The 53,425-nt window shown below is 64.7% G+C and carries 63 protein-coding genes (1 of these 63 cut by a window edge); 30 read left to right on the top strand and 33 right to left on the bottom strand.

What is annotated here, in order from left to right; all coding sequences use genetic code 11:
* Nucleotides 1-2,256: the 3' portion of a TrlF family AAA-like ATPase gene (locus KZ820_RS19855; protein ID WP_219750569.1), read on the top strand. Its footprint begins 735 nt before the window's first position; the window shows 2,256 of its 2,991 coding nt (coding positions 736-2,991); its start codon lies off the left edge, out of view; it ends in the stop codon at nt 2,254-2,256.
* Between the two features lie 39 nt (nt 2,257-2,295).
* Here KZ820_RS19855 and KZ820_RS19850 read toward each other — a convergent pair whose 3' ends face one another.
* From KZ820_RS19850 to KZ820_RS19840, 3 genes are all read right to left on the bottom strand, one after another.
* Nucleotides 2,296-2,625 (bottom strand): hypothetical protein, encoded by a 330-nt coding sequence (locus tag KZ820_RS19850; protein ID WP_219750568.1) that lies wholly within the window; start codon nt 2,623-2,625, stop codon nt 2,296-2,298.
* A 179-nt stretch (nt 2,626-2,804) separates the two neighbouring features.
* The gene (locus tag KZ820_RS19845) at nt 2,805-3,359 is read right to left on the bottom strand and encodes a thermonuclease family protein (RefSeq protein WP_219750567.1); all 555 of its coding nucleotides are present in this window, start codon (nt 3,357-3,359) and stop codon (nt 2,805-2,807) included.
* Between the two features lie 38 nt (nt 3,360-3,397).
* Nucleotides 3,398-4,282, bottom strand: coding sequence for a DUF7146 domain-containing protein (locus KZ820_RS19840; RefSeq protein ID WP_258048378.1), 885 nt, complete (start codon nt 4,280-4,282; stop codon nt 3,398-3,400).
* 92 nt (nt 4,283-4,374) lie between these two features.
* On the opposite strand from KZ820_RS19840, the gene KZ820_RS19835 reads away from it, so the two are divergent.
* The 14 genes from KZ820_RS19835 (at nt 4,375) to KZ820_RS19770 (ending at nt 17,744) form a co-directional block, all read left to right on the top strand.
* Nucleotides 4,375-4,662 carry a hypothetical protein gene (locus tag KZ820_RS19835; protein ID WP_219750566.1) on the top strand — a complete coding sequence of 96 codons (288 nt, stop codon included), beginning with the start codon at nt 4,375-4,377 and terminating at the stop codon, nt 4,660-4,662.
* Nucleotides 4,663-5,159: 497 nt separating this feature from the next.
* Entirely contained in the window at nt 5,160-5,849 is a 690-nt protein-coding gene (locus KZ820_RS19830) for a lytic transglycosylase domain-containing protein (protein ID WP_219750565.1), read from the top strand.
* Nucleotides 5,846-6,211 carry a TrbC/VirB2 family protein gene (locus tag KZ820_RS19825; protein WP_258048377.1) on the top strand — a complete coding sequence of 122 codons (366 nt, stop codon included), beginning with the start codon at nt 5,846-5,848 and terminating at the stop codon, nt 6,209-6,211. The genes KZ820_RS19830 and KZ820_RS19825 overlap by 4 nt, the downstream gene beginning before the upstream one ends.
* A 63-nt stretch (nt 6,212-6,274) precedes the next feature.
* Nucleotides 6,275-6,619 carry a VirB3 family type IV secretion system protein gene (locus KZ820_RS19820; RefSeq protein ID WP_239017055.1) on the top strand — a complete coding sequence of 115 codons (345 nt, stop codon included), beginning with the start codon at nt 6,275-6,277 and terminating at the stop codon, nt 6,617-6,619.
* Nucleotides 6,620-6,647: 28 nt separating this feature from the next.
* Nucleotides 6,648-9,002, top strand: a complete 2,355-nt coding sequence (locus KZ820_RS19815; RefSeq protein WP_258048376.1) for a VirB4 family type IV secretion/conjugal transfer ATPase — start codon at nt 6,648-6,650, stop codon at nt 9,000-9,002.
* Between the two features lie 12 nt (nt 9,003-9,014).
* Nucleotides 9,015-9,725, top strand: coding sequence for a type IV secretion system protein (locus KZ820_RS19810; RefSeq protein ID WP_219750563.1), 711 nt, complete (start codon nt 9,015-9,017; stop codon nt 9,723-9,725).
* Nucleotides 9,725-10,039 (top strand): hypothetical protein, encoded by a 315-nt coding sequence (locus KZ820_RS19805; RefSeq protein WP_219750562.1) that lies wholly within the window; start codon nt 9,725-9,727, stop codon nt 10,037-10,039. The genes KZ820_RS19810 and KZ820_RS19805 overlap by 1 nt, the downstream gene beginning before the upstream one ends.
* 43 nt (nt 10,040-10,082) lie before the next feature.
* Nucleotides 10,083-11,087, top strand: coding sequence for a TrbL/VirB6 family protein (locus tag KZ820_RS19800; protein ID WP_219750561.1), 1,005 nt, complete (start codon nt 10,083-10,085; stop codon nt 11,085-11,087).
* 389 nt (nt 11,088-11,476) lie between these two features.
* Entirely contained in the window at nt 11,477-12,169 is a 693-nt protein-coding gene (locus KZ820_RS19795; RefSeq protein WP_133496555.1) for a VirB8 family type IV secretion system protein, read from the top strand.
* Nucleotides 12,166-13,005, top strand: coding sequence for a TrbG/VirB9 family P-type conjugative transfer protein (locus KZ820_RS19790; protein ID WP_219750560.1), 840 nt, complete (start codon nt 12,166-12,168; stop codon nt 13,003-13,005). The genes KZ820_RS19795 and KZ820_RS19790 overlap by 4 nt, the downstream gene beginning before the upstream one ends.
* A gap of 1 nt (nt 13,006) precedes the next feature.
* Entirely contained in the window at nt 13,007-14,206 is a 1,200-nt protein-coding gene (virB10, locus tag KZ820_RS19785; protein ID WP_308462291.1) for a type IV secretion system protein VirB10, read from the top strand.
* A complete protein-coding gene (gene virB11, locus KZ820_RS19780; RefSeq protein WP_219750559.1) occupies nt 14,203-15,213 on the top strand; it encodes a P-type DNA transfer ATPase VirB11 in 1,011 nt (336 codons plus the stop codon). The genes virB10 and virB11 overlap by 4 nt, the downstream gene beginning before the upstream one ends.
* A complete protein-coding gene (locus tag KZ820_RS19775) occupies nt 15,203-17,005 on the top strand; it encodes a type IV secretory system conjugative DNA transfer family protein (protein ID WP_258048381.1) in 1,803 nt (600 codons plus the stop codon). Before virB11 ends, KZ820_RS19775 begins: the two co-directional genes overlap by 11 nt.
* 1 nt (nt 17,006) lies before the next feature.
* Nucleotides 17,007-17,744, top strand: a complete 738-nt coding sequence (locus KZ820_RS19770; RefSeq protein ID WP_219750557.1) for an LPD7 domain-containing protein — start codon at nt 17,007-17,009, stop codon at nt 17,742-17,744.
* Between the two features lie 243 nt (nt 17,745-17,987).
* Here the strand turns inward: KZ820_RS19770 and KZ820_RS19765 are convergent, their stop codons facing one another.
* The 10 genes from KZ820_RS19765 to KZ820_RS19720 are packed head-to-tail and all read right to left on the bottom strand — an operon-like array spanning nt 17,988 to nt 25,214.
* Nucleotides 17,988-18,851 carry an MBL fold metallo-hydrolase gene (locus KZ820_RS19765; RefSeq protein ID WP_258048375.1) on the bottom strand — a complete coding sequence of 288 codons (864 nt, stop codon included), beginning with the start codon at nt 18,849-18,851 and terminating at the stop codon, nt 17,988-17,990.
* Between the two features lie 45 nt (nt 18,852-18,896).
* A complete protein-coding gene (locus tag KZ820_RS19760) occupies nt 18,897-19,538 on the bottom strand; it encodes a DsbA family protein (protein ID WP_219750555.1) in 642 nt (213 codons plus the stop codon).
* A 2-nt stretch (nt 19,539-19,540) separates the two neighbouring features.
* Nucleotides 19,541-20,167: a DsbA family protein gene (locus tag KZ820_RS19755; protein ID WP_219750554.1), complete on the bottom strand. Its 627-nt coding sequence runs from the start codon at nt 20,165-20,167 to the stop codon at nt 19,541-19,543.
* On the bottom strand, nt 20,164-20,943 hold the full coding sequence (locus tag KZ820_RS19750; RefSeq protein WP_258048374.1) for a TlpA disulfide reductase family protein: 780 nt from the start codon (nt 20,941-20,943) through the stop codon (nt 20,164-20,166). Before KZ820_RS19750 ends, KZ820_RS19755 begins: the two co-directional genes overlap by 4 nt.
* Nucleotides 20,944-20,972: 29 nt before the next feature.
* Nucleotides 20,973-21,755: a sulfite exporter TauE/SafE family protein gene (locus KZ820_RS19745; protein WP_219750552.1), complete on the bottom strand. Its 783-nt coding sequence runs from the start codon at nt 21,753-21,755 to the stop codon at nt 20,973-20,975.
* On the bottom strand, nt 21,752-22,984 hold the full coding sequence (locus KZ820_RS19740) for an NAD(P)/FAD-dependent oxidoreductase (RefSeq protein ID WP_219750551.1): 1,233 nt from the start codon (nt 22,982-22,984) through the stop codon (nt 21,752-21,754). Before KZ820_RS19740 ends, KZ820_RS19745 begins: the two co-directional genes overlap by 4 nt.
* Entirely contained in the window at nt 22,981-23,415 is a 435-nt protein-coding gene (locus KZ820_RS19735) for a protein tyrosine phosphatase family protein (RefSeq protein WP_219750550.1), read from the bottom strand. Before KZ820_RS19735 ends, KZ820_RS19740 begins: the two co-directional genes overlap by 4 nt.
* 19 nt (nt 23,416-23,434) lie before the next feature.
* Nucleotides 23,435-23,860, bottom strand: a complete 426-nt coding sequence (locus KZ820_RS19730) for a DUF6691 family protein (protein ID WP_219750575.1) — start codon at nt 23,858-23,860, stop codon at nt 23,435-23,437.
* Complete coding sequence (locus tag KZ820_RS19725; protein ID WP_219750549.1) at nt 23,860-24,297, bottom strand: YeeE/YedE family protein; 438 nt, start codon at nt 24,295-24,297, stop codon at nt 23,860-23,862. Before KZ820_RS19725 ends, KZ820_RS19730 begins: the two co-directional genes overlap by 1 nt.
* Nucleotides 24,297-25,214, bottom strand: coding sequence for an MBL fold metallo-hydrolase (locus KZ820_RS19720; RefSeq protein WP_219750548.1), 918 nt, complete (start codon nt 25,212-25,214; stop codon nt 24,297-24,299). Before KZ820_RS19720 ends, KZ820_RS19725 begins: the two co-directional genes overlap by 1 nt.
* Before the next feature lie 84 nt (nt 25,215-25,298).
* Here KZ820_RS19720 and KZ820_RS19715 point away from each other — a divergent pair, with 84 nt between their 5' ends.
* Genes KZ820_RS19715 through KZ820_RS19705 form a run of 3 tightly spaced genes read left to right on the top strand, consistent with a single transcriptional unit; the run spans nt 25,299 to nt 26,903 of the window.
* Complete coding sequence (locus KZ820_RS19715) at nt 25,299-25,922, top strand: peroxiredoxin (protein ID WP_219750547.1); 624 nt, start codon at nt 25,299-25,301, stop codon at nt 25,920-25,922.
* Entirely contained in the window at nt 25,919-26,329 is a 411-nt protein-coding gene (locus KZ820_RS19710) for an ArsR/SmtB family transcription factor (protein WP_219750546.1), read from the top strand. Before KZ820_RS19715 ends, KZ820_RS19710 begins: the two co-directional genes overlap by 4 nt.
* A 28-nt stretch (nt 26,330-26,357) precedes the next feature.
* Entirely contained in the window at nt 26,358-26,903 is a 546-nt protein-coding gene (locus KZ820_RS19705) for a DsrE family protein (RefSeq protein ID WP_444547593.1), read from the top strand.
* Between the two features lie 49 nt (nt 26,904-26,952).
* On the opposite strand, the gene KZ820_RS19700 is transcribed toward KZ820_RS19705, so the two are convergent.
* From KZ820_RS19700 to KZ820_RS19680, 5 genes are all read right to left on the bottom strand, one after another.
* Nucleotides 26,953-28,059, bottom strand: a complete 1,107-nt coding sequence (locus tag KZ820_RS19700) for a relaxase/mobilization nuclease domain-containing protein (protein WP_219750545.1) — start codon at nt 28,057-28,059, stop codon at nt 26,953-26,955.
* A complete protein-coding gene (locus KZ820_RS19695; protein ID WP_219750544.1) occupies nt 28,059-28,583 on the bottom strand; it encodes a hypothetical protein in 525 nt (174 codons plus the stop codon). The genes KZ820_RS19700 and KZ820_RS19695 overlap by 1 nt, the downstream gene beginning before the upstream one ends.
* A gap of 241 nt (nt 28,584-28,824) precedes the next feature.
* Complete coding sequence (locus KZ820_RS19690; protein WP_219750543.1) at nt 28,825-29,832, bottom strand: ParB/RepB/Spo0J family partition protein; 1,008 nt, start codon at nt 29,830-29,832, stop codon at nt 28,825-28,827.
* Nucleotides 29,829-30,569 carry a ParA family protein gene (locus KZ820_RS19685; RefSeq protein WP_219750542.1) on the bottom strand — a complete coding sequence of 247 codons (741 nt, stop codon included), beginning with the start codon at nt 30,567-30,569 and terminating at the stop codon, nt 29,829-29,831. Before KZ820_RS19685 ends, KZ820_RS19690 begins: the two co-directional genes overlap by 4 nt.
* 3 nt (nt 30,570-30,572) lie before the next feature.
* Complete coding sequence (locus tag KZ820_RS19680) at nt 30,573-30,764, bottom strand: hypothetical protein (protein ID WP_219750541.1); 192 nt, start codon at nt 30,762-30,764, stop codon at nt 30,573-30,575.
* A 152-nt stretch (nt 30,765-30,916) separates the two neighbouring features.
* On the opposite strand from KZ820_RS19680, the gene KZ820_RS19675 reads away from it, so the two are divergent.
* The gene (locus tag KZ820_RS19675; RefSeq protein ID WP_219750540.1) at nt 30,917-31,063 is read left to right on the top strand and encodes a YlcI/YnfO family protein; all 147 of its coding nucleotides are present in this window, start codon (nt 30,917-30,919) and stop codon (nt 31,061-31,063) included.
* On the opposite strand, the gene KZ820_RS19670 is transcribed toward KZ820_RS19675, so the two are convergent.
* From KZ820_RS19670 to KZ820_RS19660, 3 genes are all read right to left on the bottom strand, one after another.
* Nucleotides 31,060-31,380 carry a single-stranded DNA-binding protein gene (locus KZ820_RS19670; RefSeq protein WP_219750539.1) on the bottom strand — a complete coding sequence of 107 codons (321 nt, stop codon included), beginning with the start codon at nt 31,378-31,380 and terminating at the stop codon, nt 31,060-31,062. The two genes, KZ820_RS19675 and KZ820_RS19670, sit on opposite strands and share 4 nt — an antisense overlap.
* Nucleotides 31,381-31,920: 540 nt before the next feature.
* Nucleotides 31,921-32,724, bottom strand: a complete 804-nt coding sequence (locus tag KZ820_RS19665; RefSeq protein WP_258048373.1) for a helix-turn-helix domain-containing protein — start codon at nt 32,722-32,724, stop codon at nt 31,921-31,923.
* A gap of 481 nt (nt 32,725-33,205) precedes the next feature.
* Entirely contained in the window at nt 33,206-34,066 is an 861-nt protein-coding gene (locus tag KZ820_RS19660) for a replication initiator protein A (RefSeq protein ID WP_219750537.1), read from the bottom strand.
* A gap of 314 nt (nt 34,067-34,380) precedes the next feature.
* Here KZ820_RS19660 and KZ820_RS19655 point away from each other — a divergent pair, with 314 nt between their 5' ends.
* A complete protein-coding gene (locus KZ820_RS19655; protein ID WP_085809863.1) occupies nt 34,381-34,959 on the top strand; it encodes a recombinase family protein in 579 nt (192 codons plus the stop codon).
* A gap of 11 nt (nt 34,960-34,970) precedes the next feature.
* Here the strand turns inward: KZ820_RS19655 and KZ820_RS19650 are convergent, their stop codons facing one another.
* Nucleotides 34,971-35,378, bottom strand: a complete 408-nt coding sequence (locus KZ820_RS19650; protein ID WP_041043303.1) for a MerR family transcriptional regulator — start codon at nt 35,376-35,378, stop codon at nt 34,971-34,973.
* 47 nt (nt 35,379-35,425) lie between these two features.
* On the opposite strand from KZ820_RS19650, the gene KZ820_RS19645 reads away from it, so the two are divergent.
* Both KZ820_RS19645 and KZ820_RS19640 read left to right on the top strand, forming a co-directional pair.
* A complete protein-coding gene (locus KZ820_RS19645; protein WP_236116207.1) occupies nt 35,426-36,193 on the top strand; it encodes a MauE/DoxX family redox-associated membrane protein in 768 nt (255 codons plus the stop codon).
* 415 nt (nt 36,194-36,608) lie between these two features.
* Entirely contained in the window at nt 36,609-36,830 is a 222-nt protein-coding gene (locus tag KZ820_RS19640) for a hypothetical protein (RefSeq protein WP_058733717.1), read from the top strand.
* A 32-nt stretch (nt 36,831-36,862) separates the two neighbouring features.
* Here the strand turns inward: KZ820_RS19640 and KZ820_RS19635 are convergent, their stop codons facing one another.
* The 9 genes from KZ820_RS19635 to KZ820_RS19595 form a co-directional block, all read right to left on the bottom strand.
* Complete coding sequence (locus KZ820_RS19635) at nt 36,863-37,303, bottom strand: DUF411 domain-containing protein (protein ID WP_058733718.1); 441 nt, start codon at nt 37,301-37,303, stop codon at nt 36,863-36,865.
* Between the two features lie 59 nt (nt 37,304-37,362).
* Nucleotides 37,363-37,737 (bottom strand): DUF305 domain-containing protein, encoded by a 375-nt coding sequence (locus tag KZ820_RS19630; RefSeq protein WP_174236673.1) that lies wholly within the window; start codon nt 37,735-37,737, stop codon nt 37,363-37,365.
* Between the two features lie 75 nt (nt 37,738-37,812).
* Nucleotides 37,813-38,412 carry a DUF305 domain-containing protein gene (locus KZ820_RS19625; protein WP_201279660.1) on the bottom strand — a complete coding sequence of 200 codons (600 nt, stop codon included), beginning with the start codon at nt 38,410-38,412 and terminating at the stop codon, nt 37,813-37,815.
* Nucleotides 38,413-38,459: 47 nt separating this feature from the next.
* A complete protein-coding gene (locus tag KZ820_RS19620) occupies nt 38,460-39,191 on the bottom strand; it encodes a PepSY domain-containing protein (protein WP_041043257.1) in 732 nt (243 codons plus the stop codon).
* Nucleotides 39,188-40,366, bottom strand: coding sequence for a copper resistance protein B (locus tag KZ820_RS19615; protein WP_174236674.1), 1,179 nt, complete (start codon nt 40,364-40,366; stop codon nt 39,188-39,190). Before KZ820_RS19615 ends, KZ820_RS19620 begins: the two co-directional genes overlap by 4 nt.
* 23 nt (nt 40,367-40,389) lie before the next feature.
* Complete coding sequence (locus KZ820_RS19610; protein ID WP_058733720.1) at nt 40,390-42,360, bottom strand: copper resistance system multicopper oxidase; 1,971 nt, start codon at nt 42,358-42,360, stop codon at nt 40,390-40,392.
* A 66-nt stretch (nt 42,361-42,426) separates the two neighbouring features.
* Nucleotides 42,427-42,996, bottom strand: a complete 570-nt coding sequence (locus tag KZ820_RS19605) for an RNA polymerase sigma factor (protein WP_041043254.1) — start codon at nt 42,994-42,996, stop codon at nt 42,427-42,429.
* Nucleotides 42,993-43,433: a periplasmic heavy metal sensor gene (locus tag KZ820_RS19600; RefSeq protein WP_041043253.1), complete on the bottom strand. Its 441-nt coding sequence runs from the start codon at nt 43,431-43,433 to the stop codon at nt 42,993-42,995. The genes KZ820_RS19605 and KZ820_RS19600 overlap by 4 nt, the downstream gene beginning before the upstream one ends.
* Nucleotides 43,430-43,702 (bottom strand): hypothetical protein, encoded by a 273-nt coding sequence (locus KZ820_RS19595; RefSeq protein WP_219750536.1) that lies wholly within the window; start codon nt 43,700-43,702, stop codon nt 43,430-43,432. Before KZ820_RS19595 ends, KZ820_RS19600 begins: the two co-directional genes overlap by 4 nt.
* A gap of 120 nt (nt 43,703-43,822) precedes the next feature.
* Between KZ820_RS19595 and copC the strand changes: the two genes are divergently transcribed.
* Nucleotides 43,823-44,194 carry a copper homeostasis periplasmic binding protein CopC gene (copC, locus tag KZ820_RS19590; RefSeq protein WP_041043251.1) on the top strand — a complete coding sequence of 124 codons (372 nt, stop codon included), beginning with the start codon at nt 43,823-43,825 and terminating at the stop codon, nt 44,192-44,194.
* Nucleotide 44,195: 1 nt separating this feature from the next.
* Nucleotides 44,196-45,125, top strand: a complete 930-nt coding sequence (gene copD, locus KZ820_RS19585; protein ID WP_041043250.1) for a copper homeostasis membrane protein CopD — start codon at nt 44,196-44,198, stop codon at nt 45,123-45,125.
* A gap of 36 nt (nt 45,126-45,161) precedes the next feature.
* Here the strand turns inward: copD and KZ820_RS19580 are convergent, their stop codons facing one another.
* Both KZ820_RS19580 and KZ820_RS19575 read right to left on the bottom strand, forming a co-directional pair.
* Nucleotides 45,162-45,485, bottom strand: coding sequence for a four-helix bundle copper-binding protein (locus KZ820_RS19580; RefSeq protein ID WP_201279672.1), 324 nt, complete (start codon nt 45,483-45,485; stop codon nt 45,162-45,164).
* Between the two features lie 71 nt (nt 45,486-45,556).
* Nucleotides 45,557-45,946: a MerR family transcriptional regulator gene (locus tag KZ820_RS19575; protein WP_041043248.1), complete on the bottom strand. Its 390-nt coding sequence runs from the start codon at nt 45,944-45,946 to the stop codon at nt 45,557-45,559.
* A gap of 72 nt (nt 45,947-46,018) precedes the next feature.
* Here KZ820_RS19575 and KZ820_RS19570 point away from each other — a divergent pair, with 72 nt between their 5' ends.
* From KZ820_RS19570 to KZ820_RS19545, 6 genes are all read left to right on the top strand, one after another.
* On the top strand, nt 46,019-46,669 hold the full coding sequence (locus KZ820_RS19570) for a cation efflux transmembrane domain-containing protein (protein ID WP_041043247.1): 651 nt from the start codon (nt 46,019-46,021) through the stop codon (nt 46,667-46,669).
* A 65-nt stretch (nt 46,670-46,734) separates the two neighbouring features.
* A complete protein-coding gene (locus KZ820_RS19565) occupies nt 46,735-47,031 on the top strand; it encodes a hypothetical protein (RefSeq protein ID WP_041043298.1) in 297 nt (98 codons plus the stop codon).
* 61 nt (nt 47,032-47,092) lie between these two features.
* Nucleotides 47,093-48,370, top strand: a complete 1,278-nt coding sequence (locus KZ820_RS19560; protein WP_041043246.1) for a TolC family protein — start codon at nt 47,093-47,095, stop codon at nt 48,368-48,370.
* Nucleotides 48,370-49,548: an efflux RND transporter periplasmic adaptor subunit gene (locus KZ820_RS19555; protein WP_058733721.1), complete on the top strand. Its 1,179-nt coding sequence runs from the start codon at nt 48,370-48,372 to the stop codon at nt 49,546-49,548. Before KZ820_RS19560 ends, KZ820_RS19555 begins: the two co-directional genes overlap by 1 nt.
* Nucleotides 49,549-49,551: 3 nt before the next feature.
* A complete protein-coding gene (locus tag KZ820_RS19550; protein ID WP_058733722.1) occupies nt 49,552-52,797 on the top strand; it encodes an efflux RND transporter permease subunit in 3,246 nt (1,081 codons plus the stop codon).
* Nucleotides 52,798-52,852: 55 nt separating this feature from the next.
* Nucleotides 52,853-53,341, top strand: coding sequence for an SRPBCC family protein (locus KZ820_RS19545; RefSeq protein ID WP_041043242.1), 489 nt, complete (start codon nt 52,853-52,855; stop codon nt 53,339-53,341).
* Nucleotides 53,342-53,425: the final 84 nt, after the last annotated feature.

The following is a 53,425-nucleotide window of genomic DNA, read 5'->3' as shown; positions in this document are numbered from 1 at the left end:
TATGGCGGCATCAAGCCGTGCCTGCATGGCAGCGACGCACACCGGCCCGAAAAGGTCGCGGCGCCGACGCAGGACCGACGGTGCTGGCTCAAAGGCCGGGTGACGTTCGAGACGTTGCGACAGGCGTGCCTCGAACCCGAGATGCGCGTGTTCGTGGGGACAGCCGCACCGCCGGCGGCGCAGCCGTCCCAAGTAATGACGGACGTCGAGGTCAGCGGCGCTCCGTTCATGCTAGACGCAAAGGTCCCGCTCAATCCCGGCCTGATCGGGATCATCGGCGCGCGTGGATCGGGCAAGACGGCCTTGGCCGATCTGATCGCGGCGGCGGGCGCGGCCTTGATGGTCAAGGGCAACAAACTTTCATTCGTGTATCGCGCCCGTGAGCATCTGGCCGGCGCGCGCGTCGATTTGAGCTGGGATGACGGCACGGGCTGCGGTGAGACCATCGCCAATCTCATGGAGATGGAAAGCGAGAGCGACGATCCGCAGGTGCGCTATCTTTCGCAGCAATTCGTAGACCGCCTGTGTTCGGCCGAGGGGCTGACCGATGAGTTGCTGGTGGAGATTCAACGCGTCATCTTCCTCGCGCATCCGACCGAGGAACGACTTGGTGCAACCGACTTTATGCAGCTCCTCGATCTGCGCGCCGAAAGCGCTCGCACCGCGCGCAGCCAAGCAGAAGGCGAGCTAAGCGACCTGTCGGCGGAGTTCGTTACCGAACGCGAGAAGGAAGCGAGCGTCGGGCCGCTGCGCAGCAGGCTGACCGCGCTGACCGGCGCGATAACGAAAGCGCAGTCTGATCGAACGAAGCTGGTCGGCAAGAGCGGTGGCGATCAGGCCAGGCTCGACAGCTACAGCGTCGTCGCCGGGGTGTTGCAGCAGCGGCGATCGGAGCATGAACAGCTCGAACGACGTCGCAATGCGCTCGATACGCTTACGCGCGAGGTCGCGTTGGCGCGGTCGCGGACGTTTCCCGACATGCTTCGGCAGATGCGCCAGCGCCATCAGGACGCGCAACTGCCCGACGCGCTATGGCCGCGCTTCGCCCTACAATTCACAGGCGACGTCGATGGCGCGATCGCGGGCGAACGCGCTGCTGTCACGGCGGCGCTAGCGACGCTCGCAGGCACGCCGGTTGTAACTCCTATCGGGGCGGCGCCTCCCGCAACCTCATACCTCCCACAAGGCACGCAGCTCGCCTCGCTGTCGATTGCGGTCCTGGCGGCGGAAGCGCGACGGCTAGAGGCGCTGATCGGGGTCGATCGCGAGGCTTCGAAGGCGTTGGCGACGCTGAACAGCAAGATCGCGGCCGATGAGGCGCAGGCGGCGAACCTGCGCCGCCAGATCGAGGCGGCCGAACAGGCGCCGGCACGGCTCGTCGCGATCCGGGGTGAGCGGCGCGATGCCTATACGCGCGTGTTCGATGCACTGGTCGCGGAACAAGCGGAACTGACCAGCCTCTATGCGCCGCTCGCGAGCCGGATCGAGGCGGAAAGCGGTTCGGCGCGGATGCTGTCGTTCGATGTTCGCCGGCGGGTCGACATCAGCGCATGGGCGCGGAAGGGCGAGACGCTGCTTGATCTTCGTTATGGCTCGACGCTTAAGAAGGGTTCGCTCGCTGAGATTGCTACGGCATCGCTCGCGCCCGCATGGGCCTCGGGCAGCGCCGAACAGGCATCGGCCGCTCTCCAGCAATTTCGCGAGACCTATGACGCCGCTATCGTCGAGTGCTGCCCCTATGACAGAAACGATCCGGCGGAAGCGGCGAAGCTGCGGCAATGGGCCGGCGATATCTCCGCTTGGCTCTACGGCACCAGCCATATCCAGATCGCCTATGGCATCCAGTATGACGGCACCGACGTCGAACGCCTGTCGCCGGGCACGCGCGGCATCGTTCTCCTGCTGCTGTATTTGGCGATCGACACCGACGACAACCGCCCCCTCATCATCGATCAGCCGGAAGAAAATCTCGATCCGCGCTCGATTTTTGTCGAGCTGGTCGAGCGCTTCCGATCGGCCAAGCAACGCCGCCAGATCATCATCGTGACGCACAACGCCAACCTCATCGTCAACACCGATGCCGATCAGGTGATCGTGGCGACGTGCGGCCCGCATCGTCCCGGCCAGCTTCCAGAAATCGGCTATCTCTCGGGTGGGCTGGAAGACCCGACCATCCGAGAGAGCGTGTGCAGCATCCTCGAAGGTGGCGAGGAGGCGTTTCGCGAGCGCGCCAAGCGACTGCGCGTTGCGTTATGATCGCGAGGGTGTGCCACGTGGCACACCCTCCACGCTCCGCTAGAACCATCGCCCCTGAAGGAGCGCGCCGAACTCGAGGGCGAGGCTTACGGTGCCGGCGACCAGCGCGGTGAGCGCGAACAGCGCAAGCCGCGCCGGGATGCCAGGGCGCTGTTTGCCGGTGTCGGTGATGGCGATGCCGGCCCCGATCGCGAACGCGAGTATCAGCGCCGGCCCCAGCTCGTAGAGGACCAGGCCGGGGAGGCGGTTGGGGAGCAGGTAGGGAAAATTGCGGATGACGCGACCGGCCAGGACGGCGCCGATAACAAGGGATAGCGCCAAGCCCCAGCGGCCGATCAGGACCGCGGCGGGAGAACCGCGCTCAAGCATTGGAGCGGCTTCTTGACCCAGCAACGCCCGCCCGCAAGGGCGATCCATTGCAGCCTAGCTGATCGTGACCGTATGGGCGGAAACCCGCTCGCAGGGTTCCGCGGAAACCCGCTCGCAGGGTTCCGCGGAGCGCCGCGATAGCGGCGCGGAGTAGAGCGCGGGCCGAAGGCTGGCCCGACTTACTTGATCGTCGCTACGCTGCATCCTTGCGGCACCTGTGCCCTGCGAACGGCAAGTCGACGCATCGCCTCATAGTCGACGCCCCAAAGTCCTGCCCTTCTCGCTGCGGCTTTCTGCATCAAATCGACATAGGCGCCGCCTGAAAACACCCGGTAGTCGACGGCATAGCCCTGAGCGACCATTGTTGCTCCGACACTCGCCTTGTTCGCGGGAAAGCGACATGCCAGATTCAAGCGGCCATAGCTTCTAGGATCGGTCCGGCACTGGTTCTCCCGACGAAGCGCGTAGTCGAACATCGACACGGAACAGTCCATCCCACCGTCTCGCGTCGCCAGCCTCCGCAACACGTCGGTCGAAATGGCCTTGAGCTGCGGCACGTCATCATCCGGCGCATCGATCCCGACGATACGCACCCGCCCGTTGGCAAAATCGACGGTATCTCCATCAATAATTCTCGGCATCGCGGACGAAAGCCGCGTTTTCGAAACATCGATCAACGACTGTCTGTTCTGCGAGATTGCGTAGCTCGCGACGATCAGGAACGTCGCGCCCATCGTCCATCGCTGGAACCGCGTCGCTCCCGGAAACAGCTTCATAGCGAACGGATTTCGCGCAGGAGGTCGTTCCAGTCGCCAGAATGGGGCGGCGACTTGACGACGAGCTGGCGGCCGTTGGCCGTCAGGTGCGGGATAGCGCGCTCGATAGCGCGCGCCGCCTCGTTCCCATGCTGGCTGTAGATGACGACGGTGTGGACGCTCTCCGGGATCGCTACTGCCTGATACCGCTCGATCCCGAGGACGGGCCACACGGAGCGTCCAGGCTCGAGCATGTTCATCACGCTCGCGGCGTCCTCGACGCCTTCGGCGAGGCGAAGGATGCCGTCGAGCGGGGTGCCGCCCCAGCGGACAGCGCCGACCCCGGGATTGCCGAGCATCCGCTTTGGCTCGTCCATGTCGGCCTTCCGGCGACCGTCCGGCGCCAGGAAGGTCCGATGGATGGCGACAACGCCGGCGTCCTCCTCGATCGGCACGATCAGCGCCGGCGCGAACGCCTTGGCGGCGCCGGCACCGCATTGGCAACGGGGATCAAAGCGCGCGTTGATGCCGTCAGGGATGATCGAGCGGCCCTCACGCAGATAGCGATCGGCGAGGGTGCCGGCGAAGGGTTCGGCGTGGCGCCAGACCGCGAGCGCGAGCTTGTTGAGGTCGGCCTTGCCCTCTTGGCGCAGGCCCGGATCGTGATCTGCGGGCGCGAGGATCTTGCCAGAGCGCAGCGCCGACATGATCGCATCGGCTGTGCAGCCTGCGAAGCAATGGAAGAGAACGGCGCGCTCGCCGACACGGATTGACAGGCTGGCCTTGCCATCGGCGTGCGCGGGGCAACGACACATGGCAGATGCCCCGTGCCATTTCCCGCCGAGCTGGCGGACGATGCGGTCTGCCTGTTCCTCGATCGTGGCAGTCTGACGTTGGGCCATCTATGACACCCCCGGTGCAGGACGCTTACAGGCTATCGGGGGAAGCCGCAAAGCACCAGCGAAAAGCGCATGAATCACGATGGGGGAACAGGGTGGAATTGGATCTGCTGCTTGAACGCGAATTGACGACGCTGCGTCCGCCCGGCGGCACGATTACCGACGTCCATGTATGTCAGCGTGACTGCGGCAGGTGGCATATCAACGTCCGCGTAAGCTGGCGTGGTACAGCGCTGTTTCACGTCGGCCTCTACGATAAGAAGCGGATTCGCCTGTATAAAAAGGCCGCATCGGCCATTCGGCATATTGTCTTGGGCTACGGATATGAGGACGTGATCCACGTCCACCCCTGGCCCGGGCTGAAGGACCAGACGACTTTTTAGCACGATAGAATGTTGCCCCCGAAGTGAACCGATTGTCACTTTCGGGCTAGGCAATCGCGCGAAGGCGATTTAGCTTGTTCTCACTCAAGGAGTGAAAACATGGCAAATCGCTTGTTTTCGTATCTGGCAGTTGCAGGTCTCGCCTCGGCCTCGATGGCGTCGGCTCCCGCTCGTGCCGCCGACTCAACTTGGGCCTGCGAAGTGCTGCTCTGCGCGAGCAATCCCGGCGGATGGATGCAGTTCGCGGAATGCGTACCGCCGATCCGCAAGCTCATCTCCCACCTCGCGGTGGGCGGAGGCTTCCCCACATGCAGCGCCGGCGGGGTCCGGAAAGCTGACCACACGAAGCCTAGGAACGGGCGCCAAGGCTACGTCGTGATGACAATGACCGATGGCACCCGAACCCGCTACACGGTGCCGACCAGCGCACAGGTCGCGCAGGCAGAGACCACGGCACAGCCGGGCTCGCCTCTCGGCTCAAGTAGTACGGAGCGGTAATGACGCTCCCCGCCGCGGTCATCATGGGTCTCGCGGCGCAATGCGCACCTAGTGTGGCACCCGCGACAATCGCGGCGATTGTGCAAACAGAAAGCCGGGGTTTCGAGCTGGCGGTCGGGGTCAACGGCATCGCCCGCCAGCCCGCGCCTGCGTCGAGCGTGGCGCAGGCGGTCCAGACCGCCCGTTACTATGTCGGCAAGGGCTATTCGGTCGATCTCGGGCTCGGGCAGATCAACTCCCGGAACATGAAGGCCCTCGGCCTCACCTGGGACAACGTCTTCGATCCCTGCACCAACATCGCTGCGGCAGGGGCGGTGCTGTCCGGCAATTACCGGAGCGTGCGCGCGGGGCTCCATCCCCAGCGCGCGCTCCGCATTGCCCTGTCCATGTATAACACCGGGTCGCAGTCGCGTGGCTTCTCCAACGGCTATGTCGGGAAGGTCGTCGGCAATGCCGGCGTCTCCGACGGCATCCGGCCCGTCGCCGTGCGAGTGAGCGCGTTCACCGGCGCAACAGATACCGGCGAGGGGACGAGCGCGGCTGCGCAGCTCGCCGCGCTGGTCGAGGAAAACACGTCCGCTGCGGGGCAGCGACAAGCTGCGCCATCCCCACCGCCGCCATCGTGGGACGTGTTCGCGAGGGCGGAATATGAGCGAGCGCGGCTCGCCGGAGAAGGAGAAAACCGATGAATCTCGCATCTTTCGGTGGGCCGGCGCTTGCCCTCCGAGCCCGTGTCACCAGCCATGTCGACGCGATGACTCCGCGTCAGCGCAAGGTTTCGCGGGTGCTGTCGATGTTCAGCCTGGTGGCATTGACGTCGCTGCTGTCGGCCGAACCGGCGTTCGCGCAAACCAATCTGGAGAGCTTCGGCAACGCGGTCCTCGGGCTGCTGAGCAACGGCCTCCTGCGCATCGTGGCTATCCTCGCGCTGATCGCAGCCGGCTTCGGGTGGCTGACGGGTCGGGTCAACACCGGCGCGCTCGTCACCGTCATCATCGGCATCGCGATCATCTTCTCGGCGCCGTGGATCGTCGATCAGCTCCAGGGCTGATCCTTATGGAAGCGGGGCGTCCCCCACGCTCCGCTTCCGCCTGTGTTTCGTGGAGTGCGTAGCGTGGACGAAGAACGGGAAGTGATGGCGCGCAACACGCTGTTCCTGGCGGTGACGCGGCCGGCGCTGTTCGCGGGCATCCCGATTGAAGCGGCCGTGGTGATCCTGCTGGCCTCGGTCATCACCCTGATCGGCACGACGAACCCCATCTATGGCCTGGTCGTCGCCGCGGTGATGTTCGGCATCTCGCGTCTGGTGGTGCGGCACGACGTCAACGCCTTCCGCCTGATTTTCCTGTGGGGCCGCACCAAGGCCGCCAACCGCAACCGCGTCTTCTGGGGTGGATCGAGTTACACGCCGCTCCCCCTGAAGGGCATCAAGCGAAAGGGGTTCGGCCGCAATGGCTAGGGTCAACCACCTCTCCGAACAGGTGCCGATGAAGGTCGCGCTCAAGGAGGTGATGCCGACCAGGTTCCTGCCGTATGCGCGGCACGTCACCGACGAAGTGGTGATGCTCGATTCCGGCGCGATCATGCTGACGTTCGAGCTGCAGGGCCGGGCTTTCGAGACAGCCGACGTGCGCGACCTGAACGACTGGCACGCGAAGCTCAACGGGATGCTGCGCAACCTGCACGACGATCGCCTGTCGATCTGGACGCACCTCGTCCGCGCGCGGGTCGAGCAATATCCGGGCGGCAACTTCCGTTCCCGCTTCGCGCGGGATCTCGATGCCGCCTACTTCGCGCGGATGAACAGGGAGCGGATGTTCATCAACCGCTTCTTCGTGACGCTGGTGCTGCGCCCGTCCGTCCACGGCGCCGACAAGCTCGTCCAGCTTTTTAAGAACAAGGCGAGGGCGGGAGCTGAGGCCGATGCGATCGACGCCGACCTGCTGGAGGCGCTGGAGGACAAAGCGCGCGATTTCGAAAAGCTGATGGATCGCTGCTCGCCGCGTCGGCTGGCGATCTACGGGCATAACGGCCTCAAGTTCTCGGAGACGATGGAGGTCGCAGAAATTGTGATGACGGGCCGGCACCGCCGCGTTCCGATCATCCGGGGGCACCTCGGCAGCGCCCTCTATCGCCAGCGCGTCGTGTTCGGCGGGGAGACGGTCGAGGTCCGCGACGCCGATCGCAGCTTCTTCGGCGGCATCTTCGGTATCCGGGAGTATCCGGCGACCACCACCCCGACGCAATTCCAATCGCTGCTGGCGGTCGATTTCGCGTTCGTGCTGACGCAATCCTTCACCTTCCTCGGCCGCGCTGCTGCATCGGAGCGGTTCCGGCTGCGGCAAAAGCAGATGGAGAACGCGGACGATCGGGCCGTCAGTCAGATGCTCGATCTCGTCGACGCGGCGGACGATCTCATGTCCAACCGCTTCGTCCTAGGCGATCATCATTTCACGCTCGCGGTCTATTCGGAAGGCCTCAAGGGGCTGCGCGACAATATGTCGATCGCGCGAGCTGCGCTCGCCGATACCGGCATGGTCGCGGCGCGTGAGGGCGCGGCGCTGGAAGCGGCCTATTGGAGCCAGCTCGTCGGCAATTTCGCATGGCGGGCAAGGCCGGCGCCGATCACGTCGCTCAATTTTGCGGCGTTCTCGCCTTTCCATACGTATCCCGCCGGCCTCGCTACCGGCAACCATTGGGGCGATGCGATCGCGCTGATGAAGACCAGCGCGCGCAGCCCCTATTTCTTCAGCTTTCACAAGCGCGACATAGGCCACACGCTGATCGTCGGCCCGACCGGGGGCGGCAAGACGGTCATCGTCAATTTCCTGATGGCGCAGGCCGAGAAGACGGGCGCGCGCCAGATATTCATCGACAAGGACCGCGGCGCGCAGATCTTCGTGCTGGCCTCGGGCGGCACCTACCTGACGCTCGAGAATGGCAAGCCGACCGGCTTTGCGCCGCTCAAGGCGCTGGAGAACAAGCCGGAGGATCGGGCCTGGCTGTCGCTGTGGGTCCGCCAGCTCGTCCGCACCGAAAGCCGCCCGATCACGGTCCAGGAAGAGCGGATGATCGATGAGGGGATCGCCGCGGTGATGCGGCTCCCGCGCGAGCATCGTTCGCTCGACGCGCTGCGCACGATGCTCGGGATGGCGGACGCAGGCGGCATCGGTGCCCGTCTCGAAAAGTGGACCTCGCGGGGGTCGATGGGCTGGGTGTTCGACAACGCGGCGGACGAGATGACGCTCGATGCCCGGTTCCTCGGGTTCGACATGACGGATTTCCTCGACAACGCCGACGTCCGCACGCCGTTGATGCTCTACCTGTTCCACCGGATCGACAAGCTGCTGACCGGCGAGCGGACGATCATCGCCGTCGACGAGTTCTGGAAGGCGCTCGGCGACGATGCGTTCCGGAGCTTCGCGCAGGACGGCTTGAAGACATACCGGAAGCGCAACGCGATGATGGTGTTCGCCACGCAGTCGCCGGCTGACGCGCTCAAGAGCGACATTGCGCACTCGATCCTCGAACAGGTCGCGACCCAGGTGATGCTTCCCAACCCCAAGGGATCACGCCGCGACTATGTGGAGGGCTTCTCCCTCACCGACGCGGAGTATCAGCTCATCCGCGAGGAATTGTCGCCGGAGTCGCGCAAGTTCCTCGTGAAGCAGGGCCATGACAGCGTCGTGGTCGAGCTGGACCTGACCGGCCTCGATAACGAGCTGGCGGTGCTGTCGGGTCGCGCCGAGACGACGCCGATCGCCGTCCAGGTCGCGGCCGAGTTCGGCCCCGATCCCGCCAACTGGCTCCCGGTATTCCACCAACGTCGTCGTCCAAGCTGAAGGAGAAGGGACATGCGTAGAATGAAGGCAATCGCACTCGCGCTGTCAGGATCAGCGCTCATGCTGGCCGGCTCGGCGCACGCACAGGGCATCCCGGTCCACGACGTCAGCTCGATCCTCCAGCAGATCGAGCAGGTGCGGCAGGGCGTTCAGGTGATCCAGCAGGGCGCCGCGCAGATTCAGGAAGCGCAGAAGCTCTACCAAGACCTCAACAAGATGACGGACATTGGCAACGTCGCCCAGCAGCTCAAGAACGACGTGCTGCGCACCAGCAACGTGTCGTCCAGCTCGCTGGACGGCTACACCAATGGCGATCTGAACGTCGTCGGCGGCCTGCGAGGCAAGGCGAACGACGTCTATCAAGACCTCATCGGGCGCGGCTCGCAAAACATGACTGCCGACCAGCGCGCCGCCTATGAGCAAGGCTCGCGCGAGGCGGCGGTAACGACGGGGCTCGCCAGCAACGTCGGCGACGCGGTGACGAGCCGGCGCCAGGGACTCGAAGAGCTGCGCAGCCGCCTCGCCAGCGCCAACTCGGCTGCGGAGCGCGCCGATATGTCGGCGCGGCTCCAGCTCGAACAGGCGCAGATGATGAACGATCAGATGGCCCTACAGGCGATCGAGCTTCAGCGCCGCGCGAAGGCCGAAGCTGACTACCAGCGATATGTCGCCATGCAGCAATCGGATCGCGCCAGCTTCAAAGCTGGAATGGGGATCGATTGATGCTGCGCACCACCCGAGCCGCAATCTTCAGCTTGGCGATCGTTGCGCTCGCTTCCTGCTCGCCATCGGAGCGCCAGCAAACCGGGGATGATCTCCGGTCTGACATGCCGCTCCGGGACGCCACCTATTACACGCAGCATGAACAAGATCGCGTGGGAATGGCCGGCGTCTGCGAGAAGTGGAAAGCGTCACAACGCCCGCCGTCAAGCTGGCCCTCTGTTGTCGTGAACAACTGCAACAACGTGGATACGGCCAATCAACTCATCCAATCGAAGAAGGATCGAGACGAGTTCAAGAAGGGCATGGGTATTTAAGTCTGCGGCTCCCCGCCAGTATTGGACTTAGAGGATAGGTAGAATGGGCAATCTTTTCCAGTCAATGTTCACCTACCTCAACGACGCCTTGGCCGCGATCATCGCTGTCTATGCCGGCGTCGTGGGCTGGATTTCCGGGCCGCTTCGCGTCGGGGTGACGATCTACATTATCCTCCTCGGCTTCGCGATCCTGCGCGGGGCGGTCGAGTATCCGTTCCGGGAGTTCGTCTATCGCGGGATGAAGCTGGCTGCGCTCGTGTTCGCCGTCACGACGCTCTATGGCGCCTCGGTCAGTCTGTTCGCGATGAACGGTCTGCCGCGAGACGTAGCGCAAGCCTTAGGCGGGTCGGACGTCACCGGCCTTGGCGATTTCTTCGATCAGATCGTGAGAGGCGCGTCCACGACTGTCGCGAAAATTACGGAGATACAGGACGCTAGGACTGCCGCGGCTGGCAAGAACCTTGTCGGGCTCCCGAACAACATCGTCGAGATATTCTTTACAGGCATCTACTGCCTCGTGCTGATGGTGATGGCGATCCTGTCGGCTGCCCTCGGCTTCACCATCTGCGCGTTTGCGTTGTTCGCCTTGGCCCTGCTCGCGGCCGTGGGGCCGATCTTTGTCGCTGCGCTCTTGTTCGATTCCACTCGCGCCTTCTTCTTCGCATGGCTGGGCTCCGCGATCAGCTACCTCATGCTTGTCGCGTTCGCGCTATTGTTGACGATCTTCATCCGGAACACGGGTGAAGACTTTATGAGCCAAGCCTTCGCTGGCGACACAAACATCGCCGTCATCGCGATCCGCGCTATCGCGTTTTACGTCTTGGGGTTCTTCTTCTTCCTCCAGATTCCGGGCCTTGCCGCTGGGCTGGGTGGTGGCGGTGCATCGCTCGCGACGCAGTTTGCGAACGCCTCCACCGGCAACGTCGTCCCCAACGCAGGTCGCGCCTTGTCCTCCGCTCCGGGGAGCATCGCCAGCTTGCCGATGAGGCTTGGGCGATCCTCCCGCGCGGCGCGAGGGGGTGGCGGCTCTCTCTACAACAACAGCTAATCGGAGACCCGGCATGAAGCTCGGCTCGGCCTTGGCCTTTCTCGCCCTCGCGGCCCTTACACCCCCGGTCCCGGCGCTCGCGGCGAAGGATGAAAGGCTGCCCCGCTGCAATGGCCGCCAGAAGCGGCTCGCCAATCCCTACGGGACGGTTTTGCCATCGATCCCGTCGCGGACCGCTCCGACCGCCGCTGTGACGCCTCCGGAGGTGGGTGTGCCACGTGGCACACCTCAATCCGCCCCGACGCCGGCGACGAACCTGTTTCCGCCCGAGGATGCGGCGCCAGGGCCGCAAGGGGCAAACACGTCGAGCAAGGTGCCGGCTATCGGCGCGCTCCATCCAAGCGCCGGCCCGACCGCGGCGCTCCCAACCACATATGCGAGCTGCTGAAATGGCTATCGGCGTGAAGGACAAAGACGAGGATCTGAAGGCATATTTCGCGGAAGCGGAAAGCTGGGATCGCGATCGCTTCGTCGCTGCCGTCCGGTCGCGGCGCATCGCCTGGATCGTCGCGGCCGTTGCGATTGTGTTCGCCGCCATCTGCGCAGCCGCGGTGCTGGCGCTCTCACCGCTCAAGACGGTCGTTCCCTACGTCGTAACAGTCGACCGCTCGACGGGCGCCACGGAAGTCACCCAGGAGCTGCGCGGCGATAAGACGATCACCTATGACGAGGCGATCCGTAAGTATTTCCTCGCCGACTACGTGCGCGCCCGCGAGGGGTGGATTCCTCAAGCGCGCGAGGAGTTCTTCCGCAAGGTGCTGGCCCTGTCGGCGCGGGAAGAACAGAACCGTTGGACGGCCTTCTACAAGAAGGACAATCCGGACTCCCCGCAAAACCAGTTCACCGCCAACGACGCGGTGTTCGTGGCGATCCGCTCCGTCGCCTTCATCTCGCCGAACGTGGCGCAAGTCCGCTTCATCAAGCGGCTCCAGCGCGATCAGCAGATAATCGAGACGCCGGCCATCGCCACCATCACTTTTGACGTGCTGTCGAAGCCGGAGACGGAATCCGGCCGATACGCCAATCCGCTCGGGTTTCAGGTGAAGACATACCGGGCCGACGTGGAGGTTCCGACACGATGAAGACGATCCTGCTCCTGGCTGCGGCGATCGGCGCCGTGTCGGCAGCGCCGGCCCTGGCGCAGACCCCCTCCGCACGCGGTCCCGATGCCCGTATCCGGGAGGTCAATTATACCGATGGCAACGTGATCCAGATCCGGAGCGCGTTCCGCACCGCGACGCAGATCGAGTTCGCCCCCGGCGAGGTCATCAAGTTCGTAGCGATGGGCGACACGGTGTCGTGGGAGGTCGCGCCAGCTGACAATTCGCTGTTCGTGAAGCCCCGCGAGCGTGCCGGCGCGACGAACCTGATCGTCGTGACGGATTTCCAAGGTACCAAGCGCAATTATACCTTCGAGCTGTCGACGGTTGCGACGGCACGCTCGCCGGGCACCTTCTTCAAGGTGCGGCTCCGCTATCCAGAATACGAGGCGGCGCAGGCGCGGTTGGCGCAGCAACGCGCGCAGCTCGCTGCGGCGCTGACCGCGCAGAACGGCGCGATCAAGGCGGCGCTGGATATTGGCGTTCTCGAAGGAACGCGGAACCTCAACTACAAGGTCCAAGGATCGACCGACCTGCAACCGTCCGAGGTCAGCGACAACGGGCAATTCACCGTCATGCGCTTCCCGAACCAGCGCGAGATACCTGCGGTCTTCACCGTCAATCCCGATGGTAGCGAGGCCACGGCCTCGTTCGACGTCCGCGACGAGTTCGTGGTCGTCCACGGCGTCTACAAGGAAATGCGCCTGCGCCGGGGGAAGGTGGTGCTGTGCATCTATAACGAGAGCCCGAGCTTCTACGGCCGCGATCCCAAGACGGACACGGCATCGGAAGCGGTCGAGCGCACGACGGAGAACTGACGTGTCCGACAAGAGATTCGACGTCGATGCGACGCCCGACGTGAACGAAATCGACCGCACCCCGGCGGCCGATCGCCCGAGCAGGATGCCGGCACTCAATGCCGTCCAGTGGGACAACAAGAAGATGATCGTGGTCGCGGCCCTGGCCGCCGCGATCCTGTTTGGTGTTCTGTCGCTGTTCGCGGGCTCGGGGAGCAACAACAAAGCCCTCGAAGCGAGGAAGGCGCCGCCTCCGGCTGTGGAAGCACCATACGATCCTAATTCGGTCATCGCGCCCACGCTCGCTACCGCACCTCGCGATCCCAACGCGCCTGTGCAGCTCACTGGCGAGCAAGTGCCGGCGATCGGCCCGGACGGTCAGCCGATTACGCCCTACGGGACAGCAGGAGGGCAGCAGCAAAGCCGCGGCGTCAGCGAGGCGGAGCGGCGTGCCAACGAAGCCCGCGAGCTGCGCGACAATGCGCGGCGATCGACGCTCATCGCCTATAATGGTGACCAGGGCGTCAGGCGCGCCCTCGGCGACGTCGCCGGCGCCGATGCCGGCGATGGTCAAGGCGACGGGCAAAGTGCCCCGACGCGGACAAACCTCGACAACCTGAAACAAACCTCGACGATCGGCACCGCCACGGCGCGCATGATCGGCGACCGCAACTACCTCGTCACCGCCGGCGCGATCCTCCCCTGTACGCTCCAGACCGCGATGGACAGCACCGTGCCGGGCTATGCGACCTGCATCATCCCTCGGGACGTGTATTCCGACAACGGCCGCGTCGTGCTGCTCGAGAAAGGCACCCGCGTCTTCGGTGAGTATCAGGGCGGGTTGCAGCGCGGGCAAAATCGCTTGTTCGCGATGTGGACGCGGGCCGTCACGCCCCGCGGCGTCGCGATCGATATTGGTTCGCCGGCCTCGGATCCGCTCGGCCGCGCCGGCGTCACCGGCAAGATCGATCGGTTCTTCTGGCAGCGTTTCGGCGCTGCGATGCTGTTCAGCGTCCTTGACGCAGGCGGTCAAATCGCGGGCCAGGCCGTGAGTCCGCAAGGGTCGACGGTGTTCCGCACCCCCGGCGATACCACGTCGCAAGTCCTGCAAGACACGCAAAACATCCGCCCGATCGTGCGCGTGAACCAAGGGACCGAGCTGGCGATCACCGTCGCCAAGGATTTCGATTTCTCGCAAGTCTATGGGCTGGGGCTCAAATGAATGCCCCGTTTCGCAACACCGCGATCCTCGATCACGCTGTTCGGCCGCTGCGCCAGTATCTCGATGACGACGGTGTAACCGAAGTCGTCATCAACGAACCGTGGATCGTCGGCGTCGAGCGGCATGGTGGTTGGACCTGGGAGCGCGAGGATGATCTGACGCTCGACGCACTCAACCAACTGGCGCGCGCTGCGGCCGCCTTCACGTCGCAGGACGTCACGCGCGAGAATCCGATCTGCTCGACGATCTTCCCGACCGGCGAGCGCGTCCAGCTCGTGCTTCCGCCCGTGGTGCCCGACGGCACCGTGTCGATCACGGTTCGCAAGCCGTCGACAAAGACGATGACGATGGCGGATTTCGAGGCGAGCGGGCTGTTCGCGGAAACGAAGGTCGCCACGAAGCGGGTCAGCCCGGTCGAGGAACGCCTGCTCGGCCTCCTCAATACCGGGAAGCACGTCGAGTTTTTCGAGCTGGCGGTGCGCAGCCGGCTCAACATCCTGATCTCCGGCGCCACGGGCTCGGGCAAGACGACGTTCTCGAAGGGGCTTATCAAGCTGATCCCGGAGAATGAGCGGCTGCTGACGATCGAGGACACGCGCGAGCTGGTGGTGCCTCACAAGAACGTCGTCCATATGATCTACAGCAAGGACGGCACCGGCACCGCCAAGGTGACGGCGAAGGAGCTGCTGGAAAGCGCGCTGCGCATGAGGCCCGATCGCATCCTGCTCCAGGAGCTGCGCGACGGCACGGCGTTCTTCTACCTGCGCAACGTCAACAGCGGCCATCCCGGATCGATCACCACGATACACGCGGACTCGGCCGAGCTGGCGTTTGAGCAACTAACGCTGCTGGTGAAGGAAAGCGAGGGCGGCGCGGACCTGGCCCGCGACGACATACGCGCGCTGCTCAAAATTCTCGTCGACGTCGTGGTTCAGATGAAGAAGGTCGACGGCAAGTTCCGGATGACCGAGATCTACTATGACCCGGCCGGGCGCCATGCCGCCTAAACGGGGCACCATCCTTGCGCTCGGCATCCCGGTCGGGATCGTCGTCGCGTTCCTCATCGCCTCGGTCGTCGCGTGGATTTACCTGGGCCTCCCCAGCGCGAAGTTCGACATTTTCAAGATGCCGGCGTTCTTCTGGTACTACCGGCATGATCCGGTGGTGCTGAAGGCGCTCGCCGGGGGTGCCCTGGTCGGCATCATCATCGCCAGCCTCATGCTGTGGTGGGTCGCCAAGCAGAAGCCGCCTCTCCACGGCGCTGCGCGCTTCGCGAAGGAAGGCGAAATCCGCCATGCCGGCTTTCGCGCCGACGACGGCATTGTTCTCGGGAAGAAGGGCGGCAAGTTCCTTACCTTCGGGGGAAGCGAACATTGCATTGTCGAGGCCCCTACCCGCTCGGGCAAGGGCGTCGGCATCGTCATTCCAAACCTCCTGTCATGGCAGGAATCGGTCGTCGTCCTCGATGTGAAGCGCGAGAATTGGGACACGACGGCGGGCTTTCGCAAAAAATACGGGCAGGCGGTTTACCTGTTCAACCCGACCGACCCGGAGGGGCGGACCGCCCGCTACAACCCGCTCGGCTATATCGATCGCACCGACCCCGATCAGGTGGTGATCGAGCTGCAAAAGATCGCAACGATGCTGTTCGTGCCTCCCGAACGTGGGGAGCCGTTCTGGACGGACTCAGCGCGGACCGCGTTCGTCGGCGTCGGCGCATATCTCGCGGTCGCCGATCATCCCTTCACCATCGGCTCGATCTATCGGCTGATGACGACGGGCGACACACGCGGGTTCTTCAAGCGCGTCCTCGACGATCGCTCGCTCGATCTGTCGCAAGGGTGCCGGAACGCGCTCGCGGATTTCACATCGGGCGCAGATAATACGTTCGCCGGCATCGTCCAGACCGTCACGTCGAAGCTGAGCCTGTGGCTTAACCCGCGCGTCGACGCGGCGACGGAAGAGTCCGACTTCGATCTGCGCGAGCTGCGCAGCAAGCGCATGTCGATCTATCTCGGTGTGTCGCCCGACGAGCTGGATCGGGTCGCGCCGCTCTACAACCTTCTGTTCCAGCAGCTCGTCGACCTGAATGTGCGCGATCTGCCCGACACGGCGACGCCGCTGAAGATCCTCGTCATCCTTGACGAGTTCGCGCGCATCGGGCGGGCGCAGGTGATCGCCAGCGCCTTCTCCTACGTCGCCGGCTACGGCATCCGCCTCCTGCCCGTCATTCAGTCCCGATCGCAGCTTCGGGCGGTCTATGGCGAGCACGTCGCCAACGAGATCGTTGCCAACTGCGGCGTCGAGGTCGCGTTCACGCCCAAGGAGCTGCGTGTGGCGAACGAGCTATCCGAGCGGATCGGCTACATCGGACAGGAGTCCGTCACCAAGTCTCTGACGATACACGGCGTCCTGGCGAACCGCTCCAAGTCCATGTCGGACCAGCGCCGCGCCCTCCTGCTCCCGCAAGAGCTGATGCAGTTTCCCGACAGCGAATTGCTACTCCTCCGGGGCGGCATCCCGCCGATCCACGGCGAGAAGATACGCTACTTTGCGGACGGGCTATTCCGTGCCCGCGTCGAGCCGGCGCCGGAAGTCCCCCCAATCCCGCGCACGTTGCGCGACGACGAAGACCTGCCCGACTGCGCGATGCCGACATTCGACCAGCTCACGGACCCTGACCCGTTCGCGTTCGCGATGGATTGCGTCGTCACCCAGGATCATCCCGACATGCTCATAGACGTGGCGGCCGAGCAACGCGGCAACGAGGTCGTTGGTGTAATCGAACAGGAGCGATGACATGGCTGAGAACGCCGAAGCTGCCGGCGCCGGCAAAGAGAGTGAGGGTCGGCGCCGGCGACCGATGGAAGTTCCCGCCGAGCTGGACTCCCGGTTTCTGCGGGTCGGCGACAAGCTCTATCGCAGCGCCCACGACAAGCAGCCCGTCGCGACCATCACGCCCGATCGCATCAAGGCGAAGGACCGGGAGTCCCTCCCAGACCTGATCCGGCTTGCGAAGGAAAATGGGTGGACCGCGATCAAGGTCAGTGGCGATTCCGAGTTCCAGCGAGCGGCCTACCTCGCCGCCTCCGCGCAGGGCATCAAGGTCGATGGCTATAAGCCCGACGACAAGACGAAGGCCGCGGCCGAGCGCGAGCAAGCGCGTCAGGGAGGCGTTCCCGACAACCAGGCGCGATCGACGCGGACCGCCAACCAGGCCCGGGACACGCGGGAACAGGCCGAGCCGCGCACCGATCTAGCCGAGCGGTTTCGCCGGCAATCGGACGTCCAGAACGCCAAAGACCCCGAGCTGCGCAAGGCGCAAAGCCACGTCGCGCTTGCGATGGCGGTCGCGGCCGAACGCTTCCCCAACGATCACGAGAAGCGGCGCGAGTTCGTGGCGGAACGCAAGGAAGACGTCGCAGCGCGGCTCGGCCGCGGCGAGGCCGTCGCCGGCATTGAGGTCAAGGCGAAGCAGGATCAGCGCGTGCGCGAGATGGCGCAGGATCAGATCTTGCAGAAGTCGCGCTCACGATAATCCGCCTCCGCTTGCCCCTTCCTGCCGGCGAGGCAAAGGTGTGCCACGTGGCACACCTTTGCCGTTTCCGCGGCTCAACCGGGCCGATTTGAGAATGAGCAATCGGGAACAAGTTTTGGAAAAACGGACCGTCAGACGACTGCCAATGCGATCGGCGTAGCCAAATTCCCATGATTGGTTCCCAATCGGGAACGAGGCTCAGATAAGCTCCCGCTGAGCAGCACGCTTGCGCGGTGAACAAGCCTATTTGAGGGGACCGAAACGGTTGAGAGGCACCTTGAGGAACGCCGTTCCGCACACCTCCGCATCCGGGAGCCGGCCGCCACGAATGTTCACCTGAAGCGCAGCGAGCATCAGGTCGGGTAGTGGCAGCGATGCGTCGCGCTTCTCGCGGGTTGCGACGAACTCCGCCTCGTCGATCCCATCGTGCACATGAATGTTGTCACGCCGCTGTTCGGCGACAGTCGAGCGGCCGATCACCTCGCGGTCGTCCTTGCCATAGTCATGCCCGACATAGGTGGCGGTTTCGGGCGAGAGGTCGAGGATCGCGCGGATCGAGCGCCAAAGTGCGTGCGCGTCACCGCCGGGGAAATCCGCCCGGCTCGTGCCGCTGTCGGGCACCATCAGCGTATCGTGAACGAACGCCGCGTCACCCACGACATAGGTGATCGAGGCGAGCGTGTGGCCAGGCGACAGCATGACGTGCGCGTCGAGTGAGCCGATCCTAAACTGCTCGCCATCGGCGAACAGGTGATCCCACTGGCTGCCATCGACGGGCAAATCGGGCAGGCAATAGATGTCCTGCCAGAGCTTCTGCACCTCCACGACCTTGGCACCGATCGCGGTTTTGCCACCCGTCTTCTCCGCAAGGTACGGGGCGGCCGAGAAGTGATCGGCATGGGGATGGGTATCGAGAACCCATTCCACCGTAAGCCCCTTCGCGCGGACATATTCGAGGATCAGATCGGCATTGTCGGTAGCAGTCGCACCGGCGCGCGGATCGAAGTCTAGGACCGGGTCGATGATCGCGGCGGCCTTCGTGGTGTCATCGACCACGACATACTGGAAGCTGCCGGTGCGCTCGTCGTGGAGCGACGCGACCGTCATGCCCTTGTGATTATACTCGATCATGTTTCGTATCCTCTCGCATCGTCAGCTTTCGGTCCGCGCACGCGCGAACAATCGTTCGAAGTCGGCGGTGTCGATCGCCCCCATCACCAGCATGCGTCCGGCAAGATAACCTGGGGTGCCGGCCAACCCGATCGAATAAGCTTCCTGTCCGTTCGCCCTCAGGCGTGCCGCGACAGCGTCAGCATTGGTGACAAGCCAGGTTGTCGCGCGCAGCCAGTCGCCGCCGGCGCGCATCACGACGTCGCGCAGCATGTCGTCATCGATCGTACGGCTGTCCGTCATCAATGCGCGGTGCACGGCCGGGTAAATCCCTTGCTCGGCGCACGCGATCGCAACGCTTGCGGCACGTTCGGAGGGCGGGCCGAAGATCGGCCAGTCCTTGTAGATGACGCGCACCTTGCCGTCGCGTTGCACAGCCTCTTCCAGAGCGGGAAACCCATGACGGCAGGCCGGACAACGATAGTCGGTGAACACGGCGAGCCGGAGCGTCGCATCGGCAGGCCCGTCCTCCGGCGAGCCATTGCCGGCCAGGATCAGGTCAGCGGTCGGACCGACGTCACGGCCGATCGGGGCAGTACGCCGCAGAACCTGCCCGACTGCCCAACCACCCACGACCACCGCGCCCAGTCCGGCAAGCTGTCTCCGATTGAGCGGCCCAGGCATGGTCAGCGCACCGCAGGCTTGTTGCGCGCTTCCGCGACGAGACGACGCAACGTCGGCAGATCGACGGCCCCGGCGACAACCTGTGAGCCGACGATCAGCGCTGGCGTACCGTTGAAACCAATTGCGCGGGCGATGCCATCGGTGCGCGCGAGCAGCGCGTCGATTTCAGCGCCGCGCGTTTTCAAATCCCGTTGCAGACGGGGCCAGTCGACCTTGGCCTTGGCAGCGGCTGCCTTGATGCCGGCGCTGTCGAGCCGCGCCGACGAGGCCAGCAGCGCTCCATGAAAGGTGGCATGCCTGCCCTGCCACTGGCTCGCGACGGCCGCGCGCGACGCCTCACGCGAGGCAGGTCCGAAAATCGGCCAATCCCGATATACGATCCGCACCTTCGGGTCGGAGCGAAGCAGGTAGTTCAGCACCGGCTCCATGCGACGGCAATAGGGGCAGTTATAGTCGAAGAACTCGACCACCGTGACATCGTAGGTCTTGCCCGCGCGCTTGGGGGCTACGGGATCATCGACGACTGCCTTGCGCGACAGATCGGGCTGCTGCGCGAAAACCGGCGTGATAGGCGCGGCGAAGGCAAGCGCAGCCAAGAGGCCACGCGACATCAGATTGCGGCGGTTCATCGGTGTTTCCTTGCTAGATCGATTCCATCGGCGAGAGCGGCGCGTGACAACTCGCCGAGCTGGAGCTGCACGATCGTGCCGTCCGCCGCGACGAAGGCAGTTGCGGGATAGCCGGCTACCTTCAGGGCTTGGGAAAGCCCGCGATCGGGGTCGAGCGCGACGTGCCCCGCACCGATACCTTCACGGTTGAGGAAGCCGCTGACGACCGCTGGAGCCTCACCCTGATCGGCGAGAAGGATCGGGACCTCGCCGGTCCGCGATGCAACTGCATCGAGCATCGGCAGCTCACGCCGGCACGGACCGCACCAGGTCGCCCACAGGTTGACCACGAAAGGACGGCCGCGGAAACGATCGAGCGGAAGCCGAGCGCCAGACGGGGTCGTCAGATTGAGATGATAGGGAAACGGGCCGTAGGTCACGGGCGGGATCAGCGCCTGAAGCGCAAACCAGAGGCCGCCCGCTACAGCCAATGCTCCCCAACCTGCCGCCAACGCGCGTGTGCGGCCAAGCCGGATCGCCAGCAGCGCCGCAGCGCCGAGAAGTCCTGCAACGGAGGAAAAGCCGCCCTGCCACACGGCGAAGATGGACAACGGAGCGTCGGCATAGCTCGACCAATGCGCTGCAACGTAACCGATCCGGGCCGTGACCAGCCCAGCGACAATGGCGCTGGTGGCAACTGCCGACACGCGAGGGAAGCGGAACCGCCCGGCCAGTGTCGTCAGCCCGAGGAAGACGACGATGCACAGCACGGCAAGCCCGCGATCGACGGCCAGCATCAGCGGCCCGATTGCGATTGCACTATCCATCAGAGAAAAGCGCTTGCGCTCTTCCAGAGCATATAGGCCGCTACCACGAAGATGAGGACGGCAAAGACCGTGGTGAGCGTACCGCCCGTGCCGAGGCGCTTCGCGATGCGCGTGCCGACCAGGCCACCGACAACCCCACCGCCGATGAATGCGAACGCGAGCGGCCAGTCCACCAGACCGGAAAATGCATAGTTGGCGGCCGTCGTCAGCCCGAACGCAGTGACGGAGATCAATGAGGTGCCGACAGCGTTCAAAATTGGCATGCCTGTCGACCCGATCAGGCCGGGGACGATCAGAAAGCCCCCGCCTATGCCGAAGAAGCCCGAGAACAGGCCGGTGCCGAGGCCGTAGCCCAGCACCTTCGGTGCCTTCTCGCGGTTGCACTCCGCCCCCGGGTTGCCCGTGTCACCGCGCCCGCGCAGCATCAGGACGCCGACGACGACCATGACCAGCGCGAACAGGAAGAGGAGCTTGCCGCCATCGACCGCCTTGCCCGCAGTGGAGCCGAACAGGGCACCGATGACGCCAGCGGTCGCGTACATGCCGCCGCAGCGCCATTTGACGGTATGCGCCTTCGCATGGCCGATCAGCCCTGTCGCGGCGTTCGCGGCGACCGCGAACGCGCTCGTGCCAATGGCAAGGTGCGCGTCCGGCACGCGCACCAGATAGACCATGAGCGGGACGGCGAGGATCGAGCCGCCCCCGCCGACAAGGCCGAGGGTGAAGCCCACCAAGCTACCGGACAGCGCACCCAACAGATACTGGATCGGTTCGAGGGTCATGCCGCCTTGCCGATCTCATGCGGGGCCGCCATCCACTCGTGGCCTTTCAGCATGCCCTGCCAATAGATCGGAGGCAGCATGCGCTCCTTCAGGAACCAGGCAGCCCGCGTCGGGCGTGTTCCGTCCAGCAGCCACGACGGAAAGCTGGGGAGCAGTTTCCCGCCATAGCCGAACTCGGCGAGGACGATCTTGCCGCGCTCCACGGTGAGCGGGCACGACCCGTAGCCGTCATAGTCGGCAACAGGGGGCTTACCTTCGAGCGCGGCGAGCGCGTTGACCGCTACCACGGGTGCCTGCTTGCGGGCTGCCGCAGCCGTCTTCGCATTACTGGTGCCAGCGGCATCGCCCAGGCCGAAGACATTGTCGTACCGCTTGTGCCGCAACGTCGCCTCATCGACCTCAACAAAGCCGTTTGTCGCCGCGAGCGGACTTTTGGCGATGACGTCGTGGGAAACCTGAGGCGGCACGACGTGGAGCATGTCGAACTCGCGCTCGATCCGCTCGCTGATGCCGTCCTGCTTGCGCTCGAACGTGGCGACACCCCGATCGGCGTCGACCGCGACAAGGTTGGACTCGAGTTTGAGGTCGATCCCGTACTTCTCGACATATTCCATCAGCGCCGGGACGTAGGTCGCGACGCCGAACAGCGCCGCGCCGGCGTTGTGAAACTCGACATTGATTGCGGGGAGGACACCGCGCTCGCGCCAGATATCGCAGGAGAGATACATCGCCTTTTGCGGCGCGCCGGCGCATTTGATCGGCATCGGCGGCTGCGAGAACAGCGCACGCCCCTGCTGCAATTCTTGGACAAGTCGGTAGGTGTAGGGCGCCAAATCGTAGCGATAATTGGACGTGACACCATTGCGGCCCAACGCCTCAGGAAGCCCGGCGATTTTCTCCCACGCTAGGCGCAGGCCGGGAGCGACGATCAGGACCCGGTAGGCGATCGTATCCCCGTCGCCCAAGGTAACAGCTTGTCGAACGGGATCGATGTTGATCGCAGGCAGCCGTATCCATTCGACGCCCTTCGGCATCACATCGGCTTCGGCCTTGCGGGTCTGTTCGGGGGTGAAAACGCCAGCCCCGACCAATGTCCAACCGGGCTGGTAATAATGGTCCCGGGCCGCATCGACGACAGCAATCGTCACCTTGGCGTTGCGCTTCAGGATGCTTGCAGCCGTAGCGATGCCAGCGGCTCCGCCTCCGATGATGACGATGTCGTAGGTCATTTGCCGGTCCTTTCGGACCGGCGGGTAATCGCTGGCTTCAGATCGGCGAGGTCGTATCCGGCTGCCTTCGCCTGACCGATGATCGTTGCGGGATTAGCCTGATCTGCTTCCGCCAGCGCCCATAGGGTAGCCGCCCGCGTACCGCTTCGACAGAAGCCGAGCGTCGGACCTGGCAGCGCAGACAGCGCTTCCTTCATCCGGTCCGCATCGGCATCGGTCGCCTTGCCCGGCTCGATCGGGACATGCGCGAATGCGAGGCCATGTTCCTCTGCCATCCGGGCCATATCCCGCGCGCTTGGCTGCCCCGGTTCCTCGCCGTCAGGTCGGCTCGAAACGATCGAGCGGTATCCCGCCTGTGCGGCAGCAGCGACGTCATCCCGGGTGAGCTGGGGAGCAGCCGAGAAGGACGATGTGATCTTCTTGAAGGCCATGTGACGTCTCCTGTCCCGTTCAGGCCGAACGGCGTGGGGTGAGTGCGAAGCGGTGGATGGCAGCGCCCAGCGCCATTGCGGCGATGAAGAGCAGCGCGGGTGCAGGCTGGATTGCCAGCGTGGCGATGGCGGGTCCCGGGCAGAGGCCGACAAGGCCCCAGCCTATGCCGAACAAGGCGGCACCGCCGATGAGGCGTGCGTCGATCGGCGAAGTGGCTGGCGTATGGAATTGCTCCGCGATGATCGGCGTGGAGCGCCGACGCACGATGAGCCAGGCTATCGCCATCGGCAGGATCGCCCCGGCCATGACGAAGGCAAGGGTCGGGTCCCAAGCACCGGCGACGTCGAGAAAGGCTCGGACCCGCGCAGGATCGATCATGCCGGAAACGGCGAGGCCCGCGCCAAACAGCGTACCGCTGACGAGCGAAAGGATACCTTGGCGCATCATAGTGCCACCCCCGCCAGACGCATGAGTGTGACGGTCAAGATACCGGTCGCCATGAACGTGCCTGTCGCGACGATAGACCGCGGCGACAGACGCGACAGGCCGCAGACGCCGTGGCCGCTGGTGCATCCCGCGCCGAGCCGCGTGCCGATCCCGACGATCAGACCGGCGACGGCGATCAGCCCAAGCGACGTCGGGAAGCGTGCCTCCACATCCAGATTTGCCGCCGCCAGGGCCGCGCCCAGGGGCAGCCCCGCCGTGAACAGAAGTGCAATCATCCACGGCGCGCCTCCTTCGGAAAGACCGAGGACACGCGCGAACATGCCGCTAACTCCGGCAATTCGACCGTTGCCCAGCAACATGATCGCAGCAGCGACACCGATCATCAGTCCGCCGATGAAGCCGGCAAGCGGCATGGCATGAGGAAATCCGGGCATCACAGCGCATCCAGTGGGATCTTGAGGTAGCGGGTGCCGTTCGCTTCCGGTTCCGGCAGATGGCCGCCGCGCATATTCACCTGAACCGATGGCAGGATGAGCTTGGGCATCGACAGGGTGGCGTCACGACTGGTGCGCATCGCGACGAAGTCGTCTTCGTCCACGCCCTCATGGACATGGACGTTGCCGACGCGCTGCGCGCCGACAGTCGTTTCCCAGACATACTGGTCGCGACCCGCCGCCTTGTAGTCGTGGCAAAGGAACAGCCGCGTCTCGTCTGGCAATTGCATCAGTCGGCGGATCGAGCGGTAGAGCTGGCGCGCATCACCGCCGGGGAAGTCCGCGCGCGCCGTGCCGTAATCCGGCATGAAGAGGGTATCGCCGGTGAAGACCGCGTCGCCGATGACATAGGCCAAGTCGGCCGGGGTATGCCCCGGCACATGTAGCGCGATGGCCTCGATATCGCCGATCGCAAAGCGGTCGCCGTCGTCGAACAGCCGGTCGAATTCGGAGCCGTCGCGTTCGAAGTCGGTGCCGGCGTTGAAAATCTTGCCGAAGACGTTCTGCACACGGATGATCTCGCGACCGATCGCGAGCTGACCGCCCAGCTCCTTTTGCAGGTAGGGTGCCGCAGACAGATGATCGGCATGGGCGTGGGTTTCGAGCAGCCAGTCAACCGTGAGGCCGTTGCCTCTTACATAAGCGATGACCGCGTCCGCCGATGCCGTCCTGGTGCGGCCTGCCGCAGCGTCGAAATCCAGGACGCTGTCGACGATCGCCGCTTTCCGAGTGGCTGCATCCCAGACGACGTAGGTCGCGGTGTTGGTCGGCTCATCAAAGAAGGAATGAACGATCGGCGACCCTGCCGCCTTCGCTCGTTCGATTTGCGCAATTGCGTCGTTCAAAGCCGATTCCATGACCGCCTCCGTTTATTGATTTCACACTTTATGTAGTAGTGTAATTCACTTGCGTCAACGGGCTGCCCGTGCCATCTGGAAGACATGGAAACGATGGATGCAGACGCGCCGCGCTCGTTGCGCATCGGGGACGCGGCCCCGAATTTCACTGCCCGCACGACGCAGGGCGAAATGTCGCTCGATCAATATCGTGGTCGCTGGGTCGTGTTCTTCTCGCATCCGGCCGATTTCACGCCGGTCTGCACCAGCGAATTCGTGGCGTTGGCAAAGGCTGCACCGCAGTTCGAAGAGCTGGATTGCGTCTTGCTCGGGTTGTCGGTCGACAGCCTGTATTCGCATGTCGCCTGGTTGCGCGCGATCAAGGACGTCTTCGGCGCAGAGGTGCCCTTCCCGGTCGTAGAAGACCCATCGATGGCTGTGGGATACGCCTATGGCATGCTCGACGAGCAGGCTGGCGATGCCTCAGCCGTCCGCGCAACCTACTTCATTAATCCCGAGGGCATCATTCGTGCGCTCAGCTGGTATCCCATGAACGTCGGGCGATCGGTCGACGAGATGCTCCGCACGGTGAGGGCATTGCAGCGGTCAGCCAATGGTGATGTCTATACGCCGGCCGACTGGCAGCCGGGTGACGATGTCCTGCTACCGCCTGCCTTGCCGGGCAGCGCTGGTGCCGACTGGTTTCATCAGCTGAAGGCCGATCGATGACGGCGATCCATCAATCCCGTGCGATCGCTGATGCGGCAGTCGAAAAGCTGCGCGTGTTTGCTCAACCCCAGCGCCTCATGATCCTGTCCTACCTGCTCGGCGGCGAGCGTCAGGTCGCAGATATCGAGGCTGCTACCGGCGTGACCCAACCGGCGCTCAGCCAGCAGCTTGCCGAGCTGCGTCGCGCCGAGCTGGTGAAGACAAGACGCGAGGCCAAGCAGGTCCATTACCGGCTTGCCGATGACGCGGCTGCGCTTTGCGTGCGCACGCTCGAAGCAATGTTCGGTGCCGACGATATAGCCGGGGAGCAAGCAGCGCCCGCTCCCCGTCCGGCGCGACCGCGTGGGGGGATGGCTGTTGCGCGGCCGCAAAACATTGGCGCGGCCGTGTTTGCGAGGATCGGGTAATCATTCCGGTTGTGGAAGGAAAAATTGGATGCGGCTTCCCACTTTCGCGATCGCAGGATGCTTGGCCGTCATGAGTAGCGCCGTGTCAGCGGACGTCACGACTCAACAACCGGTGATCGCCGGATATGGCAAGGTCACGCCGGTAGAAGGCGCGGCGGAGCGGCCGGACCGATCCCTGCGATATCGCGTGCTGTTCAACGTGACGAAGGCGGCGGCATCCCCTGACAAGGTCAATCCTTCGCTCGAGAAGGTCGCACGCTTCCTGAACTTGCTTGGCGCGGATGGCGTGCGGCCGGCACGGGGAGATGTGGTCGTGATCGTCCACGGTCCGGCAACGCTGATTGTCGCCGACGATGCGGCATATGCGACGAAGACCGGCGCTGCCGCGAACCCCAATCTTGCCCTGGTAGCGGCGCTGAAGCGCGCAGGCGTGTCCGTTCGAGTGTGCAGCCAGGCTCTGATCGGGAACGGCATCGCTCCGGCGACAGTCGATAAGACTGTCGAAATTGATGTGTCGGCTCTAACTACGATGGCGACATTGCAAATACGTGGTTGGGCGCTGATCCCAGACTGATCACCGTACATCGTCCCAAAAAATCACAATCGGAAAAAGGGTCCAGTCACTACCGCCTGCGGCTTGGCAGCGGGGGTGTGCCACGTGGCACACCCTGATCTGGCGACGGGCGGGTTTGGCTCCGCTCCTGCGCCTCTCGGACGCGGGTTTCCGCCTCGCGCAACATCCGATCGGGCACCGTCTCGATGCTCCCGCGCTCCTGTATGAATTGGCGCACGTCGCGAGCCAGCTTGCGGTCCTCGCGATCGGCGCTGCGATCGAGCCGTTCGGCCGCGGCCTTATAGCGCTGCTTGGTGTCCTGCCACCGCTGGCGCGTCTTTGACACGAAAGCGGGCTGCTGTGCCTTGCCAAGCGCCACCTGCATGGCCTCGCGCGCCTGCCGTAGATCGGCCTCGGTCGGCTGACGAGAAGCGCCGCTGCGTATCCGCGCGCGCAACTGCGTCAGTGCCATGCTGGTGCCAGCCCTCCCCTGACCCCGCGTGTAACGCGGCGTCGCCTCGGCCTCGACGCCGCGGCTGCGCAACGCCTCGGCGAACGCCTCGCGGAAGCGAAACAGATCCTCGCGCCTTGGATCGAACCGCTTGCGGTCGACTCCTTCGGCTTGGACCGTGAGGTGAACATGGGGTCGGGGCGTGTCGGTGTGGAGCGCCATCAGGTAATCGTGATTGTCGCCGATCATGCGTTCGGCCGCCTCGCGGACGGCTTGTTTCACCGTCTCGGGATCGGTTCCCGCCGGCATCGAGAATACCATTGCCACGGCCGAGACGGTCGTGCCCTGCCGCCAATAGAGCGGGTCCGACCATTCGTCGGCGATCCGCTGCGCGTCTTCCTTCGTCGCGACCTGCTCCCCGTCACGCGTCTTGAGAGGAATGTTACCGTGGCGGCCGATGTAATCGAGATGGGCGGCAAGATGCTTGGCACCCTTCTTTCGACCCGTCACCTTGACCAGCACCTCGGGTGTGCGCCGCACGACACGCGCGAGCGTAGCTCGGGCACCCCCTTCCCCATGCGACGTCGCCGGCGTCCGCGCAGCGAACGGTCCGGTGCCGCTGACGAGGTGCCGCGCGTATTTCAAATTGGGATCGCTGACGAGGCGTGGCTTGAAGCTGGGCTTCATCGCCTCCCAAAGCTCGTCCTCGCGGTCCCCGAACGGCATCAGTCGGCGACCTCCCAAAAGGCGGTTTCCCCGCGCAGCACGGTCGCCAGCGCCTCGATCTGCTCGTTGATCTCATCGCGCATGTCCGCGATGCGACGCAGCTCGCGATCGATCTGCAAGCCGCTGTCCGCCATCATTGCGGCGTTGCCGGCCTTCATCGCCTGATTGAGGTTCCGGCCGATGCGCTGGAGCTGCATCCGGATCGGCGCAACGGCGTCGCGAAGCCCATCGTCGACGCCGGCCTTCAAGGCGATGTGCCGGCGCACCAGCGCCTTGATCCATCCGGCTCGATCAATACCCCGCTCGGCCGCGCGATGATCGAGGACGGCTGTTTCGACGTCCGTGAAGGTCAGTGACACGCGATTGCCCGCGCTGTCGGCACGGGGTGCAATCCGGGGAGCGTCGGCCACGTGCTTCAACGATTGCTGGAGCACGGTGCGGAGGAGCGCGCTGCGCCCTCCCCTGCCCTCGGCCACGGCGTCGAAAGCGGCAAGCAGCTCGCGATCGACGCGCGCCGTCAACATCGCTGAATCTTTGGTGGGGGATGTAGGCTGCGACGCTAACGACATGGCCGTGGAAGGGTAATGTAATACAGAAAACGCAGCAACACCTATCCTGCCATAAAACATCCCCCACCAAAATCAGCCTTCAAGTGTGCCACATGGCACACCCAATCCACCTGCAGGAGAAGAGGTCGCGGAAGGAAGGATTGGCCCTGCGCGAGCGACGGTCGCTGCCGGCGCTCCCCGTTCAGACCTGGCGCGATCAGCGCCAGCTCACCATGCGCGGTTCTGCCTCATCCTCGAAGTGCAACCACGCTTCCACGATCATCGCGCGCTTGCCCTCGATCTCGATAGTCGGCCGCTCGACCTTCTGCTTTCCCGTCCTCGGCTTGGCCGGCGAGCGGGGCGCTGGGGCGGGGGCTCCAGACGGGGCACTGTCTGCCGGCGCCGTGCCTTCTGGCACGGGGGTCTCGTCCATCGCTCGATCGGCTTCCTCGTCCCGGATTGCGTCTGTCGTCTGCGTGGTCCCGTTCGGCTCGGCCGTCGCCGGATCATCCCCGGCGGGGGGTAGAGATGCCTCCGCTTGGCTCGATGGGGTGGGCTTGGGTGCCGATTTTTTCGCGCCGACCTCGCGCGCGAACCGCTCGCACGCCAGCACCGTCATATCCTCCGCCGCGGTATCGGCGACAAAGGCCCGGGTTGCCGCGTCGTCGGCCTTCGCAGCCTGAACAAGTGCGACCGCGCTCCGCATCGAAATGTCGGCGAACAGCGCGGCAATATAGTCGGGTGCCTTGGCGAGCCCCTGATAGCGGGTCAGCAACGTCCGGTTACGGCCCGTAGCGCGCGCCAGCTCGGCGAGCGAGCGCCCGTTCGCAACCTGCCCGGTGACGAACCGGATCATGTCAGCGGTCGATAGATCCTCGCGCTGATCGTTTTCGATGAATTGGTCGATCCGGACCTGCTCAACGTCATCCGTCTTGCTGACGATCGCGCGGACCTGCACGCCGAGTTTCTGGCACGCCCGCCAGCGCCGCTCGCCGAACATGATGCGATAGCGCCCATCGGCATCCTTGGGCGCCACGGTGATCGGCTGTAGCTGACCGCGCTCTTTGATTGTCTCGGCCATCTCGTCGATCTTGGCAGGATCGATCTCGCTCCTGACGTTCTCGGGATCGGGATAGACCAGCTCAGGGTCGAGAAGCTGAACGCGATCGGCGTCCGCCACCGCTGCCTTCTCGCTGAATACGTCGAAACCGGAGAAGTCGGTCATTTATGGCTCCCGATCCGGGTCATGGCTTCCTCGAGAAACGCACGCATTGGCGGAAGCGATGTCCGCACGTCCTTGTCGAACCGCCACACCGGTACATGCTCCTGGATGGCTTGGCTGTAGTGAGCCCGCTCGGGAAGGTAGTTGGTGAACAGGTTCCGCCCGATCTTTTCCTTGATCGCAGCGAGCATCTTCATCTGGTGAGTATCGTTCGCCCGAACCCGGTTCGGCACGAGCCCGACGACATGGATCGGCGTTTTCCGGCGTTGGTTGACCGTCTGGATCGAATCCGAAACCTGCTTGGTGGCTGCCGGCCCGAACGGTCCAAGCTCAACCGGGACGATCAGGTGGTTGCAGACCAAGAGCGCAGCGAAGTTGATCCAGGACCATGAGGGCGGCGTGTCGATGACGCAAAAGTCGAAGAAAGAGTCGAGTGTCGGGAAGTTGGCGTTCAAGGCAGAGAGAGCGCGGGGGTAATCGGCGTCGTACTCTCCTCCCATTCGATTGGAGTAGATCGCAAGGCGCGGAAAGGTGGCTGGCGGCACATAGTTCGGCTCGAACAGCGGCTTGCACGTCCCTAGGCTCTCGAAATCAGCGAGCGCATCGGTTGCGTTGCACTGTCGGTCGAGATCGAGAAACAGCACACGATGACCGGCGTCGGCGAGAACCCATGCCAGATGGCAGGCGATCATCGTCTTGCCGGCGCCGCCCTTCTCGACGTTGATGGCAATGGTTTTCACGCGCTACCAGCCCCGGTCGGAGTTGTTGGTCCAGTGGTCGTATCCGCGATAATTGGAGTCCGTCCGGGTATTGCGGCGAGCCTCTTCATCGGGGGTGTCTCCGCTCCAGATGCGCGGCTTCGATCCACCATCACTGCGGAGGACGGCCCAAGCGATCAGAACGAACAGTCCGATCGTCAGCAGATTATCCCACATGGCCTTCGCCTCCGACACTGCCTTGATGAAAGGCCCAACCTATAATATACGATACCGCTAATCTCGTCAATATGCGGTATCGGTAATTAGGGCATTGCATGACGTCTAGCAATATCCGGTCAGTCGGTCGCCCTCCGATGGAGGATAAGACGATGGGGCGCTTTCCCAAGGGCACGCTCGATCGCATCAAGACCGTCCTCCGCGACGGCGAGAGTCAGGCTGATTTCGTGCGCGAGGCGGTGGAGCTGGAGTTGCGCCGGCGAGAGGGGCCGTCGTTAGGCGGCCCCGGCAGCGCCTAGTCTCGGTCCTCCGATCCCTTGGCGAGAACCGCGAAGCCGTCGGCGATCAGCTCCACGGTGTAGCGCCGGCCTTCAGCAGTGTCGTAGGAGTTCTGGCGGACGCGGCCGGTGATGTGGACCAGGTCGCCCTTCTGCGCCTTGGCGGCGCGTTCGATCAGCTTGCCGAACAGCGTGATCTCGTTCCAGTGCGTGTCCGTCACCCACTCGCCATTCTCCTGGCGGTTGTAGTTGGCGGCGACGTTGACCTTCGTCACCTTGTCATGCTCCGTGATCTTCCCGACCCGGCCGATGATCCGAAACTCCGCGATGTTCTGCATGGTCCTGCCCTTTTCCAGCGATCAGGCTCTTTCCTGATGGGAATTGAAGGGGAGTGCAGACGCCGCGATCAAGCAAAAAAACGGAGGGTCCGCGTAGCGGAAACCGTAGGCGCAGCCGGTTATTTGCTTGATCGTAGAAGGCGGCCAGCGCCCACTTTTCCATCAATACAGGGATAGCCGGTCGGAAGGGCTCGGCCCTGAAACTCGCGCGGGGATCTCGCCGGGCTGAACGTGATCGCGGCGCCGCATGATGATGGTCGACCAGCTCGCCACGGCCGCAGGGAATTGGGATTGGTCAACGCTGGAAGGAAAGGGTGCCCGTGCCGATCGCGCACCCCCCAAGCGCCGGGGACTGGCGCCACGGTCTCGTTCGTCGACGAAAAACGGCTGCACCAGGCATGGCGGCGGCCATTTGAGCGCGACGGTAAACGCTTGCTCCTCTCGGGAGCATCGCGACGCGAAGCGGCGCGTCCGACTTTTTGGTTAGGCTATGTCGGTTGTCGTTGTCTTGTTCCGGTTGGGCTAGGGCTGTGTCCGCCGTCAGGCGTTAGGGTGTTGGCCGACTAGGCCAACTCCATCTGCCTCTAGAATATACGAATCTAGGAGCGGTTGACCATTTTTTTGAGACTCTTGGATCTCGATCGCGAGGGCGAGGCTGTCCAGCACGCGACGCAGGCCCTCGTCCTCAATCTCTTCGGCAACAACCTGCCGGGGCGAGCGCCATAGCCGCATGGTCTCGATCTGCTCGATCCGATCGGCCTCGCGCTGCACCACATCATCCGGGAGAGGGACGGGCCGGAGAAAGCGCGGAAGGAAGCGCGCCAGCCGGTTGGGAAAGCTCATCCGATAGACGTTGGACGTCTGTGCGTTTCGAGCCTTCGGTCGATCGGCGGGAGGATCGATCGGCACGCACCGGCGCTGCTTGTCGAGCAAGCCCATCTTGGCAAGGATCGACAGGCCGCGTCCGACGCTCGCGCGGGAGAGGCCGGTGTGCGTCTCGATCCATTCCCATGTCGGGAACACCTTGCCGGCGCAGTTGCGGGCAAGATTGGTAAGCTGTTCGAACACGCGGACCGCTGCGGGCGTTATCAGCGTGACAAGCCGTTCGTCCTCGGTGAGCTGCCGCCCTTCGGCGCGTGCAAGGCGACGGATCGCGTTCTTGCGCTTCAGCAGCTCCACCGCCTTCTTGTAGAGCCGATCGGTCTCGCCCTTGGCGTAGCTGTAGAAGAAATCATCCTCGAACGTGCCGGCCTTTCGGCTGTTCGGGTGAACATGCGCGCGGGTCGGGTTTGCCGCCCCCGATCGCGATCTCGGCCGCGTCCGCTCGATGCGGTCGAGCGCCATGAAGCTCGCTTTCGCGAGGGTAACAGCTCCCATCTTCCGTCCCCTTTGTGGGGCCGGGACCAGGCAAAACTAGAGCGTGGCGCGAAGCGCGCTCCCTTGAACCAAGGTTCGGGAACAGGTATGAGAGGGGTGTCTTACGTCCCGATCGATGCCGCCAAGCATCGCTCATCACGTTCCAGGGTGCCCGGCCTTCGTGCCGGGCATTCGTTTATGTGGTCACGGCCGCTCCCTGACTGGCCAATCACGCGATGCGATCAGCTCAACAGTATTTGTGGCGAAATCAGCGGAGCCGGGAAACCGCTACTATTCGTGCTTTCGGCGACCACAGCCCGGAAAAGTTCGTGCTTTCGACGACCGTCATCACGGTCGTTCGTGCTTTTGGCGACCGGGATTCGTGCTTTTGGCGACCAGAGTTCGTGCTTTCGGCGACCGATCTGGAAAGGGACTGACCGCTTGATTCGCGGTCAGAAAAAAAGCCGCATCAGGCGCTCGGCAGAAGTGGTCGGGGAGTAATCTTGACGCGCCCTGCGCCGGCATTTCGCCGAGAACGGCCTTTCACGGTTGAAGTTGGTGTCTCGACCAAGTCGAATGTGAAGCCGGGGATGGTGCTGTCGTCGGCAATGCGCTTCAACTCATACCGGAAATGCTTGAGCGAGCTTTGATAACCGAGCTGCAATCGCAGCTCTTCAAGGTCGACGTCGATCGGCCCATCCGTGCAGGCCGATCGTGCGACCTCGTAAAGCCGGCGTTCGATCGGGCCGAGCTGGAAATAGCTCGGGGCATAATCCAGCACCCTCCGGTCGCGCTGGATCGCCCGGTAAAGCCAGTCACAAAGCCGGACCTTCACAGCTTTCAGCCGCTTATCGCCGGTCCTCGTCTTGGTGTAGGTGAGCTGGGCTTCTGACAGCCACGAGAAGAACCCGGCCTGGCCCTCACCTCCGGCCTCGATGTTCGTCTTGATCTGCGTGCCCTGTAGCCGCTCAAGCGCATCTGATAGGCGAGTGTAGGAGCGGGCCGAACCGTTGACGCCGGTAACGCGGAAAAGATCATGGGCTGTGAAATAGAAGTCTTGGGAAACCTCCATACCGGCGTCCAGCTTCGCTACCATCAGGCTCGCGATGTATAGCAGGATCTCCTTGTCGTAGATTGTCGCGACACCCTTAGCGGTGGCGACGATCTCGATCGAAACCGTTTCGGTCTTGTAGGCGAGTGGCTTGGTCCACTTGCCCTTGCTCAGTGCGAAGAACGGAAAGGCCATCAGCGACCGTTCGCCACGAACCCCGGTCAGCAATGGGCTGTCGAGGGCGAACAGGTCGCCTTGGTTGGAGGCCAGATCGGTCATGCGACGCCCGATCGCCGACCGTGACGCTCGGTCGCCGAAAGCACGAAGATGGGGCGGATTGTCGCTAGCGTCCTCCTGTGGAGCATCGATAGACCGTGAAAGTTCGTGCTTTTGGCGACCATTTGCCTCGAAGCCGGGAAGCGTTCGTGCTTTCGGCGACCGTTCACTGCCAGCCCGGCCGCGTGTCTCTCAAACGATCGATTTTGATCCGCAGCCATGTGAGAACGTCTAGCAGGCGTGGCGCGTGTATCAAAACACATTCTCGATTGCGATCGGTCGTGTTAGGCACGTGAGATGAGTTTTGAGAAGGTGCCATGCTGATCGGCTACGCGCGGGTGTCGACCCCCGAACAGGATCTGACGCCGCAGCTCGACGCCCTGCGTGAAGCGGGGTGTGAGCGGACCTTCAGCGACAAGGCGAGCGGTGCGAAGGCGAACCGGATCGGCTTGGCCGAAGCCCTGTCACACGCTCGCGCCGGCGACGTGCTGGTGGTCTGGAAGCTCGACCGGCTCGGCCGAACGATGAAAGGCCTGGTCGACCTTGCGGCGGAGTTGGCGGACCGGGGCATCGGTTTCCGGTCGCTGACGGATGGCATCGATACCGCCGGCACCGCCGGCAAGCTCGTCTTCCACATCATGGCGGCGATGGCGGAGATGGAGCGGGACCTGAACCGCGAGCGCACGACGGCCGCACTGATGGTGGCGAAGCGCGAGGGCAGGGTAGGCGGCCGCAAGACAGTGATGACGCCCAAGCGGCTCGAGGCGGCCCGTAAGCTCCTGGCCTCCGGAATGCCGATGCGCGAGATCGCGCCGGCGATCGGCGTCTCGGTCCCGACGCTCTACCGCCACCTTCCCGCGCCGGAACAAGAGGCGATCAGCGCGGAAGGGGTATAGCACCGACCGGATCAGTCGGCGTCGAACGCGGTTAGAATGGGGCAGGGGCCTTCCGAGCCCGACCCACATTCATGAGCAAGCCGCTGGAGTGATGCGCGGACGCGCTTCAGCTCCTGGATCTTTGCATCCAGCGCCGCGATCCGCTCGTTGGCAAGCTGGCGTGCCCGAGCGCGATCGTCGGTCGCGTCCAGCGCCACCAGTTCTCCGATCTGCTCCAACGTGAAGCCAGCGGCCTGCGCCGATCGGATGAACCGGAGCCGGCGAACATCGTCTGCTGTGTAGCGGCGAATACCGCCATTCGAGCCCGATCCTTCAGGCCTCTCCGGCGTCTCGAGCAACCCTCTGCGCTGATAATAGCGGACCGTTTCTACACCGACGCCGCCCTCGCGCGCGAGCCCCGCAATTGTCACGTCGGCCATGCCTTGACTCCGTACCATGGTACGGCCCCTATATAGGTGTCGCGAACATGGTGGAGAAGAACATGGCGACCGCGGCGCCCAAGAAGGCAACGATCTACCGCATGGTGATGCCGACGCACACCTGCCCCTACGGCTTGAAGGCAAAGGACCTGCTGCACCGACGCGGCTACGAGGTCGAGGACCATTGGCTGACGACGCGCGAGGAAACCGACGCATTCAAAGCCGAGCACGGGGTCAAAACGACACCCCAGACCTTCATCGGTGGCGAGCGGGTAGGCGGCTACGACGATCTGCGCCGGTTTTTCGGCAAGACCGTGGCCGACCCCAAGGCGGTGACCTACCGGCCGGTCGCGGTTGTGTTTGCGATGACGGCATTAATGGCGCTGGCGGCCAGCTATGCCGTGCTCGGCACACCCTTCACGGTACGCGCCGGTGAGTGGTTCATCGCCTTCTCCATGTGTGTGCTGGCGCTGTTGAAGCTCCAGAACGTCGAGAAGTTCGCGACCATGTTCCTCAACTACGACTTGCTCGCGAAGCGCTGGGTGCCATACTCCTATATCTACCCCTACGCGGAAGGCGCGGCGGGCGTGCTGATGGCGGCCGGCGTGTTGACCTGGTTGTCGGTGCCGATCGCGCTGGTGATCGGGACGATCGGGGCGGTCTCGGTCATCAAGGCCGTGTATGTCGACAAGCGCGAGCTGAAATGCGCGTGCGTGGGCGGTGACAGCAATGTGCCGCTGGGCTTCCTGTCGCTCACCGAGAACGTGATGATGGTCGCCATGGCTATCTGGATGGTGCTGGGCGTCGCGCACTGATCTGGTGCAGCGTCCCGGCGCAGCCTAGAAGGGCCGCATGAGCTTCGGCCGCCTCGCCCGCACACTCGCTCTGCTCCTGCTGGGCGCGATGCTGTTCGTGCGGATGGGCCCAATGTGCGAGGCCATCGCGCAGGCTGCTCCGCCTGCGGAGGCGCATGCCGGAATGGCCGATTGCGATCGAGCGCCGCCCACGCCCGTGAAAAAGGCCCCTTCGGTGGACTGCGTAGGAGCCTGCATCGCAACGGCCCTCGACGTTCACACGTCTCCCGCGCCGCAGCTCGCCGTGCGGACGGATCCGCCCGCACCCGAGCCTCATGCCCTTGTTGGTCGCTCGGGCGGTCCTGCACCGCCACCTCCTCGAACCGCCTGATCGACGTGGATTCCGATCAATCAGTGCGTTTGAGGAAAATTACACATGAAGACCATCAAGTTCATCGGCGCGGCTATCGCGCTCGCGCTCGTTCCCGCCACGGCCTTTGCCGCCGCTGACTGCTGCGCGGGGAAGGAGTGCTGCAAGGATGGCGCCGACTGCTGCAAGGACAAGGACGGCGCGAAGAAGGATTGCTGCGCCGACATGAAGGACATGAAGCACGGCGAGCACGCCGGTCACGACATGTCGGGCATGCAGAAGAAGTAAGCTGGGAGGGGAGGCGTTCGCGCCTCCCCTTTTCAATGGCGGGCGAACACCCTGCGGCCGCTCGGCCCGAACGCGATCACGTCATAGGCCTGGGCCTTCATGCCCGGCATTTCCATGCCCGGTGAGCCCATCGGCATCCCGGCGACCGCGAGGCCGGTGACGCCCTTCGGATGCGTGGCCAAGGCGCGCTTCATGTCGGCAATCGGAACGTGCCCTTCGAAGGTCATGCCGTCGATAATGGCAGTGTGACAGGAGGCGAGGTCTTGAGGCACGCCGCGTGCCTTCATGAACGCCGGCCGGTTCGCATCGTCGACGACGCGGACGGCGCGGCCGAACTGCTCCTTCACCTGCTGCGCCCATTTCTCGCAACAGGGGCAACCCGGGTCGCGATGCATCAGGACGGGACCCGCGGCGAGAGCCCCCGCAGGGGTAGCGCACGCCAGCGCGGCGGCGAGAAGGCGAAAGCGATCCATATCTGAGTTCCCGGGTGGCCATCCCCCCGCACGGTGACGGGGGGAGGGACGGTAGTCGATTACTGGGCGCTCTTGCCATGCGCCCGCAGCCAGGCGTTCAACTCGCCGATCTCGCGGGTCTGCTCTGCGATCGTCTTGGTGGCCATCTGGCGAACCTTGGGGTCCTTGGTCTCGCGAAGCACGATACGCGACATGGCGATGCCGCCACGGTGGTGCTCGACCATCTTGCGGACCCACGTCTCGGTGGCATCGGCACCCATCGCCGACATCATCTTCTGATGCATGTCCATCTCGGCCTGCGGGTACGGGTTCGCCGGCGTCGGCCGCATCATCTGCCCGTGGTTCATGCCGGAATGGTCCATGCCCTGCATCTGCGCGACCGCGGGAGCCGCGCCGAGGGCGGTCGCGACGGCCATAATCATCATCTTCTTCATCGTGTCGCTCCTGCGTCAAAACTCCCGCTCAACAGGGATACGGGCTCAAACCGATTAGCCCTCAAGCGATGTTGCTCAGCGGATCGGCTGAAGCGTGTTGACGCCGACGCTCTCGTCGGTTTCGGGGGGCGGGGGAGGCACCTGCTTGTCGCGATAGGAGGGGAGGTCGGGCGCATTGTCGGGCGTGGGGTGCGCCTCAAGCCGGGCGATGTAGCGCTTCATCTGCGCGATCTCGCGGACCTGAGCGTCGATGATCCCGTCCGCGAGTTTCCGCACCTCGGGGTCTTTGATGTGAGCGCGCTCGCTGGTCATGATCGCGATCGAGTGATGCGGGATCATCGCCTTCATATAAGCAACGTCTCCGACCGTCTCCTGGCTGCGGACAAGCCACAAGGCACCGGCGAACACCGCGATCGAGGCCGCCACGATGCCGAGATTGGCCCGTCGGTCGGGATACATGCCCCACATGAAGCCGATCATGATGAGCGCCATCACGGCGCCCATGACGATCGCCATCCACGTCCGGGTCTGACTGTATTCGACATGGGCGAGCGCGTAAGTGTTGAGGTACATGAGCCCGAACATCACGACCGTCGACGTCGCGATCATCGCGGCGAAGCGCCCGTAGCTCATCCCCATACCGCCCTGTTTGGAGCCGGGGTCGTCGTGGTTCATGATGCGCTCTCCTGTGCGGCCCCACCCACTGAAGGATACGCAGCTCTCTAGCGGACCCCTTGAGCTTTTCTGCGACGTCGACGGGGCCAGCGCATGAAGAGCAGGATCGCCCCGGCGACAGCGAACACGAGTCCGCCCGCTGCGAAAGCGTTGAGCCACGGCGTGTTGAACCGCTCGTGCTCGGTCCAATCCATGATGTGAAGCCCCCAGAAGAAGTCGTAGAGCCGCCACGTGCCGGTCCGGACCGATGTCAGCCGCCCCGTCTCGGCGCCCACGTAGATGCGGGTCCCGTCGTCATCGGCGAAGGAAGCACGCCAGGCGGGGAGGGCACCGCGGTACTCGGTGCTGAGGCGCTCGATCCGCTCGACGACGGGCGCCGAACCAGTTTCGCCGCGATACGCCTGCCTTGCGATCAGCGCTGCGGCCGGGCCGTCGACCGGGGGCAGCGGCTTTGCGGTGCGGGCGTCCAGCAAACGCACCTTGCCGTCGCCGAGCTGGGCTTCGACGATCGGCCGCCCCAGCAGCATCCGGTGCTGGAGCTGACGCACCGGCGCTCCGGCCGATGCGAGAAGGGCAGGGACGGGCGCGAAATCCTGAGTGGCGATCAGGGCCGGTTCGACGTTCCGGTCGATCCGGTGATCGCCATGCACGGTGTCGATCGGCAGCAGGCTCATGACGAGCCCGCTGGTGAACCAGACGATCGCCTGCGCCCCGATCAGGAGCGCAAGCCAGCGGTGAACCTTGCTTGCCCCGACATGGAGGCGGAGCCGCGGGCTCAGAACCAGGTCCTCACGCCCGCGACGAAGCTGAAGCCGCCCGTATTGTCACCGCGTGCGCGGGTGAAGCGCGCGGTGTCGCCGAACTGCCGCTCCCACGACACGCCGATGTAGGGCGCGAACTCGCGCCGGCCCTCGTAGCGAAGCCGAAGCCCGGCCTCGAGGTCCGTGAGCCCGGAGCCGGTGCCGGTTTCGGGCACGTCCTGCGCGGAGAAATTGGCCTCCACCCTAGGCTGGAGCACGAACCAGTTGGTGATGCGCTGGTCGTAATAGCCCTCCGCACGGCCAAGCACGTCGCCCTTGTCGGAGAGGAACAATGCGCCCTCCACCTCGAACCAACCGGGGGCCAGCCCCTCGATCCCTACCGTCGCGTAGGTGCGCGAGGGGTTGGGCTTGAAGTCGTAGCGAACGCCCGCCTGAAGGTTCCAGTATGGATCGAGCGCGCGGCTGTAGAGCGCCTGCACCTCGGCCTGTTCGAGCGGCTTGCCGAACGTGCCTTCGCCCTCGCTCTTTAGCGTAAAGCGATTGATGTCGCCCCCGATCCAGGCCTCGCCATCCCAGCGATAGCCGTCGCCACCCTTGCGAGCCTGATATTCGGCGAGATTGAAGAGGATCTGATAGACGGTCATTCCGCCATGCTCGCGGCGTAGATCGTTCTCGCGCGAGCTGGCCATGGCGTCCGCGCCCCAGAAACGATCGGCGAGGTGGTCCCCGGCTGGAGCGGGAGCGGGCTTGTTGCCGGGGGGAAGGTCGGTTCCGACCTTAGCAGCGGGCTGATCGCCGGGCATCGCCATGCCCGGCATCGTGCTCATGTCGTGGCCGGCATGCGGGTCCTGCCCCGCACCTGTCGATGCTGCCATGCCCGGCATAGCAGACATATCGTGCCCGGCGTGCGGGTTCTGGGTGGGCGCAGCCTGCTGCTGACCGCTCATATCCATTCCCTGCATCCCGCTCATGTCATGCCCGGCATGAGGGTCGGCAGCCTGCGTCTTCGCCGGTTGCGCGCGCCGCGGCGCGGTGCGTCGGACGGGAGCCTTACGCTTAGTCGCGGACTTGGCCGCGGCTTTCGCCTTCGGCTTGGCGGCCGGCTTTGCCGGCATCGTCATGCCCGGCATGTTGTGCATGGAATGGTCCATGGTCTGCCCGAATGCGGGTGTCGCAAGGCCGAGCGGCGCCATACCGGCGAGGAGGAGCGACCGGATCACGCCGCGGCCTCCCCGGCCTTGCGGACCTGGACAACGCGCATCATGCCCGCGTGCATGTGGTAGAGCATGTGGCAGTGGAAGGCCCAGTCGCCTTCCTCGCCGGTCACGTCCCAGCTCACCGTGCCTCCCGGCTGCACCAGCACCGTATGCTTTCGGGGGGCATAGGCGCCCTTGCCGGTCACCAGGTCGAAGAAGTGGCCGTGGATGTGGATCGGATGTCCCATCATCGTGTCGTTGATGAGCGTCACCCGTACCCGCTCGCCGTGAAGCAGCGTGATCGGGTCGGGGTTCTCCGACAGCTTCTCGCCGTCGAAGCCCCACATATAGCGCTCCATGTTGCCGGTGAGGTGGAGCTTGATCTCCCGCTCCGGTGCGCGTGTGTCCGGGTTGCGGTCGAGCGCCATCAGGTCGCGATAGGTGAGAACGCGATGCCCGACATTCTCCAGCCCCTGCCCGGGATCGCCGGTCCGATCGACCGGCATCGGCGAGATGGTCTGCACGCCCGGTCCCTTTTTAACCTCGGGGGCATTGCTGAAATCGCGCATGGAATGGCTCATGCCGCCCATGTCCATCCCGCCCATCTGATCGCCGTTCATCGCCGGCATCGTGCCGGAGCCATGGTCCATACCGGCCATGGCGCCGCCCTGAGCCTGGCCGTGGTCCATGCCTGCCATGCCGCCTGCCGCGGTGCCGGCCGCGCCGTGGTTCATTTGGGAATGATCCATACCCGCCATCGCGCCGGTGCCCGCGCCATGCCCCATCGCAGCATGGTCCATGCCGGACATCGAACCCGCAGCGCCGCCCATGGCGCCATGATTCATGCCGCCGTGGTCCATCGTGCCATGATCCATGCCGCCCATGCCCATGTCCTTCATGGTCGCGAGCGGGCGCTTGCGGAGCGGGGGCACCTCGGCCGCCATGCCCTCGCGCGGAGCGAGCGTCGCGCGGGCCATGCCGGAGCGATCGATGCTCTCACCGACCAGCGTATAGGCGCGCAGGTCGGGCGGGGTGACGATCGCGTCATAGGTCTCGGCCGGGCCGAACTGGAACTCGTCGATCTCGACCGGGCGCACGTTCAAGCCGTCGGCCGCGACGATCGTCATCGGCAGGCCCGGAATGCGGACGTTGAAGGTGGTCATCGACGAGGCGTTGATGAAGCGCAGCCGCACCCGCTCGCCGGGGCGGAATAGCGCGGTCCAATTGTCCTTGGGGCCGTAGCCGTTGACCAGGTAGGTGTAGACCGAGCCCGTGACGTCGGCGACGTCGGCGGGGTCCATCCGCATCTTGCCCCACTCCAACCGCTCTTTCAGCGACTGATCCTTGCCGGCGAGAAGCCCGGCCAGGGTCTGGCGCTGGCGGTTGAAGTAGCCCGACTCCTTCTTCAACCGATCGAAGAGGTAGTGCGGGTGGTGGAAGCTGTGGTCGGACAGCACGATCACGTGCTCCCGGTCGAACTTCACCGGATCGGGGTTCTTCGGGTCGATCAGGATCGGGCCGTAATGCCCCTCCTGCTCCTGAAGCCCCGAATGGCTATGGTACCAGTAGGTGCCGCTCTGGATGATCGGGAACTCGTAGGTGAACGTCGATCGCGCCGGAATGCCGGGGAAGGCGATCCCGGGAACCCCGTCCATCTGGAAGGGGAGAAGCAGCCCGTGCCAGTGGATCGAGGTTTCCTCGTCGAGCTCATTGACGACGTGGAGGCGGACGTTCTGCCCCTCGCGCAAGCGGATGAGCGGAGCGGGCACGGTGCCGTTGATGCCGATGGCGTGGCTCTGCCGCCCGTCGATCATCATCATCTGATGCGCGACCTTGAGCGTGATGTCCTCGCCCGACACCGTGGGCAACGGCTTGGCGATGCCGGCCGAGACGGGCTGTGCCCATGCCGGCATATAGGCCGACAAGGCGAGGCCGCCGCCTGCCAGACTGGCACCGCGCAGCACCTGGCGGCGGTCGAGAACGCGCGACATGCAAGCTCCTAAGAATGGGGCCGTGAAGGGCCGTCGACCCTTCTACGCGGCCGATCTGTCCAACCCTCAGCGGTTCCCTAGTTTTTCGAGCAGCCGCGCCCGCGCGCGATAAAGGCGAGTTTCCACCGCCTTCTGGCTGATCCCCAGCACCTCGGCCGTTTCGGCCTGGCTCAGCCCTTCGATCGTCCGAAGTACCAGAGGCTCCTTCAGGTTAGCCGGCAGGGTCGAGATGGCGCGCGTCACGCGGTCGAGTTCCTGCCGATCGCCGGCTGCGTCGTCGATCGGCACCTGTTCGTCGACGATGCTCTGGACCTGTTCGTCGTTCGGCAGCGCGAACGACAGAAACCGGCGCACGGCACGCTTACGCGCCCAATCGCGGCATTTGTTGACGGCGATGGTCGTTAGCCACGCCTGCATTGATCGGTTGGGGTCGTAGCGCGACAAGGCCTGATGCGCGGCCACAAACGCTTCCTGCGTCACGTCCAGCGCTTCGTCGGCATCGCCGAGGAAGGCGCGCGAAAGCCGGAACATCGGCTGCCGATAGCGTCGCACGATCTCGGCGAAAGCGGCTTGTCGGCCGGCGATGCTGAGCGTCGCCAGTTCGCCATCCGACAGCGCGGTCCAATCGAGGCTCACCCCTGGCCGTCGGTGAGCGCCTTCACCACCGCGTCATCGAATTGAGAGGTCTGATCGGGCCGGAGAAGCTGACGCATGGCGAAGATGTGCGCCAGCGTCGCCTTCTGCAGCTCGCCCATCGCGGCATGGCTCTGGTCGACCGCGGCGGCCACTCGCGGACCATTGCCGTGCTCGGCCTCGATCGCCTCGGCAAGGCGGGCATTGGCGGCACGCATCTCCAGCTCGAGGGCGCGGCGTTGCACCGCGAACCGGTCTTCGAGCACCTTCAATCGGGCCTGCTGGTCGCCATCGAGCGCGAGCTTGTGGTGCAGCACCTCGTGGAGCGCCGCACCGGGTTGCTTGGGCTGCGGCAGCAGCGCGCGCCCGATAAAGACACCACCAATCGCTGCCAGGAAGGCGAGCAAGGCGCACAGGACAACCCGCTTGGTCGAGGTCATGGCTTGCCGATCAGCAACGCGGAAGGAGCGAGGGGGGAGGCTCCGCCGAGCGGCGCGAGCGAGACGGCAGGGCTTGCCGTCGCGGGCAGCTCGGCACCGACGATCCCGACACCGAGCGCCGCGGCGGTTATCACACCGATCCCGAGCCCGGCTCCGCGCACGGCGGGGCGGCTGCCGATCCGTCTGAGGACTTGGTCCTCGATACCCTCCAAAGCGGCCGGGGCGGGTGCGCCCGCTAGTCGCGCCAATGCTCTGTCTAGATCGTCCATGCTTTCCACTCCACCCCTCTATCATCGGATACGCATCGCTGCCCATCATCCCTCAACCGCCGGTGAGGGGTCGGGCAGCGCGCCGCGTAGAAGGGTGCACGAACCTCGTCGGAGTACCCCATGCGTAGTCTCGCCCTTCCTGCCGCCCTCACTCTCCTGAGCCTCGCCAGTGCGGCGCAGGCTCACCCGAAGCTCGTTGTGGCCTCACCCGCGCCCAACGCGACCGTTGCCAAGCCCGCGCGTGTCGCTTTGCAGTTCAGCGAGAGGCTGATGCCGAAATTCTCCGGTGCGGACTTGATGATGACGGGCCATGGCGGCACCACGCACCCACCGATGAAGGTTGCAACCACCACCCAGGTTGCACCCGATGGCCGAACGCTGGTCGTGGTGCCCAAGTCGCCGCTCGGCGCGGGCCGCTACAGCGTCGCATGGCACGTCGTCTCGGCCGACACGCATCGGGTGTCGGGCAACTTCGCCTTCGCGGTGAAGTAAGGTGGATGCCGACTGGCCGTTGATCGGGGTCCGCTTCGCGCTTTATGCGACGTTGAGCGGGCTGTTCGGCCTGTCGGCGTTCAGCCTCTACGGGCTCAAGGCCGGGGAGCGCGCAGACGCACTCGCCTTGCGCCCTTGGCTGGTGGGGAGTGGCCTGCTCGGCCTTCTGTTTTCAGGCATTGCGCTCGTCCTGCTCGCCGCGGCAATGGCTGGAGCGCCGCCGTGGCCGATCGATCGGGAAGCGATCGGAATGCTGATCACCGGCTCCGCGACGGGCACGGCGTGGGAAGCGCGCATGGTCGCGCTGATTGTGGCCGTGATCGCCGCGCTGATCGCGGCAGGACGTACCGCGCCGCTCGGCATGGTGGCGCTCGCGGCGGGCATTGCGCTCGCGACGCTCGCCTGGACAGGCCATGGCGCGATGGATGAGGGCGCGACGGGCTGGGTCCATCTGCTGGCCGATATTCTGCATCTGTTGGCGGCCGGAGCCTGGGTCGGCGCACTGCTCGGGTTGACGCTGCTCGTGGTGCGACCGGCAGTTCGCGTCGACGTCGCGCATCTCAGACTGACCCACCGGGCGTTGCACGGCTTCGGTCTGGTCGGCACGCTCGTGGTCGGCACGATCGTTGTGACGGGCCTGGTCAATGGCTGGCTGCTGGTCGGTGCCGGCAATTTACCGAGACTTCTGACCACCCTTTACGGCCAGCTCCTCCTCGCCAAGCTGGTACTGTTCGGCGCGATGCTGGGGCTGGCCTCCCTCAATCGTTTCCGGCTGACGCCGGTTTTCGAGCGCTCGGTTGCCGCGGGCGATCATCGGGCCGCGCTTGGTGCTCTGTGGCGCAGCCTCGCGATCGAGACGAGCTGTGCGGTCACGATCCTCGCTCTGGTCGCCTGGCTGGGGATGCTCGAGCCCCCCGCAACGGCGATGTGAGGAGCGGGCGGCCGATCGCCACCCGCCCATCACCGATCAGGCGGCCATCTTCTCGCATGCATCAGCACAGCGCTCGCACGCGGCGACGCACTCTTCCATGCCGTCGAGCCCGCGGCAGGTCTCTGCGCAAGCTCGGCAGATCTGGGCGCAGATGCCGCATACGAGCTTATGCTGGTCGGACCCGCGCGCCATGAAATCGAGTGAGGTGGCGCAAATTTGCGCGCAATCGAGCATGATCTTGATGTGGTCGGGCGCGGCATGTGCGCCGCCCACCTGAAGGCAGTGCTGGGTGGTCATCGACAGGCAGGTGACGTGGCAGTGATGGCAGGCGTCCATGCAAGCCTGCATCTCGGCGCTCATATGATCGTGCATCGGTGATCTCCGCGTGAGCCCCCGCTCAAAGAGTAATACGCGGCTTGCTACTTGTACCCTCAAGCGTGCGAGAGGGCGTCTATGACGCGGCAATCAGCGATGATCGTGGCAGTGCAGGCGCCGCCCCACTGCGCGATCTCAGCACGGAGCGCAGCAAGGTCCGCTAGCTTGCGGTCAATCTCCTGAATGTGAACCGTAGCTATCGCGTCGGCCTCTGCGCAGGAACCGCGAGGATCGTCCGCCAAGCGAAGGAGGTCGCGCACCTGGTCGAGGGTGAAACCCAGATCACGCGAGCGTTTGATGAACGCGAGACGATCGAGATGCGATTGCCCGTAGAGCCGATAGTTTCCACCGCTGCGCTCCGGGGGCGCGATCAGACCCTCGGCCTCGTAGAATCGAACCGTCTCGACCTTCAGCCCGGTCCGCTGCGCGATCTCACCAATCTTCATCGCTTACCTCTTGACCCTCTAGTAGGATGAGGGTTCATATAGAGCGTCTGATCCACGAATCGAGCTTCGATAATGGCAGACGCTTGTTGCTCAGCGAAACGCGACACGATCGCGGAACTCGGTCGCAAGGCCGAGCAGCGCCGCGTGCTAATCATCGTGATGCTCATCAATCTCGCGATGTTCGTGGTCGAATTTGGCGGCGGCGTTGTCGCGCGTTCCTCCGCCTTGATGGCGGATTCGGTCGACATGTTCGGCGACGCGGTGGTCTATGCGCTCAGTCTCTATGCACTGCATCAGGGGGCGCGCTGGGGAGCGGGCGCGGCGCTGGCGAAGGGCGGCATCATCTTGGCTTTCGGCGTCGCGGTCATTTTCGAGATCGCGGACAAGATTGCGAACGGCGTTCCTCCGGCATCGGGCTTGATGCTCGGGGTTGGCAGCGCCGCGCTGGTTGCGAACCTCATCTGCCTGGCGCTGCTCTGGCGCTTCCGCCGCGAGAATGTGAATATGTCGAGCACGTTCGAGTGCTCGCGCAATGATGTCGCGTCGAACGTCGGGGTTCTCGCGGCTGCCGGATTGGTCGGCCTGACCGGCTCGGTTTGGCCGGACATCATTGTCGGCGGATTGATCGCCGCGATTTTCCTGCGCTCGGCATGGCGCGTGCTTCGCGAAGCCTGGCCGGCATGGCGTGCCGCGAAGGCACCGGCTCGCGAGTTATTGCAATGACATGGAAACCTCTCCGTGGTAAGGGCGGGTTCGTGCGAGCCTTTTTGCCTCTCCTGACATGCCTGATGCTGGTTCTCACCAGCTTCTCCGGCATGGCTCATGCCGCCGATTTGGCGGGGGGAAGCATCGCGGGCGTTGAGTTTACCGTTCATACCGCCGGTGACATCGACGAGGTTCCGTCGGATGCGGACAAGAACGTCCCGCACCATCACAATTACTGTCACGGGCATGATGTTGGTGCGCCTGCGCGCACGACGATCGAATATACCCACGTCCTCACGATGCCCAAGCCGACAATCTCCGCCTCTGCGTCGCTCGATGGCCGCACTGGCATGGTCCATTTGAGGCCTCCGCAAGCCTGACGTCCGATTTGGGCGCGCGTTGGGCGCGCCCCTGTCGATCATCGTCAGGAGTCCTATTTTCATGTATCGTATCCTCGCGGCCATGCTGGCCGCAGCGTCGTGCGTCACTATGGCGCAGGCGCAGGTCGGACCGTCCGCGGCTGTTACGCAGGACGTGCCGATCTACACTCTTGACCAAGCGGTCAGTGCAGCGGGTGGTTCGGCCCCTGCTGCCGAAGCGGCGACAGCCGCGATTGACGCGGCCCGTGCGGGCCGTACGGTCGCCGGATTGCGGCCCAACCCGGTTGTCCAGGGCCAGGTTGAGAACGTCATCGGCTCGGGGCCGTATCGGGGTGTCCGCAGCGCGGAATCTACGGTCGGCTTTGCGATCCCGATCGAGCTAGGCGGCAAGCGCGGCGCCCGCGTCGCGGTCGCCAATGCGCAATTGTCCCGGGCCGAGATCCAGGCCGCGATCATCGCAGCCGATGTCCGGCTTCAGGTGACGCAGCTCTATGTCGAAGCGGTCGCAGCCGACCGGCGGGTGGCGACGGCGCGGGATCAGGCCCGGATCGCCAGCGACGCGCTGCGCGCTGCGAGCGTCCGGGTGCAGGCGGGACGTGCGTCGCCGCTGGAGCAACAGCGCGCGGATGTCGCGCGCATCAATGCCGATGCCAATGTGGAGCGGCAGCTTCGCTTGGCAGAGGCCGCCCGCGCCAATCTGGCGCGTCGGATTGGCCGACCGATCGACGGCGCGCTCGATGACACGCTGCTCGATCGCCTGCCGGGGGCGAACGTCTATGGGCCGGTGGCACCGGTCAACACAACCGGCACGCTCGCGCTGGCGGCGGCGAACGCGGATTTCTCGATCGCGGAAGCCGGCGTGCGGCTCGCGCGCGCCAATCGCGTCCCTGACCTCAATGTCGGGCCTGCGATCCGCCGCCTGGAAGCGACCAACGATATGGCGGCGGTGTTCACCGTGTCGATCCCGATCCCGGTGTTCAACAATGGTCGCGCGGCGATCGCGCAGGCGACCGCGCAGCGGACACAGGCGGATGCACAGCGTCGCGTGACCGCGCTCGACATCGAACAGGCGATCACGGACGCGCAGGCGCAAGCGGCCAATGCCGCAACGACGGCTCGTGCGGCGTCTGGGCCGGCGCTGGCGGCTGCACAGGAGGCCGCCCGCATCGCGCGGATCGGTTATCGCGAGGGCAAGTTCGGCCAGCTCGAATTGCTCGATGCGGAACGCACTCTCGCTGAAACGCGGGTCGCCGCGATCGATGCGCTTGCCAACTACCAGAATGCCCGCGCGCAAGTGGAGCGACTGACCGCTCCTGCGCCCAATGGGGGAAATCAGTGATGAAGAGCTTCTATCTCGCGGGCGCGGCGTCACTCGCCCTGCTGTTGGCTGCCTGCGGTGGCAAAGACACCGGGAACGAGGCGGCCGCCAATGGAGCAGCCGGCAATGAAGCGGCTGCTGGTGCGGAAAAGGGCGGTGCTGAAGGCGGTCACGCTGATGAGGGCGTCGTCCTATTGGGTGCCGATCAGATCGCTGCGGCGGGCGTCCAGGTCGGACGGCCGATCATCGGCGGAGCCGGAACGATCGAGCTTCCCGCGATCATCGAGGGCGATCCCCAAGGCACGCAAGTCGTCTCGGCCGCGATCGCGGGACGGGTGGTCGCACTGACGCGCAACCTTGGTCAATCCGTGGGGCGCGGCCAGACTATTGCGGTAATCGAGAGCCGCGAGGCGGCGCAAATCAAGGGCGAGGTCGAAGCGGCACGGGCACGGCTTCAGCTCGCCAATTCGAACCTCGCACGCGAGCAACGGCTGTACGCGCAGAAGGTGTCTCCTGAGCAGGATCTGATTGCTGCCCGCACGGCGGCGACGGAAGCGCGGATCGCGCTGACGCAGGCGCGGAGCATGGTGTCGGCCGCCGGTGTCGGCGGCGGTGGTCTCAACCGGCTCGGCATCGCCGCGCCGATCTCGGGACAGATCATCGCGCGCCCCGTGACGCTGGGACAGACGGTTGCGGCGGACGCCGAACTCTATCGCATTGCCAACCTGAGCCAGGTGTCGATCGCGCTCAATCTGAAGGCTGAGGATGCGGGCCGGGTACGCCCCGGCAACACGGTACTGGTCAAGGCGGCGGGCCGTCAGGCGACCGCGCGCGTGACCTTCGTGTCGCCAGCACTCGATCCGCAGACGCGGCTCGTGCCCGCCCTTGCCACGCTCGACAATCGCGGTGGTGAATGGCGGGTCGGCGAGCCGGTGACGGCTGCCGTCCAGCTCACGGGCAGCGGCGGTAGCGGCGCAATCCGCGTGCCGACAACGGCGGTCCAGAGCTTCGAGGGCAAGTCGGTCGTGTTCGTTCGCACGCCTACGGGCTTCAAGGCGACTCCGGTCCAGCTCGGCGATGCATCGGGCGACACGGTGATCGTCCGCTCGGGCCTGACCGGCAACGAACAGATCGCCACCACCGGAAGCTTCACGCTCAAGGCCGAGATCGGCAAGGGCGAAGCGAGCCACGAGGATTAAGCCATGATCGCCCGCATCGTCACATGGGCGGTCGAGAAGCGCTGGCTTGTCCTGCTGCTCACCGTCATCGTCGCCGCCATCGGCGCGTTTTCCCTCTACCGGCTGCCGATCGACGCGGTGCCGGACATCACCAATAATCAGGTCCAGATTAACGTCCGCGCACCCGCGCTCTCGCCCGAGCTGGTCGAGAAGCAGGTGTCGTTCCCGATCGAAACCGCGCTCGCCGGCACTCCAGGCCTTGAATATACGCGCTCGCTGAGCCGCAACGGCTTCGCGCAGATCACCGCGGTCTTTTCGGACGCCACGGACATCTATTTCGCCCGTCAGCAGGTGGGTGAACGTCTGCAGGGCGTGCAGGAGAACCTGCCCGATGGCGTAAACCCCGAAATGGGTCCGATCGCGACCGGCTTGGGCGAGGTGTATATGTACACCGTTCGGCTCGAGCATCGCGCAGACGACAAGCACAAGCCCGGTGAACCGGGCCAACAGCCCGATGGCAGTTATATCACGCCAGAGGGCGAGCGACTGACGACCGAAGAGGACAAGGCGACCTACCTGCGCACTGCGCAGGACTGGATCGTCACGCCGCTTCTCAAGAACACTCCGGGCCTCGCCGGCGTCGACTCGATTGGCGGTTACGCCAAGCAGTTCCTCGTCGTGCCCGATGTGCAGAAGCTGGCCTCGCTCGGCATCACGCTGACCGACCTGGGCAATGCGCTGGAGCGCAACAACACCAGCGTCGGCGGCGGCTTCGTCAATCGCAATGGCGAAGGTCTGGCTGTCCGCTCGGATGCGCTGGTGCGCAATGCCGGCGAGTTGGCCAGGACCGTGATCGCGACACGTAACGGCGTGCCGATCACGGTCGAACAAGTCGCGACCGTGAAGACGGGTCAGGCGATCCGCATGGGTTCGGCCTCGGAGAATGGCACGGAAGTCGTCGTCGGCACCGCGATCATGCGGATCGGCGAGAACAGCCGCGTCGTGTCGACCGCGGTCGCGGAGAAGCTTAAGACGATCAACGCGTCGCTGCCCCCTGACGTCGTAATCCAGCCGGTGCTCAACCGCACCGAACTGGTCAACTCGACGATCAAAACGGTTGCCAAGAACCTGTCGGAAGGCGCGGTACTGGTCATCGTCGTGCTCTTCCTGCTGCTCGGAAACTTCCGTGCGGCGCTGATTGCGGCGCTGGTCATCCCGATTACCATGATGCTGACCGGCTTCGGGATGCTGCGTGCTGGCGTCTCGGCCAATCTGATGAGCCTCGGCGCCCTAGACTTCGGTCTGATCGTCGATGGCGCCGTCATCATCGTCGAAAACGCACTGCGCCGGCTTGCCGAGCAACAGCATCATGAAGGCCGATTGCTCAGCGTCAAGGAACGGCTCGCAACCGTGGCAGCCGCTGCGCGTGAGATGATCCGTCCCTCGGTGTACGGGCAGGCGATCATCATTCTTGTCTATGTGCCGCTGCTCACATTGACAGGCGTGGAGGGCAAGACGTTCGTGCCGATGGCGCTCACCGTCATCATCGCGCTCGCCTTCGCCTTCATCCTCTCTCTCACCTTCGTGCCGGCGATGATCGCGATCTGGCTATCGAAGAAGGTTGAGGAGAAGGACGGCCGCATCATCACGTGGCTGAAGAAGCGCTACGAACCTGGTCTTGATCGGGCCATGAAGCGTCCGACCGTGACGATCGGGGCGGGTGTCGCGAGCCTTGTGGTGGCGGCGCTGGCCTTCACCACGCTCGGCTCGGTGTTCCTGCCGCAGCTCGATGAAGGCGATTTGCTAATCCAGTCGCTCCGTATTCCGGCGACGTCGGTCCAGCAGAGCCAGGCGATGCAGGTGCCGATCGAGCGAATGATGTCGAAGCAGCCGGAGGTGCAGTTCGTCTATTCCAAGACGGGCACCGCCGAGCTGGCGGCCGACCCGATGCCGCCGAACGCAACCGACATGTTCGTTATCCTGAAGCCGCGCAAGGATTGGCCGGATCCTGAGCTTCCCAAGGAGGAGCTGGTCAGCCGGATCGAGGGTAAGCTCGCGAAGATCCCGGGCAATGCCTACGAGATCACCCAGCCCATCCAGATGCGCTTCAACGAGCTGATCGCCGGCGTGCGCGGTGACATCGCGGTGAAGGTGTTCGGGGACGACTTCAACCAGATGAACCGGACGGCCGAGCAAATCGCTGCGACGCTGCGTAAGACGCAGGGTGCCGCGGACGTGAAAGTCGAGCAAACGACAGGTCTTCCCATGCTCGACATTCGCGTCAATCGTGACGCGATGGCGCGCTTGGGCGTTACGGCGCAAGACGTGCAGGACACCGTGACTGCCACGATCGGCGGGCGAACCTCGGGCCAGATCTTCGAGGGCGATCGTCGCTTCCCGGTGGTGATCCGCCTGTCTGAGGCGCAGCGCGCCGACATCGGCCTGCTCCAGCAGGTGCAGGTGCCGGTCGCAGGCGGCGGCTATGTGCCGCTGTCCAGCGTCGCCGAGATCAAGGTGGTCGACGGTCCCAACCAGATCAGCCGCGAGAATGGCAAACGGCGCGTGGTGGTGCAAGCCAACGTGCGTGGCCGCGACGTCGGATCGGTGGTTGCGGATGCGCAGGCAGCGATCGCCAGCCAGGTTCGGCTGCCTGCCGGTACCTATCTCGAATGGGGCGGCCAATTCGAAAACCTGCAATCGGCAAGCGAGCGGCTGAAGCTGGTTATTCCGGCCTGCTTCATCCTGATCCTGTTGCTGCTCTATGGCGCATTGGGATCGGTCCGCGATGCCGCGATCGTCTTCACCGGCGTGCCCTTCGCGCTGGTGGGCGGTGTCCTGCTGCTCTTCTTGCGAGGCATGGACTTTTCGATTTCGGCGGCGGTGGGCTTCATCGCCCTGTCGGGCATCGCGGTCCTCAACGGCCTCGTGATGGTCAGCTCGATCCAGGATCTGATCCGGTCGGGGCTATCGCGCGAAGAGGCGGCCCATGTCGGCGCAATGCAGCGACTGCGGCCCGTGGTCATGACCGCGCTCGTCGCCAGCCTCGGCTTCGTGCCGATGGCGCTTGGCGAGGGCGCGGGTGCGGAGGTGCAGAAGCCCTTGGCGACAGTTGTCATCGGCGGCTTGATCTCGGCGACGCTGCTGACGCTGTTCGTGCTGCCGACCCTCTATGCCCGCTTCGGTCAGAAGGTGATCGAGAAATCCGAGCACTACAATGAGGAGCATGAAGGGGACGACCACGGTCAGACCTTCGTGAACAACTTGGCCTGATGGGTGAGCGGGGGCGATCCGCGATCGCCCCCGCTCATCTCTGGGAGATGAGGATATGCCTCGCACCATAACCAGCTCAATGCTTCACGGCGGGCCACTGCGGATCTGGTCGGCACTCACCGACCCGGATCATCGCCGAGCTTGGAGCCCGCTGGTACTCCTCGATAACCCGGGTCAGCTCGGCGACACGAGAGGAACCTTTGCGATCCAGGGCATCAACCGGCCGATTCGGACGCCGGCACGGATCGATCAATTCGATAAGCCGCGAGCCTTCGCTTGGTCCTGCGGCATCCCTTATCTGTTCACGCTCGAAGAGCGGTACGAGCTGGCAGGGGACGATGGTGGCACCAGGCTAACACATAGCTGCACGCTGCGCGGGGCGCTGTCTCTGCCGTTCGCGGCGATGATGTTGCGTCGCCTGCGGTCCCTGATGATCGAGGCTGACGATCGCCTCGCAACCTATCTGCGCTGGCGGGTGGGTCAGCCTGCCCTTGGGATCAATCGTCAGCGCGTCCCCTCCCGCTACAGGAGGAAGGCGCGATGATGCCGTCGAAGCGGGTACTGCCCGCCCTCATCCTCGTTGTCGGGCTGGCGGCGTGCACGGAAGGCAAGCCGCCAGCCCCCCCAA

Source organism: Sphingomonas citri, assembly GCF_019429485.1.
In the GTDB taxonomy this organism is placed as follows: domain Bacteria; phylum Pseudomonadota; class Alphaproteobacteria; order Sphingomonadales; family Sphingomonadaceae; genus Sphingomonas; species Sphingomonas citri.
This window is presented reverse-complemented; position numbering and strand designations above follow the sequence as displayed.

What these genes read in the sequence shown, in the direction of transcription:
- KZ820_RS19850 (WP_219750568.1), bottom strand. Translation starts at nt 2,625, where the DNA reads ATGCTTGAGCGCGGTTCTCCCGCCGCGGTCCTGATCGGCCGCTGGGGC.
- KZ820_RS19845 (WP_219750567.1), bottom strand. Translation starts at nt 3,359, where the DNA reads ATGGGCGCGACGTTCCTGATCGTCGCGAGCTACGCAATCTCGCAGAAC.
- KZ820_RS19840 (WP_258048378.1), bottom strand. Translation starts at nt 4,282, where the DNA reads ATGGCCCAACGTCAGACTGCCACGATCGAGGAACAGGCAGACCGCATC.
- KZ820_RS19830 (WP_219750565.1), top strand. Translation starts at nt 5,160, where the DNA reads ATGACGCTCCCCGCCGCGGTCATCATGGGTCTCGCGGCGCAATGCGCA.
- KZ820_RS19825 (WP_258048377.1), top strand. Translation starts at nt 5,846, where the DNA reads ATGAATCTCGCATCTTTCGGTGGGCCGGCGCTTGCCCTCCGAGCCCGT.
- KZ820_RS19815 (WP_258048376.1), top strand. Translation starts at nt 6,648, where the DNA reads ATGAAGGTCGCGCTCAAGGAGGTGATGCCGACCAGGTTCCTGCCGTAT.
- KZ820_RS19810 (WP_219750563.1), top strand. Translation starts at nt 9,015, where the DNA reads ATGCGTAGAATGAAGGCAATCGCACTCGCGCTGTCAGGATCAGCGCTC.
- KZ820_RS19805 (WP_219750562.1), top strand. Translation starts at nt 9,725, where the DNA reads ATGCTGCGCACCACCCGAGCCGCAATCTTCAGCTTGGCGATCGTTGCG.
- KZ820_RS19800 (WP_219750561.1), top strand. Translation starts at nt 10,083, where the DNA reads ATGGGCAATCTTTTCCAGTCAATGTTCACCTACCTCAACGACGCCTTG.
- KZ820_RS19795 (WP_133496555.1), top strand. Translation starts at nt 11,477, where the DNA reads ATGGCTATCGGCGTGAAGGACAAAGACGAGGATCTGAAGGCATATTTC.
- KZ820_RS19790 (WP_219750560.1), top strand. Translation starts at nt 12,166, where the DNA reads ATGAAGACGATCCTGCTCCTGGCTGCGGCGATCGGCGCCGTGTCGGCA.
- virB11 (WP_219750559.1), top strand. Translation starts at nt 14,203, where the DNA reads ATGAATGCCCCGTTTCGCAACACCGCGATCCTCGATCACGCTGTTCGG.
- KZ820_RS19775 (WP_258048381.1), top strand. Translation starts at nt 15,203, where the DNA reads ATGCCGCCTAAACGGGGCACCATCCTTGCGCTCGGCATCCCGGTCGGG.
- KZ820_RS19770 (WP_219750557.1), top strand. Translation starts at nt 17,007, where the DNA reads ATGGCTGAGAACGCCGAAGCTGCCGGCGCCGGCAAAGAGAGTGAGGGT.
- KZ820_RS19765 (WP_258048375.1), bottom strand. Translation starts at nt 18,851, where the DNA reads ATGACGGTCGCGTCGCTCCACGACGAGCGCACCGGCAGCTTCCAGTAT.
- KZ820_RS19760 (WP_219750555.1), bottom strand. Translation starts at nt 19,538, where the DNA reads ATGCCTGGGCCGCTCAATCGGAGACAGCTTGCCGGACTGGGCGCGGTG.
- KZ820_RS19755 (WP_219750554.1), bottom strand. Translation starts at nt 20,167, where the DNA reads ATGAACCGCCGCAATCTGATGTCGCGTGGCCTCTTGGCTGCGCTTGCC.
- KZ820_RS19750 (WP_258048374.1), bottom strand. Translation starts at nt 20,943, where the DNA reads ATGCTGGCCGTCGATCGCGGGCTTGCCGTGCTGTGCATCGTCGTCTTC.
- KZ820_RS19745 (WP_219750552.1), bottom strand. Translation starts at nt 21,755, where the DNA reads ATGACCCTCGAACCGATCCAGTATCTGTTGGGTGCGCTGTCCGGTAGC.
- KZ820_RS19740 (WP_219750551.1), bottom strand. Translation starts at nt 22,984, where the DNA reads ATGACCTACGACATCGTCATCATCGGAGGCGGAGCCGCTGGCATCGCT.
- KZ820_RS19735 (WP_219750550.1), bottom strand. Translation starts at nt 23,415, where the DNA reads ATGGCCTTCAAGAAGATCACATCGTCCTTCTCGGCTGCTCCCCAGCTC.
- KZ820_RS19730 (WP_219750575.1), bottom strand. Translation starts at nt 23,860, where the DNA reads ATGCGCCAAGGTATCCTTTCGCTCGTCAGCGGTACGCTGTTTGGCGCG.
- KZ820_RS19725 (WP_219750549.1), bottom strand. Translation starts at nt 24,297, where the DNA reads ATGCCCGGATTTCCTCATGCCATGCCGCTTGCCGGCTTCATCGGCGGA.
- KZ820_RS19720 (WP_219750548.1), bottom strand. Translation starts at nt 25,214, where the DNA reads ATGGAATCGGCTTTGAACGACGCAATTGCGCAAATCGAACGAGCGAAG.
- KZ820_RS19715 (WP_219750547.1), top strand. Translation starts at nt 25,299, where the DNA reads ATGGAAACGATGGATGCAGACGCGCCGCGCTCGTTGCGCATCGGGGAC.
- KZ820_RS19710 (WP_219750546.1), top strand. Translation starts at nt 25,919, where the DNA reads ATGACGGCGATCCATCAATCCCGTGCGATCGCTGATGCGGCAGTCGAA.
- KZ820_RS19705 (WP_444547593.1), top strand. Translation starts at nt 26,358, where the DNA reads ATGCGGCTTCCCACTTTCGCGATCGCAGGATGCTTGGCCGTCATGAGT.
- KZ820_RS19700 (WP_219750545.1), bottom strand. Translation starts at nt 28,059, where the DNA reads ATGCCGTTCGGGGACCGCGAGGACGAGCTTTGGGAGGCGATGAAGCCC.
- KZ820_RS19695 (WP_219750544.1), bottom strand. Translation starts at nt 28,583, where the DNA reads ATGTTGACGGCGCGCGTCGATCGCGAGCTGCTTGCCGCTTTCGACGCC.
- KZ820_RS19690 (WP_219750543.1), bottom strand. Translation starts at nt 29,832, where the DNA reads ATGACCGACTTCTCCGGTTTCGACGTATTCAGCGAGAAGGCAGCGGTG.
- KZ820_RS19680 (WP_219750541.1), bottom strand. Translation starts at nt 30,764, where the DNA reads ATGTGGGATAATCTGCTGACGATCGGACTGTTCGTTCTGATCGCTTGG.
- KZ820_RS19675 (WP_219750540.1), top strand. Translation starts at nt 30,917, where the DNA reads ATGGGGCGCTTTCCCAAGGGCACGCTCGATCGCATCAAGACCGTCCTC.
- KZ820_RS19670 (WP_219750539.1), bottom strand. Translation starts at nt 31,380, where the DNA reads ATGCAGAACATCGCGGAGTTTCGGATCATCGGCCGGGTCGGGAAGATC.
- KZ820_RS19665 (WP_258048373.1), bottom strand. Translation starts at nt 32,724, where the DNA reads ATGGCGCTCGACCGCATCGAGCGGACGCGGCCGAGATCGCGATCGGGG.
- KZ820_RS19660 (WP_219750537.1), bottom strand. Translation starts at nt 34,066, where the DNA reads ATGACCGATCTGGCCTCCAACCAAGGCGACCTGTTCGCCCTCGACAGC.
- KZ820_RS19655 (WP_085809863.1), top strand. Translation starts at nt 34,381, where the DNA reads ATGCTGATCGGCTACGCGCGGGTGTCGACCCCCGAACAGGATCTGACG.
- KZ820_RS19650 (WP_041043303.1), bottom strand. Translation starts at nt 35,378, where the DNA reads ATGGCCGACGTGACAATTGCGGGGCTCGCGCGCGAGGGCGGCGTCGGT.
- KZ820_RS19645 (WP_236116207.1), top strand. Translation starts at nt 35,426, where the DNA reads ATGGTGGAGAAGAACATGGCGACCGCGGCGCCCAAGAAGGCAACGATC.
- KZ820_RS19640 (WP_058733717.1), top strand. Translation starts at nt 36,609, where the DNA reads ATGAAGACCATCAAGTTCATCGGCGCGGCTATCGCGCTCGCGCTCGTT.
- KZ820_RS19635 (WP_058733718.1), bottom strand. Translation starts at nt 37,303, where the DNA reads ATGGATCGCTTTCGCCTTCTCGCCGCCGCGCTGGCGTGCGCTACCCCT.
- KZ820_RS19630 (WP_174236673.1), bottom strand. Translation starts at nt 37,737, where the DNA reads ATGAAGAAGATGATGATTATGGCCGTCGCGACCGCCCTCGGCGCGGCT.
- KZ820_RS19625 (WP_201279660.1), bottom strand. Translation starts at nt 38,412, where the DNA reads ATGAACCACGACGACCCCGGCTCCAAACAGGGCGGTATGGGGATGAGC.
- KZ820_RS19615 (WP_174236674.1), bottom strand. Translation starts at nt 40,366, where the DNA reads ATGGCGCCGCTCGGCCTTGCGACACCCGCATTCGGGCAGACCATGGAC.
- KZ820_RS19610 (WP_058733720.1), bottom strand. Translation starts at nt 42,360, where the DNA reads ATGTCGCGCGTTCTCGACCGCCGCCAGGTGCTGCGCGGTGCCAGTCTG.
- KZ820_RS19600 (WP_041043253.1), bottom strand. Translation starts at nt 43,433, where the DNA reads ATGACCTCGACCAAGCGGGTTGTCCTGTGCGCCTTGCTCGCCTTCCTG.
- KZ820_RS19595 (WP_219750536.1), bottom strand. Translation starts at nt 43,702, where the DNA reads ATGGACGATCTAGACAGAGCATTGGCGCGACTAGCGGGCGCACCCGCC.
- copC (WP_041043251.1), top strand. Translation starts at nt 43,823, where the DNA reads ATGCGTAGTCTCGCCCTTCCTGCCGCCCTCACTCTCCTGAGCCTCGCC.
- KZ820_RS19580 (WP_201279672.1), bottom strand. Translation starts at nt 45,485, where the DNA reads ATGAGCGCCGAGATGCAGGCTTGCATGGACGCCTGCCATCACTGCCAC.
- KZ820_RS19575 (WP_041043248.1), bottom strand. Translation starts at nt 45,946, where the DNA reads ATGAAGATTGGTGAGATCGCGCAGCGGACCGGGCTGAAGGTCGAGACG.
- KZ820_RS19570 (WP_041043247.1), top strand. Translation starts at nt 46,019, where the DNA reads ATGGCAGACGCTTGTTGCTCAGCGAAACGCGACACGATCGCGGAACTC.
- KZ820_RS19565 (WP_041043298.1), top strand. Translation starts at nt 46,735, where the DNA reads ATGCTGGTTCTCACCAGCTTCTCCGGCATGGCTCATGCCGCCGATTTG.
- KZ820_RS19560 (WP_041043246.1), top strand. Translation starts at nt 47,093, where the DNA reads ATGTATCGTATCCTCGCGGCCATGCTGGCCGCAGCGTCGTGCGTCACT.
- KZ820_RS19555 (WP_058733721.1), top strand. Translation starts at nt 48,370, where the DNA reads ATGAAGAGCTTCTATCTCGCGGGCGCGGCGTCACTCGCCCTGCTGTTG.
- KZ820_RS19550 (WP_058733722.1), top strand. Translation starts at nt 49,552, where the DNA reads ATGATCGCCCGCATCGTCACATGGGCGGTCGAGAAGCGCTGGCTTGTC.
- KZ820_RS19545 (WP_041043242.1), top strand. Translation starts at nt 52,853, where the DNA reads ATGCCTCGCACCATAACCAGCTCAATGCTTCACGGCGGGCCACTGCGG.